General features: G+C 71.0%; 50 protein-coding genes and 3 pseudogenes (2 of these 53 only partly in view). 32 read left to right on the top strand and 21 right to left on the bottom strand.

The window, feature by feature from the left end:
- A protein-coding gene (locus tag ACFYZL_RS05565; RefSeq protein ID WP_388676303.1) for an APC family permease crosses the window boundary here: on the bottom strand, window positions 1-1,186 show its 5' portion. Its footprint begins 425 nt before the window's first position; 1,186 of the gene's 1,611 nt are visible here — the first part of the coding sequence; its start codon is at window positions 1,184-1,186; the stop codon falls past the left edge of the window.
- A gap of 154 nt (window positions 1,187-1,340) precedes the next feature.
- Window positions 1,341-2,051, bottom strand: coding sequence for a TetR/AcrR family transcriptional regulator (locus ACFYZL_RS05560; protein WP_388676300.1), 711 nt, complete (start codon window positions 2,049-2,051; stop codon window positions 1,341-1,343).
- A gap of 113 nt (window positions 2,052-2,164) precedes the next feature.
- Between ACFYZL_RS05560 and ACFYZL_RS05555 the strand changes: the two genes are divergently transcribed.
- On the top strand, window positions 2,165-3,391 hold the full coding sequence (locus ACFYZL_RS05555) for a saccharopine dehydrogenase family protein (RefSeq protein ID WP_384742539.1): 1,227 nt from the start codon (window positions 2,165-2,167) through the stop codon (window positions 3,389-3,391).
- 149 nt (window positions 3,392-3,540) lie between these two features.
- On the opposite strand, the gene ACFYZL_RS05550 is transcribed toward ACFYZL_RS05555, so the two are convergent.
- Window positions 3,541-4,731, bottom strand: coding sequence for a metallophosphoesterase (locus ACFYZL_RS05550; RefSeq protein ID WP_388676297.1), 1,191 nt, complete (start codon window positions 4,729-4,731; stop codon window positions 3,541-3,543).
- A gap of 191 nt (window positions 4,732-4,922) precedes the next feature.
- On the opposite strand from ACFYZL_RS05550, the pseudogene ACFYZL_RS05545 reads away from it, so the two are divergent.
- Window positions 4,923-5,165 (top strand): annotated as a pseudogene (locus ACFYZL_RS05545) (alkaline phosphatase); the annotation flags it as partial.
- A gap of 64 nt (window positions 5,166-5,229) precedes the next feature.
- Here ACFYZL_RS05545 and ACFYZL_RS05540 read toward each other — a convergent pair.
- Entirely contained in the window at window positions 5,230-5,886 is a 657-nt protein-coding gene (locus ACFYZL_RS05540; protein ID WP_388676294.1) for a hypothetical protein, read from the bottom strand.
- 378 nt (window positions 5,887-6,264) lie between these two features.
- Here ACFYZL_RS05540 and ACFYZL_RS05535 point away from each other — a divergent pair, with 378 nt between their 5' ends.
- Window positions 6,265-6,699 (top strand): SMI1/KNR4 family protein, encoded by a 435-nt coding sequence (locus ACFYZL_RS05535; protein ID WP_384742546.1) that lies wholly within the window; start codon window positions 6,265-6,267, stop codon window positions 6,697-6,699.
- Between the two features lie 139 nt (window positions 6,700-6,838).
- On the top strand, window positions 6,839-7,507 hold the full coding sequence (locus ACFYZL_RS05530; protein WP_388676291.1) for a lysophospholipid acyltransferase family protein: 669 nt from the start codon (window positions 6,839-6,841) through the stop codon (window positions 7,505-7,507).
- 311 nt (window positions 7,508-7,818) lie between these two features.
- Here ACFYZL_RS05530 and ACFYZL_RS05525 read toward each other — a convergent pair whose 3' ends face one another.
- From ACFYZL_RS05525 to ACFYZL_RS05515, 3 genes are all read right to left on the bottom strand, one after another.
- A complete protein-coding gene (locus ACFYZL_RS05525; RefSeq protein WP_388676288.1) occupies window positions 7,819-9,021 on the bottom strand; it encodes an MFS transporter in 1,203 nt (400 codons plus the stop codon).
- 115 nt (window positions 9,022-9,136) lie between these two features.
- Window positions 9,137-11,137, bottom strand: coding sequence for a PEP/pyruvate-binding domain-containing protein (locus ACFYZL_RS05520; RefSeq protein WP_388676286.1), 2,001 nt, complete (start codon window positions 11,135-11,137; stop codon window positions 9,137-9,139).
- Window positions 11,134-12,573 (bottom strand): acetyl-CoA carboxylase biotin carboxylase subunit family protein, encoded by a 1,440-nt coding sequence (locus ACFYZL_RS05515; protein ID WP_388676284.1) that lies wholly within the window; start codon window positions 12,571-12,573, stop codon window positions 11,134-11,136. The genes ACFYZL_RS05520 and ACFYZL_RS05515 overlap by 4 nt, the downstream gene beginning before the upstream one ends.
- A gap of 343 nt (window positions 12,574-12,916) precedes the next feature.
- On the opposite strand from ACFYZL_RS05515, the gene ACFYZL_RS05510 reads away from it, so the two are divergent.
- Window positions 12,917-13,744, top strand: a complete 828-nt coding sequence (locus ACFYZL_RS05510) for a S1 RNA-binding domain-containing protein (RefSeq protein ID WP_388676282.1) — start codon at window positions 12,917-12,919, stop codon at window positions 13,742-13,744.
- A 579-nt stretch (window positions 13,745-14,323) separates the two neighbouring features.
- Here ACFYZL_RS05510 and ACFYZL_RS05505 read toward each other — a convergent pair.
- Both ACFYZL_RS05505 and ACFYZL_RS05500 read right to left on the bottom strand, forming a co-directional pair.
- A pseudogene (locus ACFYZL_RS05505) lies at window positions 14,324-14,875 on the bottom strand (alpha/beta hydrolase); the annotation flags it as partial.
- Window positions 14,876-14,898: 23 nt separating this feature from the next.
- Window positions 14,899-15,447, bottom strand: a complete 549-nt coding sequence (locus ACFYZL_RS05500) for a GNAT family N-acetyltransferase (RefSeq protein ID WP_384742563.1) — start codon at window positions 15,445-15,447, stop codon at window positions 14,899-14,901.
- 438 nt (window positions 15,448-15,885) lie between these two features.
- Here ACFYZL_RS05500 and bla point away from each other — a divergent pair, with 438 nt between their 5' ends.
- The gene (gene bla / locus ACFYZL_RS05495) at window positions 15,886-16,800 is read left to right on the top strand and encodes a class A beta-lactamase (RefSeq protein ID WP_384742566.1); all 915 of its coding nucleotides are present in this window, start codon (window positions 15,886-15,888) and stop codon (window positions 16,798-16,800) included.
- Window positions 16,801-17,271: 471 nt separating this feature from the next.
- Window positions 17,272-17,619 (top strand): hypothetical protein, encoded by a 348-nt coding sequence (locus ACFYZL_RS05490; protein WP_384742569.1) that lies wholly within the window; start codon window positions 17,272-17,274, stop codon window positions 17,617-17,619.
- A gap of 514 nt (window positions 17,620-18,133) precedes the next feature.
- On the opposite strand, the gene ACFYZL_RS05485 is transcribed toward ACFYZL_RS05490, so the two are convergent.
- Window positions 18,134-20,461, bottom strand: coding sequence for an MMPL family transporter (locus tag ACFYZL_RS05485; protein ID WP_388676277.1), 2,328 nt, complete (start codon window positions 20,459-20,461; stop codon window positions 18,134-18,136).
- A 175-nt stretch (window positions 20,462-20,636) separates the two neighbouring features.
- On the opposite strand from ACFYZL_RS05485, the gene ACFYZL_RS05480 reads away from it, so the two are divergent.
- From ACFYZL_RS05480 to ACFYZL_RS05465, 4 genes are all read left to right on the top strand, one after another.
- On the top strand, window positions 20,637-21,809 hold the full coding sequence (locus ACFYZL_RS05480; RefSeq protein ID WP_388676274.1) for a sensor histidine kinase: 1,173 nt from the start codon (window positions 20,637-20,639) through the stop codon (window positions 21,807-21,809).
- Window positions 21,784-22,446 carry a response regulator gene (locus tag ACFYZL_RS05475; RefSeq protein ID WP_384742576.1) on the top strand — a complete coding sequence of 221 codons (663 nt, stop codon included), beginning with the start codon at window positions 21,784-21,786 and terminating at the stop codon, window positions 22,444-22,446. Before ACFYZL_RS05480 ends, ACFYZL_RS05475 begins: the two co-directional genes overlap by 26 nt.
- Window positions 22,447-22,803: 357 nt before the next feature.
- The gene (locus ACFYZL_RS05470) at window positions 22,804-23,136 is read left to right on the top strand and encodes a metalloregulator ArsR/SmtB family transcription factor (protein WP_384742578.1); all 333 of its coding nucleotides are present in this window, start codon (window positions 22,804-22,806) and stop codon (window positions 23,134-23,136) included.
- Window positions 23,133-23,879, top strand: coding sequence for a DUF2071 domain-containing protein (locus ACFYZL_RS05465; protein ID WP_388676270.1), 747 nt, complete (start codon window positions 23,133-23,135; stop codon window positions 23,877-23,879). Before ACFYZL_RS05470 ends, ACFYZL_RS05465 begins: the two co-directional genes overlap by 4 nt.
- A 201-nt stretch (window positions 23,880-24,080) precedes the next feature.
- Here ACFYZL_RS05465 and ACFYZL_RS05460 read toward each other — a convergent pair whose 3' ends face one another.
- The gene (locus ACFYZL_RS05460) at window positions 24,081-24,512 is read right to left on the bottom strand and encodes a VOC family protein (RefSeq protein WP_388676267.1); all 432 of its coding nucleotides are present in this window, start codon (window positions 24,510-24,512) and stop codon (window positions 24,081-24,083) included.
- 93 nt (window positions 24,513-24,605) lie between these two features.
- Here ACFYZL_RS05460 and ACFYZL_RS05455 point away from each other — a divergent pair, with 93 nt between their 5' ends.
- Window positions 24,606-25,634, top strand: a complete 1,029-nt coding sequence (locus ACFYZL_RS05455) for a helix-turn-helix transcriptional regulator (RefSeq protein WP_388676264.1) — start codon at window positions 24,606-24,608, stop codon at window positions 25,632-25,634.
- A gap of 687 nt (window positions 25,635-26,321) precedes the next feature.
- Here ACFYZL_RS05455 and ACFYZL_RS05450 read toward each other — a convergent pair.
- Entirely contained in the window at window positions 26,322-26,921 is a 600-nt protein-coding gene (locus tag ACFYZL_RS05450) for a TetR/AcrR family transcriptional regulator (RefSeq protein ID WP_388676261.1), read from the bottom strand.
- Between ACFYZL_RS05450 and ACFYZL_RS05445 the strand changes: the two genes are divergently transcribed.
- Window positions 26,920-27,483: a zinc-binding dehydrogenase gene (locus tag ACFYZL_RS05445; RefSeq protein ID WP_388676258.1), complete on the top strand. Its 564-nt coding sequence runs from the start codon at window positions 26,920-26,922 to the stop codon at window positions 27,481-27,483. The genes ACFYZL_RS05450 and ACFYZL_RS05445 overlap by 2 nt on opposite strands.
- 139 nt (window positions 27,484-27,622) lie before the next feature.
- Here the strand turns inward: ACFYZL_RS05445 and ACFYZL_RS05440 are convergent, their stop codons facing one another.
- Window positions 27,623-28,018 carry a winged helix-turn-helix transcriptional regulator gene (locus ACFYZL_RS05440; RefSeq protein WP_384742594.1) on the bottom strand — a complete coding sequence of 132 codons (396 nt, stop codon included), beginning with the start codon at window positions 28,016-28,018 and terminating at the stop codon, window positions 27,623-27,625.
- Between the two features lie 97 nt (window positions 28,019-28,115).
- Here ACFYZL_RS05440 and ACFYZL_RS05435 point away from each other — a divergent pair, with 97 nt between their 5' ends.
- On the top strand, window positions 28,116-28,973 hold the full coding sequence (locus tag ACFYZL_RS05435; protein WP_388676255.1) for an SDR family oxidoreductase: 858 nt from the start codon (window positions 28,116-28,118) through the stop codon (window positions 28,971-28,973).
- 160 nt (window positions 28,974-29,133) lie between these two features.
- On the opposite strand, the gene ACFYZL_RS05430 is transcribed toward ACFYZL_RS05435, so the two are convergent.
- Complete coding sequence (locus tag ACFYZL_RS05430) at window positions 29,134-29,346, bottom strand: hypothetical protein (protein ID WP_384742752.1); 213 nt, start codon at window positions 29,344-29,346, stop codon at window positions 29,134-29,136.
- 198 nt (window positions 29,347-29,544) lie between these two features.
- Window positions 29,545-29,988 (bottom strand): annotated as a pseudogene (locus ACFYZL_RS05425) (hypothetical protein); the annotation flags it as partial.
- 685 nt (window positions 29,989-30,673) lie between these two features.
- On the opposite strand from ACFYZL_RS05425, the gene ACFYZL_RS05420 reads away from it, so the two are divergent.
- From ACFYZL_RS05420 to ACFYZL_RS05385, 8 genes are all read left to right on the top strand, one after another.
- Window positions 30,674-30,844: a hypothetical protein gene (locus ACFYZL_RS05420; protein WP_388676252.1), complete on the top strand. Its 171-nt coding sequence runs from the start codon at window positions 30,674-30,676 to the stop codon at window positions 30,842-30,844.
- Window positions 30,845-30,982: 138 nt separating this feature from the next.
- Window positions 30,983-32,182 carry a hypothetical protein gene (locus tag ACFYZL_RS05415; protein WP_388676250.1) on the top strand — a complete coding sequence of 400 codons (1,200 nt, stop codon included), beginning with the start codon at window positions 30,983-30,985 and terminating at the stop codon, window positions 32,180-32,182.
- Window positions 32,183-32,738: 556 nt separating this feature from the next.
- The gene (locus ACFYZL_RS05410; protein ID WP_388676248.1) at window positions 32,739-33,332 is read left to right on the top strand and encodes a hypothetical protein; all 594 of its coding nucleotides are present in this window, start codon (window positions 32,739-32,741) and stop codon (window positions 33,330-33,332) included.
- A gap of 342 nt (window positions 33,333-33,674) precedes the next feature.
- Window positions 33,675-34,538 carry a DUF3592 domain-containing protein gene (locus ACFYZL_RS05405; protein ID WP_388676245.1) on the top strand — a complete coding sequence of 288 codons (864 nt, stop codon included), beginning with the start codon at window positions 33,675-33,677 and terminating at the stop codon, window positions 34,536-34,538.
- A gap of 283 nt (window positions 34,539-34,821) precedes the next feature.
- Window positions 34,822-35,406 carry a PEP-utilizing enzyme gene (locus tag ACFYZL_RS05400; RefSeq protein WP_388676242.1) on the top strand — a complete coding sequence of 195 codons (585 nt, stop codon included), beginning with the start codon at window positions 34,822-34,824 and terminating at the stop codon, window positions 35,404-35,406.
- Between the two features lie 188 nt (window positions 35,407-35,594).
- Window positions 35,595-36,092 (top strand): flavodoxin domain-containing protein, encoded by a 498-nt coding sequence (locus tag ACFYZL_RS05395; protein WP_384742608.1) that lies wholly within the window; start codon window positions 35,595-35,597, stop codon window positions 36,090-36,092.
- 34 nt (window positions 36,093-36,126) lie between these two features.
- On the top strand, window positions 36,127-36,723 hold the full coding sequence (locus ACFYZL_RS05390) for a hypothetical protein (RefSeq protein WP_384742611.1): 597 nt from the start codon (window positions 36,127-36,129) through the stop codon (window positions 36,721-36,723).
- On the top strand, window positions 36,716-39,382 hold the full coding sequence (locus tag ACFYZL_RS05385; protein WP_388676239.1) for a cation-translocating P-type ATPase: 2,667 nt from the start codon (window positions 36,716-36,718) through the stop codon (window positions 39,380-39,382). Before ACFYZL_RS05390 ends, ACFYZL_RS05385 begins: the two co-directional genes overlap by 8 nt.
- Before the next feature lie 328 nt (window positions 39,383-39,710).
- Here ACFYZL_RS05385 and ACFYZL_RS05380 read toward each other — a convergent pair whose 3' ends face one another.
- From ACFYZL_RS05380 to ACFYZL_RS05370, 3 genes are all read right to left on the bottom strand, one after another.
- Window positions 39,711-40,280 carry a CBS domain-containing protein gene (locus ACFYZL_RS05380; protein WP_384742756.1) on the bottom strand — a complete coding sequence of 190 codons (570 nt, stop codon included), beginning with the start codon at window positions 40,278-40,280 and terminating at the stop codon, window positions 39,711-39,713.
- 83 nt (window positions 40,281-40,363) lie between these two features.
- Window positions 40,364-40,465 carry a universal stress protein gene (locus tag ACFYZL_RS05375; protein ID WP_384742616.1) on the bottom strand — a complete coding sequence of 34 codons (102 nt, stop codon included), beginning with the start codon at window positions 40,463-40,465 and terminating at the stop codon, window positions 40,364-40,366.
- Window positions 40,466-40,497: 32 nt separating this feature from the next.
- A complete protein-coding gene (locus ACFYZL_RS05370) occupies window positions 40,498-41,166 on the bottom strand; it encodes a CBS domain-containing protein (protein ID WP_388676235.1) in 669 nt (222 codons plus the stop codon).
- 259 nt (window positions 41,167-41,425) lie between these two features.
- On the opposite strand from ACFYZL_RS05370, the gene ACFYZL_RS05365 reads away from it, so the two are divergent.
- From ACFYZL_RS05365 to ACFYZL_RS05350, 4 genes are read left to right on the top strand one after another with little or no spacing between them, the layout of a single operon-like run.
- The gene (locus ACFYZL_RS05365) at window positions 41,426-42,334 is read left to right on the top strand and encodes a universal stress protein (RefSeq protein WP_384742622.1); all 909 of its coding nucleotides are present in this window, start codon (window positions 41,426-41,428) and stop codon (window positions 42,332-42,334) included.
- On the top strand, window positions 42,331-43,188 hold the full coding sequence (locus ACFYZL_RS05360; RefSeq protein WP_388676231.1) for a universal stress protein: 858 nt from the start codon (window positions 42,331-42,333) through the stop codon (window positions 43,186-43,188). The genes ACFYZL_RS05365 and ACFYZL_RS05360 overlap by 4 nt, the downstream gene beginning before the upstream one ends.
- Window positions 43,189-43,195: 7 nt before the next feature.
- Entirely contained in the window at window positions 43,196-45,772 is a 2,577-nt protein-coding gene (locus ACFYZL_RS05355) for a cation-translocating P-type ATPase (protein WP_388676228.1), read from the top strand.
- A gap of 2 nt (window positions 45,773-45,774) precedes the next feature.
- On the top strand, window positions 45,775-46,023 hold the full coding sequence (locus ACFYZL_RS05350; RefSeq protein WP_388676225.1) for a DUF1918 domain-containing protein: 249 nt from the start codon (window positions 45,775-45,777) through the stop codon (window positions 46,021-46,023).
- Window positions 46,024-46,138: 115 nt separating this feature from the next.
- Here ACFYZL_RS05350 and ACFYZL_RS05345 read toward each other — a convergent pair whose 3' ends face one another.
- Window positions 46,139-46,603: a cyclic nucleotide-binding domain-containing protein gene (locus ACFYZL_RS05345; protein WP_384742634.1), complete on the bottom strand. Its 465-nt coding sequence runs from the start codon at window positions 46,601-46,603 to the stop codon at window positions 46,139-46,141.
- A 223-nt stretch (window positions 46,604-46,826) separates the two neighbouring features.
- Between ACFYZL_RS05345 and ACFYZL_RS05340 the strand changes: the two genes are divergently transcribed.
- Window positions 46,827-47,063 carry an SHOCT domain-containing protein gene (locus ACFYZL_RS05340; protein WP_384742637.1) on the top strand — a complete coding sequence of 79 codons (237 nt, stop codon included), beginning with the start codon at window positions 46,827-46,829 and terminating at the stop codon, window positions 47,061-47,063.
- Between the two features lie 55 nt (window positions 47,064-47,118).
- Here the strand turns inward: ACFYZL_RS05340 and ACFYZL_RS05335 are convergent, their stop codons facing one another.
- Window positions 47,119-47,574: a CBS domain-containing protein gene (locus tag ACFYZL_RS05335; RefSeq protein ID WP_388676220.1), complete on the bottom strand. Its 456-nt coding sequence runs from the start codon at window positions 47,572-47,574 to the stop codon at window positions 47,119-47,121.
- Between the two features lie 174 nt (window positions 47,575-47,748).
- Here ACFYZL_RS05335 and ACFYZL_RS05330 point away from each other — a divergent pair, with 174 nt between their 5' ends.
- From ACFYZL_RS05330 to ACFYZL_RS05320, 3 genes are all read left to right on the top strand, one after another.
- A complete protein-coding gene (locus tag ACFYZL_RS05330; RefSeq protein ID WP_384742643.1) occupies window positions 47,749-48,081 on the top strand; it encodes a hypothetical protein in 333 nt (110 codons plus the stop codon).
- 94 nt (window positions 48,082-48,175) lie between these two features.
- Window positions 48,176-50,866 carry a GNAT family N-acetyltransferase gene (locus ACFYZL_RS05325; RefSeq protein ID WP_388676216.1) on the top strand — a complete coding sequence of 897 codons (2,691 nt, stop codon included), beginning with the start codon at window positions 48,176-48,178 and terminating at the stop codon, window positions 50,864-50,866.
- A gap of 257 nt (window positions 50,867-51,123) precedes the next feature.
- The gene (locus tag ACFYZL_RS05320; protein ID WP_388676923.1) at window positions 51,124-52,344 is read left to right on the top strand and encodes an MFS transporter; all 1,221 of its coding nucleotides are present in this window, start codon (window positions 51,124-51,126) and stop codon (window positions 52,342-52,344) included.
- 197 nt (window positions 52,345-52,541) lie between these two features.
- Here ACFYZL_RS05320 and ACFYZL_RS05315 read toward each other — a convergent pair whose 3' ends face one another.
- The gene (locus tag ACFYZL_RS05315) at window positions 52,542-53,795 is read right to left on the bottom strand and encodes an NAD(P)/FAD-dependent oxidoreductase (protein ID WP_388676213.1); all 1,254 of its coding nucleotides are present in this window, start codon (window positions 53,793-53,795) and stop codon (window positions 52,542-52,544) included.
- 136 nt (window positions 53,796-53,931) lie between these two features.
- On the opposite strand from ACFYZL_RS05315, the gene ACFYZL_RS05310 reads away from it, so the two are divergent.
- A complete protein-coding gene (locus tag ACFYZL_RS05310; RefSeq protein ID WP_388676210.1) occupies window positions 53,932-54,474 on the top strand; it encodes a hypothetical protein in 543 nt (180 codons plus the stop codon).
- A gap of 462 nt (window positions 54,475-54,936) precedes the next feature.
- Window positions 54,937-55,313: the 5' portion of an SRPBCC family protein gene (locus ACFYZL_RS05305; protein ID WP_384742655.1), read on the top strand. The gene runs 67 nt beyond the window's last position; only the first 377 of its 444 coding nucleotides appear in the window; its start codon is at window positions 54,937-54,939; its stop codon lies off the right edge, out of view.

The raw sequence follows: 55,313 nt of genomic DNA, 5'->3' as shown, positions 1-55,313 counted from the left end.
TGGTGCTCGGCGTGCCCCGGCGGGCGTCTATGTGACCGAATCCGGCGGGCAGTGCCTTGCGGCGGGCCATCGAGAGCGCGGTGCGGGAGGCCGGGATGATGGTCGTCTGCGTCGAGGCGAGGGCGGAGGTGGCGACGGCGAGGAGCAGGATCCAGTCCCAGCCGCCGAGCACCTCACGGGCGAGCGCGGCGAAGACGTCCTCCTCCGCGTCCGCCTGGCCGGCGAGGTACGCGGTGCCGGCGTAGGCGACGACCGCGAAGGCCACGGCCAGGTAGGTCGCCAGCAGGACCACCGTCGACCAGATGCCGGCCCGGCCGGGGGCGTTGGCGGGGTCCTTGGTCTCCTCGGTCAGGTTGACGGCGGATTCCCAGCCCCAGTACGCGAAGACGCCGAGCAGCAGGCCGCCGGTGAGCGCGGAGCCGCCGGCACCGAAGGGGTTGAGCCAGCCGGCGGCGGGGCGGATGGCGTCCAGGGAGCCCGTCCCGGCGTACACGCGGTACACGGCGACGCCCGCGAACACGACGAGGCACAGGACCTGGAGCAGCACGAGCACGTTCTGGAAGCGGGCCGACACCTCGGTGCCGCGTACGCACAGCCAGGACATCAGGAGGATCAGCAGGACGGTGAGGGCCTCGCGGACCAGGCTGTTGTCGGCCAGTCCGTCGGCCCCGAGGGCGAGCAGGCCGAAGCCGACGGCGACGTCGGCGAGCGAGCCGACGACGAGCACTCCGGTCATCGCTATGGCCCAGCCGCCCATCCATCCGGTGGTGGGGCCCAGAGCGCGGGTGACCCAGGAGAAGGTCGTGCCGCAGTCGGGATCGGCCCGGTTGAGGAAGTGGAAGGCGGAGGCGATCAGCAGCATGGGGACGAAGGACGCGAGCATCACTCCGGGGGCGTGTACGCCGACCAGGGCGACGAGGGGGCCGATGACGGCGGCCAGCGAGTAGGCGGGCGACGTGGCGTTGAGGCCGATGGCGAGGGCGTCGAGGAAGCCGATCGCGTCCGGTGTGAGGGCGCCGGTCGGGGTGTGTGCCGTCGGCGTGCCGTTCCCGCTCGGGGCCGCGGTGCCCGCAGTGCCGACCGCGACGCCCGGGCCGACGGTGAGGGTCGAGCCGCCCGCGGCGGCGGGCGTGGCGGTGGCCGTGGCGGCCCGGGGGGTGGTTTCCGGCGGGGTGTCTGCGGCCATCGTCCCTCGCTGTACTGAGTGCGGTGTGCGGGCCACGCCGTTGCGGGCGCGGTGTGAACGGGGTGTGAACTGCGAAGAGGAAACCCGTGCGGGCGGGGAAGGGTCAATGGTGTTGGCGTAAGGGATCCGCGCAGGTCCTGGGGGAGTGGCCGGGTCAGCCGTCCCGCAGGGCCCGGAGGCGTGTCTCCGCGCTCGCGAGCAGCATGTCCAGGGCGACCGGGTAGGCGCTGTGGTTCATCCGGGCGGCGAGCAGTCGCCTGGTGGCGTTGATGTGCGGGTACTCGTCGACCGGCAGCCGGGCGTAGGTGGACTCCCACTGTCCCTCGTCGGAGGTCCGGGAAGACTCGGACAGGGCGAGGGCGCCGGCGTCGAGGGCCGCGAAGGCCAGGCTCTGGTCGATGAAGGCGTGGTAGATCAGGACCGCCTCCGGGTCGGGGAAGCCCGCGGTGCGCAGGATGCCGAGGACGGCCTCGTCGGCGGCGATCTCGCGGGGCCGGCCGGTCACCCGGCCGGCGGTCAGTACGGCGGCCTGTGGGTGCGAGAGGTAGGCGCCGTGAATGCGCAGCCCCAGTTCGCGCAGGTCGTGACGCCACTGGCCGGTGACCGCCCAGCCGTCGAGGGCCCGGCCGATGAGCTCCTCACCGATGGCCAGGGTGAGGCCGTCCATGCCGTCGAAGTACCGGTACAGGGTGCTGGCATCAGCGCCGAGGGCGGCGCCGAGCCGGCGGGCGGTCAGGCCGGCGCTGCCGTGTTCGCGCAGCATGCGCAGGGCGGTTTCGACGATCAGCCGCTCGGACAGGACGACGCCCTGCCGGGTGGGGCGCCGGCGCCTACGGGCTTCCTCGGGGACCACGGGCTTCGCCATCAGGCACCTCCCTCTCCTTATGCCAACGCCATTGACCTTATCTTGCGACCCCGGCTTTCATCCCTCCCATGAGGCGCGGAACTCCGCGAACCTCACCGAGAGAGGGTTTCGTCATGCGTGTTCTGCTTGTGGGCGCCGGTGGCGTCGGTACCGCGATCACCCGGATCGCGGCCCGCCGGGACTTCTTCGACCGCTTCGTGGTCGCCGACTACGACCTGGCCCGCGCCGAGGCGGCCGTCGCCGCGCTCGGCGAGGCCGGCGGCCGGTTCCACGCGCGCCGCATCGATGCCTCGGACCAGGCGGCGGTGGCGGCGCTCCTGACCGAGGAGCAGTGCGACGTACTGCTGAACGCCACGGACCCGCGGTTCGTCATGCCGCTGTTCGAGGCGGCCCTCGCGGCGGACAGCCACTACGTGGACATGGCCATGTCCCTGTCCCGGCCGCACCCCGGCAAGCCCTACGAGGAGTGCGGGGTCAAGCTCGGCGACGAGCAGTTCGAGCGGGCCGAGGCCTGGGAGAAGTCGGGGCGGCTGGCTCTCGTCGGCATGGGCGTGGAGCCCGGCCTGTCGGACGTCTTCGCCCGGTACGCGGCCGACGAGCTCTTCGACGAGATCGAGGAGATCGGCATCCGCGACGGGGCGAACCTGACGGTCGAGGGCCACGAGTTCGCCCCGTCCTTCAACATCTGGACGACGATCGAGGAGTGCCTGAACCCGCCGGTGGTCTACGAGCGGGACCGCGGATGGTTCACCACCGAGCCTTTCAGCGAGCCGGAGGTGTTCGACTTCCCGGAGGGCATCGGCCCGGTCGAGTGCGTCAACGTCGAGCACGAGGAAGTGCTGCTGGTCCCGCGCTGGGTGGACGCCCGACGGGTCACCTTCAAGTACGGCCTGGGCGAGGACTTCATCGGCAAGCTGAAGACCCTGCACGCGCTCGGCCTGGACTCGACCGAACCGGTCACGGTGCGCGGCGCGGACGGCACCCCGGTACGGGTTTCGCCGCGCGACGTGGTGGCGGCGTGTCTGCCCGACCCGGCCACGCTGGGCGAACGGATGTCGGGCAAGACCTGCGCGGGGACCTGGGTGAAGGGGCGCAAGGACGGCCTGCCGCGCGAGGTGTACCTGTACCACGTGGTGGACAACCAGTGGTCGATGCGCGAGTACGGTTCACAGGCCGTGGTCTGGCAGACCGCGGTCAACCCGGTCGTGGCGCTCGAACTCATGGCCGGCGGGGTCTGGGCGGAGTCGGGCGTACTCGGCCCGGAGGCCCTTCCGCCGCGCCCGTTCCTGGACCTGCTGACCGCGTACGGCTCCCCGTGGGGCATCCGCGAACAGGGCTGATCGGAGCGCCCACGCCGACCAGAGCGGGGGCGTTGACGGGACTTCCCGTCAACGCCCCCGCTCGCCGTTCCACGCTTCAGCGGAACGCGGCCGGCTCCGGGGCCTTGGCGTAGCGCGGCGACGCGACGGGAGGGAAGACGAACCCGGGTTCAGGCGGCCGGAACCCGCAGGGGCTGGACGGACGAGGTGTGGGCCAAGGTGGCCTGCGCGGTGTCGACGTCGACGGTGTAGGCGTTCAGGGTCAGGCGGTCCTCGGCAATCTTGGCGATCACGAAGCCGTGTTGGGAGAAGTCCTGCCAGCGAGCCCGGGTCGACCCGTGTGCCCGACCGTCGCCCGTCTTGCCGGCGGCTCCGCAGACGATCTGCCGGGTGCCCCGGCCGGCCGCCGTGGGCTCCAGCACCTGGAGGGTGTGGTCGTGTCCGGACAGGATCAGGTCGGCTCGTCCGCAGACGACTTCCTCGTACAGCTCTTTGAGGTGGATGCCGCGTGTGTAGTGGCCGACGAGGAATCCGTCATAGCGCCCGGCGTTGCCGTGCTTGCCGTTGTTCAGATAGGGGTGGTGGCCGAGCACGACCTTCCACCTGGCCCGTGAGCGGGACAGCGCCTCGTCGAGCCAGCGGCGTTGCTCGCGCATGTACGGGCCGTCCCATTGGTAGTACGGGTCGGTCTGCGTGACGGTGGAGGCCACGGGGTTCGTGTCGAGGGCGAAGAACTCCACGAGCGGCGTGGTGCCCTCGGGGGCGGCGGGAACGGTCACCGAGTAGTACCGGGACGGCATGTACCACCGGGGGGAGACCGCCGCGTAGGCCACCTCTCGGTCGCCCCGGGACGGGTCGCCGCCGCTGCCGGGGATGATGCCGGAGCAGTCGTGGTTGCCGAGGACCATGAGCCAGGGGACGTCGATGCCGGTGTTGGGCTTCTCGAACTTCGAGGCGAATTCCGAGTCGTGGTCGGAATCGGGTCCGTTCTCGTAGATGTTGTCGCCGAGCCCCACGGCCAGCAGCACGCCCTCGGCCGCGCAGATCTGGCGGGCGGCCGCGGCCACCGCGTACTGAGCGGTTCCCCCGGTTCCCGCGTCGCCGGTGATCAGCACGGACAGGGTGCCGTCGCGGCCCACTCCGGTGGGCAGCGGGAACTTTCCCGGGCCGTCCGCGTGCGCCGGCTCGGCCGCGGCCCGCCCCGGCAGGGCGGCGAGCGTGGCGCCCACCACCATCGAGGCCAGCAAGGTCCGTCGGCGCAGCGTGGGTTCGCCGGCACCTCGGCCGGCCAGTCCCAGGCTCTCGGCCCACTGGCTCTCCGTCAGGTCCGCTCTCTCGGGTATCGCGTCGTCTCCGCACATGCAGCCTGTTCTCCCATACGGGCACGGCACGGTGGTGGCCAAAAGCTGAATGTTGTTCAGCTGTGACCGGGCGGCTCGTGAGAACGCCGGACCCTTTGCCGCAGGCCCCGCGACCCTCGCTCGCGCCGGCGGCGCCGAGTGCCTGCCGGCACGGCCACGCTCCGACCGGGTTCGACCACGTGACCGACCCCGGGGGGCCGGGACAGATCGTCCCGCCGGAAGCCACCCCGCCCGGCTTGTCCTCCACCCTGGTGACCGACGAGGGCCGGCAGCTGAAGGTCAACTACTCCACCAACACCCCGGGCCAGTCCCAGGAACACACGGGCACCCAAATCCGCATCGCGACCCAGGGCCCCCAGGCGTACCGCGTCCTGGGCATCACCAACCGGACAGACCTGTTCACCACCATCAGCGAGGCGCTCCGCCTGCGCTGACACGCGGCTGGAGCAGGGGATCGGCCGCAGCGGGCTCCGGAGTCGCGGGGACTCCGGCGTTGGCCTATTGGATCAGGTCGGTGTGCGTAAAGCACGTCGGGCAGAAGTAGAGCTGTAGATGGTTCGCGTCGGAGACCTGGATCCCGGGCGGGTTCGACACGTTGTCGGCGTCGAGTACTCCGATGGCCTGGTCCTCGTACGGGACCCAACCCCTCCTGTAGTCGCGGCATTCGTCCGAGGCTATGGTCAGCAGCGGGCTCATCGCGACGCCGCAGTTGATGCAGAACCGGGCGACGGGGTCGGTCAGGCCCCAGGGTGCCCATCCACCCACCTTCCAGCCCGGGGCCTCGGACAGCTCGTTCATGTAGAACTCCTGCGGGGCGATCGCGTAGGAATCATCGATCGCGACGCCGGCCTCCTGCCACACGCTCCAGTCGCACAGCTGCTGCTGCAGTTCCTCGTCCAACTCCAGAAAGTTCGGGTACTCGGTGACCTGCTCCGGTGCCAGCACGCACGGCTCTGGCGTGTAGCCGTACTGCGTCTCGGACGGCTTGGGCGGCGAGGCGAGGACGTGGGTGACGTCCGCGGCGGTTCTCCAGAACAGTTCGGTCGGAGGCTTGTGCTCCGGCGGGTGCTCCGTGGGACACCACAGCACCTGGAGCAGGTCCGTCCGTCCGGGCGGCCGAAGCTGGGGTACGTCGCGCACGTACAGCTGGGCCACTGGCAGGAGGGGGGAGAACGGGCCCTCGTGCCACTTGTGGCAGGACGGCCACGGCTGATCGGCAGGCCACAGCAGAGGACCACCGATCGAACTCTGGTACGGCGACGGAGAACCGGGGCGGGGGTGCAGCCGGGTCGCATTGCGCGCCAGCGGCGCCAGTCGGGGGAAGACCGCAGACACGTCGCACGGCCGAGGTGGGGTGGTACGGATGGTGCTCACAGCGGCGATCTTGCCGGCAGCCCCTGACAATCGGCGTACGACGAGATGACCACAGTCCGTGCCTTTCCGCGGCAGCCGCCACCCACATCCAGGCTGACGCATACGCGACACCTCAACATGCGCGCCCACCGGTTCCGAGGCCGCGTTACGCTGCGGATCATGTGGAGAGAAGCGGCTCTTGAGGCCTTTCCCGAGGCAGAGTTCCGGAGCCCCGCGCAGGTGGCAGCCCTCGCCGACGCCGAGCGCCGTCTCGGACGCGGGCTGCCCGCCGAGCTGGTACAACTGCTCCTTGAGAGCAACGGCATCGTCGGACACTCCGCCGTGGACACCGTGTGGCCCGTGGAGCAGATCGTCGAACAGAACCTGCTCTTCCGCTCCGATGCCGCCTTCGCCGAGCTGTACATGCCCTTCGACGCTCTCCTCTTCTTCGGGGACAACGGGGGCGGGGACCAGTTCGCCTTCGTGCAGACACCCCGGCGCCCGGACATCTTCGTCTGGGAACACGAGACCGACAGCCGCCGATGGGTGGCACGGGACCTGGTGGACTACCTGGGTCGTTCGCTCGCAGAAGGCGGCGACGACTGGTACCAGTAGGCAGTCCCTGGGTGATTTCGCCCCCAGTGCGGCGCCCGGGATTGAGTACGAGTACCGAGTACGACGACTCACGCGGTCCGGGGCGGCCGGCTCAGACGATGGAAGCGTTCACCGTCGGACCGGGGGAGGGACCCGTTTCATGCTCAGCACCATCGCCGACACTCTGATGCCCGCCTTCGGGCGGCTGTCGGTGACCGGCGACACCGATGCCGGGACCGCGTTCCGCCCCGGCAGCATCGTCGCCGCGAACCACACCTCGCTCGCCGATCCCGCCGTCGTCCTGGCCGCCCTGCGGAGGCTGGGCGTCGAGCCGGTCGTGATGGCGGCCGCCGGCCTGTGGCGGGTGCCCGTACTCGGCAGGGCTCTGGCGCGCGGCGGGCACATCCCCGTCTACCGTGGGGACCGGCGAGCCTCGGCGGCACTCGACACGGCCGCCGAGGCCCTCGAACGGGGCCGGCTGGTGCTCATCTACGCGGAGGGCGGACTGCCGCGGCGCGCCGACGCGGCCGAGGCCGCCCCCGAGGCCTTCCGCAGCGGACTCGCCCGCCTCTCCGAGCGGACCGGTGCGCCGGTCGTCCCGGTGGGCCAGGCCGGTGCGCGTCGCATCACGTCCGGGAACGTGGCCAAGCAACTCGCGGGAGTGGCCACCGCACCGCTGCGTCGCCCCGGCCTGCACGTGCACGTGGGCGCACCCGTCCACCTGACCGGTGACCACCAGGAGCGTACGACCCGGGCCCGGACCGCGGTGACCCGCGCGTGGCGGACGGCGGCCGCGCACCTGAACGAGCCCGCCGCACTCACCGGTTGACGCGGACGTCCCCAACCGGCTCGCCGGTCCCACCGGTGCGGGCAGCGCCCCCGACCTTCGGGAGACCGCGTTCTGCCTGGCGGTCCGGACGCACGCCGGGCACATCGCCCAACCGGCCGGCGCGATCACGCGACCTGGACAGCTGCCGCAGCGCTGCGCACGAACCCCGACGCGTCCCGCCGACTGTTCGGTGCTGCGGTGCTGCGGTGCTGCGGTGCTCCGGCGCACCCATCTGTTCGACGACAGCGACGACAGCGACGACAGCGACGACAGCGACGACAGCGACGAGCACGCGTGGCTGTCCCGTCCGATCAGGGCTGACGCGCGGCCGGACCTACCCCGTCCCGGCGCAGCCGCCCCAGGACAACGCCCACGACGAGGAGCAGAAGGCAGGTGCCCGCCGCAGCGTGCACGAGGAGCGCGTCGAGGCGGTCCGCCTCCAAATAGGCGCCGACGGCCAACGCCACCAGCGCGCACACGCCGCGGTCGACGATGGACTCCACCGACAGCAGGGTCGCCCGGTAGGGGGTCGGCGGGATGGCCGCGTTGATCAGGTTGCGTTGCACCGGGTAGGCAAGGCCCGCCGCGGCGGCGAACACGCACAGCCACAGGATCGTGCCAGGACCCCCCGACAGCGTGGTGGCCGCGAGCGTGAGCGCCATGACCACGCTGAGGACGCTCACCACGGTGATGTCGGCCAGTCGGCTGCGCAACCAGCCGGTTCGGGCCGAACCAATGGCCTCGGCGACCGTCATGGCCGACAGCACCGCACCGTGGTCGGCGACGGGGAGGTCCTTTTCGAGGAGCAGCGGTTGGAAGAGGTTGACCTGGCAGATGCGGGCGAGCGTGAACACGGCTACGCCCTGCACCATCAGTGGCCCGAGGGACCGTGACGTTCCGAGCACTTTCGCGGCATGGCGGGCCGATTCGAGCAGCCCGACGCGGTCCGCGGGCGGGTGTGCGCCCCCGCGGTGTGCCTCGATCGCAGGGAGGGCCGCGGCGCACGCCAGCGAACCGAGCGCGGAGAGCGCGGTCAGCACATAAGGGGCCTCGTGCCGGACGTGCATCAGGACGCCGACCAGCGGCCAGCAGGCGATCTTCGCCCAGAGGCCGAGCGCTCGGGCGGTGCCCTCGGCCTGTACGTAGTGCGCGTCCGCACCGTGCTCGTGCAGGTACTCGTACAGGTAGGCGCTGGAGGCACCCGACACCAGCGAGCGGGCGGCGGCGATGGCCAGGAAGTGCGCCATGAAGCCCGCGAAGGACGGCGAGGCGACCGGGAGGAGGTTCGCCGCGACCATCGCGGCCGCCCCGAGCTGCATGCAGCGGCGCTGTCCGATCCGGTCGGCGAGGAAGCCGGTGGGGATCTCCAGCAGGCAGAACGCCACGTAGTAGACGCTTTGGATGCCGAAGATCTGGCTGTCCGTCAGGCCCGCCTGCTTCTGGTACTGGTAGAAGACCGGCATCCACCACAGCAGGTTGAACAACAACTGGAACCCGTTGTTCAGTCGGATCACGCGGAGCACGGCGGCGGGTGGACGGACGCGGCGTTTCACGCGCGCACGCAGGGACACGGGCATGGGCATAGGCGTGGCCCTTCGGGTGGACGGGACGCGGGGAAGTACGGGCGGATCAGGCGCTGTACGGGCGCAGCTGGAGGATGTGGGGCACGCCTCCCGGCCCGAGCAGCCACTCGATGTCGAGCGGCCCCGCGAAGGTGTAGTCCGTGGCGAAATGGGACTGGAGCAGGCGGCCCGCCAAGGCCAGCCTGCCCAGGTGGGCCCTCGTCTCCTGGGGCAGGTCCTCGGTGGCCGCGCCCAGCGAGATCGTGCGGCCGCCGCCCTCGACCGTGTTGTACAGGTACTGCAGGGGCATCGTCCGGCCGTCGACGACGTCGGCCGCGGATCCGTGTGCGCAATTGAGGTACACGTTGCGGAAGTCGGCCCGGTTGGTCGGATTGCAGGTGACCATGACGCCTCCGAGCGGGGACGGCTCGTAGCGTTGGACGATCACCCCCATGTAGGTGTCGTCCAGGGAGATGCCGGCCTGATGGCGCAGCCGCACGCTGCGCGGGGAGAGCAACGAGGCCCACACCTGGCGGATGGCGTCCAGCAGTCCCGGCAGGTCGGTGACCTTGGTGTGGGACTCGTAGATCCCGGCCGCGGAGAAGCCCGGCAGGTCCTCGGCGTTCGAGGAGGACCGCACGGCGAAGCGGTCCGTGCCCGCCAAGTGCTCGACCAGCTGCGTGTCCAGGGCACGCACCAGGTCCTCGGGCACCGGAAGGGTGCGCACCAAGTGCTGTAGTTGGACGCACACCGTGTCCACGGCGTCCAGGGCGTTCAGCTCCAGGGCCATCTTCAGCTTGCCGATGCTCTGTTGCACGGCCGGCGAGGAGTCCAGGAACCGCTGCTGGACGGAGAAGGGGACGGCGATGCCCGCCGGCGCCTGGACGTGCCGGGTCAGGAACTCGCCCGCGTACTGGGCGTGATCGCCGTCCTCGGGCATCCCCAGCCGGGCGGCCAGGTGGCCGAGCAGGTCGGCCCGGGGCGGGCGCGGCACGGAGTAGTAGCCGGTCAATCGGCCCGAGCCGTGGCGCAGAACGTGGTGCAGTTCCCCGAGGTTGGCCGCCTTGGTGCCGTACCGGTTGCGGTCGCGGGCGCGTAACGCGGACAGCGGCACGAGCGGAACGTCCGTCACGTGCGGTGCGTCGAGGCGGACCCGCTGCGTGTGCCACGTCGGTTCGGCGAGGTCCGACGGTTCCTCGGCGCGCCGGATGACGAACGCGTCGGCGGTGACCTCGTAATGGACCCACGCACCGTCCAGCTTCTCGTCGGCGATCGTGTCGAGGACTCCGCGGACGATGGCGTTGGGGATGCCCCAACCGGCGGCCAGCATGTTGGTGTGCGACAGCGGGGTGGTGGGCCGGGCGTTGATCAGACCGGCGAGCCGCGGGATGTCGTCGGGGACCACCGGCATGGCGACGATGTCGTACCAGGTCAGGTCCCCGCGGGCAGCCAGGTACTCCTCGTCCGAGGCGAAGGCGCGGAGCCGGCCGGTGGCCGAGGCGAGCGTCAACGGCACGAAGGGCGCGGTCGCCAGGAGCGCGTGACCCCGTGCACGGGGCACCACGGTCTCCGGCACCGCCGCGAGGGCGTTCTCCTGCCCGTGGTTGGCCGGCTTCACCAGTAGCTCCAGCCCGGGATCGAGGTGGGCCCGTACGAAGGTGTGGAACTCGATCAACAGATCCGCGCCCATGGTGTCGGCCTCGGTGGTCTCCAGGACCATGAACGGCTCGTCCCGCTCCGGTCCGCCCTGGGAATGCAGCGACAGGACGCCGAGGAGGAAGCGCCGCGCGGGGTTCTGGTAGACGTCGTGGTTGAAGCGGTCGAGTTCGGCGTCGAGCTGGTCGAGGGTCAGCCCCTCGATCTCGGTGGCTATGTAGTTGACGTGGAAGGAGTGCACGGCGCTGTCGAGGACGTGCCAGAGGTTCTGGTCGCGGTCCACGACGACCTTCACGTACGGATGCCCGCCCAGCACTCCGGCGAGCTGCTCGAACAGGGGGAGCGTGAGCAGGGTGTCCACGGCGGCGCCCCGGGGGGACGGGGCGGCGGCGATGGTTCCGGCGTTCGTCATGCGGTGCTCCCGGGTGTCGAGCGGTCGGCGGACAGGGTGGAGGGCGGGGTGGGGGCGGCGGGGGTGCCGGCAGCCTGGGGAGCGGCGGGCGGCGCGGGCAGGGCGTACGGGAGCGCCGCGAGGATGCGGCCGCAGTCGGCCAGCAGCGCCGGCGCGGACTCGGCGGTGAGGAAACACAGCGCGGCCATGGAATTGGCCCCTCCCGCCTCCTCGTACGGCGGGACCGGGCTGCCCGGCGCGAGACTGTGCTCGCGCACCAGCTCCACACGGGTTTCCGGCGCGACCAGGGCGGGCCAGTCGACCGCGTCGAAGTCCCAGGCCGGGTGCTCGGTCCAGGGCCGCCCCTCGGAATCGACGGCGAGGATGACGAGGGATCCGGCGGCGCCCTTGCCCTCGGTCAGCATCCGCTCCGGGTAGGCGACCTCCCGGCCGAGCAACTGGCGCACCAGCATGCCGATCATGTCGAGCCCGAAGACGGTCTCCACCTGCCGAGTGGTCATCACCCCACCGAAACGGGCCGCGGCCTCGATCAGCCACATGGCCCCGTCGGCGCCGAGTTTGATCTCGGTGTGGGTGGCGCAGGTGTCGAGGCCGAGCGCGTCGACGGCGGCCCGCGACACCTCCTCGATCCGGTGCTGCAACGCGTTCGGGAGGGCGGCCGGAGCCAGGCTCGCCCGCTCGGTGAAGGGCGCGATGGTGGGCATCCGCCCGGTGATGCACAGGGGGTGGTAATGGCCGTCGGCGACGATCCCCTCCACGCTGACGTAGTCGCCCCACCCGTCCCCGTCGAACCAGCAGGACGCCTCACCGGTCACGATCTCCTCCAGCAGGAAATCGCTGACGCCCTGGTCCGCGGCGTGCAGTTCCGCGTAACCCTGCGCGGAGGAAGCCTCCATGACGGAACGTCCGGTCTTCCAGGCCGCCTCGGCCTGCTGCTCGTTCCACACGCTGAGGTGGGCCGTGGAGCCCGCGCTCCAGGCGGCCTTCAGGAGGAGCGGCGGCCTGAGGGTTTGGAAGGCGTCCGCGATGTCCTCCGGATCGTGGATCTCCGCGAACCCCGGCACGGGCACTCCGGCGGCACGCCAGATCCGACGCATCAGACGCTTGTCCCGCGCCCCCGCGACCCGCTCGCCGGCACCGCGCAGACCCAGCCGCAGGCTCGCGTGGGCGACGGCCACCACCGCGTACTCGGACAGGGTCAGCACCGCCTCGGCGCCGACGCGGCGAGCGTGGGAACAGATGAGATCGACCAGTTCCGCCCCCTCGCCCGGCGGGGCCGTGGTGACCGACGCGCACCCGGGCAACCACGCCGACTCGGTGGTTCGGGGCAACGGCGCGAGCGCCAGGACGTGCACCTCGGCATGGGCGACGATGCGCGGGACCGCGTACTCCAGAGGAGGGCCGCCCTTGGCGTAGACGAACAGGATCGGGGTCATGGTGCTCCTCGGGTCGGGGGAACGCCGTGCGGTGCGACGGTGTCGTCGACGGACGATCCGTGCGGGGTGTGACCGCGAACGGACCAGGGGTGACCGGACCGCGACGAAAACGGCGAACGCACGGATGTACGCCTACTCGGTTGCGTGTTCGCTAAACAATCACGCTCACCAAGCGGGGCCGGGGCGAGGGTGTTTCAGCCATTCGCGCGGAGCCCGCGGGGATGACGCGTCGGCGGGGCCCTTGGAGTCGGGGCCGAGGGCCTGAACCGTCCGGATCGCTCCACCGCCGAGGACGAGTTCGCCCGTGGGATGACACACGGCCGGCCATGAGAGGCTGGCCGGCATGAGCGGAGCGTCGGACGATGAGTCTTCCCGGAGGTTCTTGGCCGCACTTCAGGTCGGTGACCTCTGCAGCGGAACCGTGGCCGAGGTGTCGCGAGGAGTGTCGGTGACCTTGGACGGCTTCGCGGCCCGTCCGCTGGGGTTCGTGGCACCGCTGGACCGGTCCTGGGGTCCGGGTCCGGCTGCGGCGGTGGCGGTGGGCCGACGAATCACCGCCGAGGTGACCTCCATTGACCTGGATCAGGGGCGGGCTTGGCTTTCCAGAGCCGCGGTGGAGAACCCCGAGCTATGGGCGTTCCTGAAATCCCTCCGCCTCGGCGAGATTCTGTCGGGCAGGATCGCATCAATTGAACGGTTCGGCGTGTTCGTGGCGTTGGATGACGGCCCTGAGCACCCGGTCTTCCCCGGGGTCGGGTTCATCACGTTCCCCGAGCTGTCCTGGCGACACTTCCAGGCAGCGTCGGACATCGTTCAGGTAGGACAACGCGTTTCGTGCGAGTTCCTCCAGTTCGACACGTGGAACGGAGAAGCCAGGCTCTCTTTGCGGGCCATGCAGCCTGACCCCTTTCAGGTGTTCGCCGACGGCACGACGGTGGGGCAGACCCTGCGGGGGCGGGTCACCAAGCTGGTCCCGTTCGGCGTCTTCGTCCAGGTCACCCCTGACATCGAGGGACTGGTCCATCTGCAGGAGCTCACCTGGAGGCCTGTCGAGTCTCCGGAGTTGGTCGTCCAAGTCGGTGACGAGATCACGGTCGTGGTCACAGAGATCGATCAAGAGCGACGCAGGCTGGTCCTCTCCCGGCGACAGGCTTCTACGGCTCTCGAGTGACCTTTTCGCTCCGCAGGTGATGGAGCCGAGCGTAGGACGCCGTCGCGGCGCCAGGGAGGGGAGGTCGTTTCCTTCCGCTCCGATGACCAGAATGAAGCGGCCCACTCCTCGCACGGGCGGAAGCGGTTCGTGATGCGGCATGATGACGACTGTGAACGGACACACCTCTGACTGGGTGACCCTCTTCCATTTCGAGAACGTCGCCGGGAGCCCACGGCCCGGCCGCCTCATGTCGGTTTGACTGCGTGACCGGGGAATCGACTGGTACCCCTTCGCCGACCACGACGTCCGGATCGACCATATGTGTGGCGTGCATTCCGACGGGCACTGGCACGGCACGATCGTCGTCCGGGTTCGCGCGGAGGCCCTGCGACGACACGGACTCCATCCCGATCAGCCGACTTCGAGTCCAGCCGACCCACCACCACCGAAGTGGTGGGGTCCGTGGGCGCGCTGAGGATTCTCCGTGTTCCTCCCAGGTCGGCCTGGGAGCGTGGTCGCCGAGGACGCCACCCCCGTATCGCCACTGCCTTCCTGCGGGTCCGGTCGCTCGCCCGTGAGTCTTCGGCTCCGCTCCGGTCACTTGGGCAGATCGGCGTCGAGGAAGGGAGCAAGGAGCGCGAACAGCGCGTCGGGGCGGTCCAGGGGGATGATGTGGCCGCAGTCCTGGAGATGGTGTCCGACCAGGTCGTCGGCGATGGGACGGAGTTGGCGTTCGAGCCCGCGGCCGACGGGGTGAGAGCCGACGGCCATGGTGGGCATGGTCAGCCGAGCCGTCGCGACCGCGTCTTGGATCTGCTGCGCGCTGGTGGGCAGGGCCCGGTAAGAGGAGAACGCGCAGCGCAGGGCCTCACCCCCGGTGTACGCGTAGACGAACGCCGCACGGATGTCGTCGGGCACTCCTCGCCCGAGCGTTCCGGAGTGGAGGAACCAGTCGACGTGCGGGGCCTCGTTGCCGGCCAGGACGGTCTCGGCGAGACCAGGGACGGCGTGGAAGCCGAACCACCACGGGGCACCGCCCGCGACAACGTCCTCCGCTCCGGGCAGGCGGCCGAGCAGCGCCTCCATCACGACCAGGCGCCGGACGAGGCCCGGCCGGCGCAGCGCGAGCAGGGCGGCGGGAGCGGCGCCCGGGCGGGGGGACCTGCACCGACTCAACCGGACAGCGTGACCGGAGACCACACGCCGAACCACTGCTCGGCACCGTGCTCCTCGAACCGCTCCACCTCGGTGAACCCCAGCTTCGCCGCGACGCGCATCGAGCGGTCGTTGGCGGTCTGGGTGGAGAGCACCACCGGCTCGCCGGGGAATGCGCCGGCGAACCAGTCGAGTGCCGCCGCGCACGCCTCGGCGGCGTATCCGCGTCCCCACGCCTCCGGTAGGAACATGTAGCCGAGCCCGGCTTCCCCTGCTTCCGGACGGACGTGACCCAGACGCTCCGCGCCGCGCGGATCGAGCGTGACCATACCGATCATCGCCCCGTCGAGATCGACCACGAAAAAGCCGGGACGCCGGCCAGGCACCTCGGGTACCGCACGCTCCAGCTCCTCACGCGGTCGAGAGCCGCCGACGTAGGTGCCCACTTCTGGCGAGGCGAACAGCTCGATGACCGCCGCGCGGTCCCGGGCCTCGGACTCACGGAGCACGAGCCGCTCCGTCTTTATCGGGGCAGGTGGCCAGGCGACGGGGCCGAGTTCAGTCATGCCGGCAACCTAAACAGCAGTCCCCGTAGCGATCAAGCCCGGCGGACCGGTCAGCCCGCCGTCCAGGGCCCGGCCCCACCCTCACTGGCGGGGCCGGGCCCTGCCGGCCACGCCTGTCAAGGACGCGGCCCGAAGGACCCACTGGACCATCAGGCTCCCCCGGATCGGGCCCGGCCCGACAGGGACGAAGAGCTGCTGAAGCCGGGGCGGGGAGTCGGATCCCACACAGCCGCGCCAGGTGGCGTCCCTCGCGCCCCTCACCGTCTGCGCCTGGTCGGCAACGAGCGACCGCCGCCGTGCGTAACGCCGAACCGGCCCTTCGCGTAAGCCTCGGGGTCGGTCCCGTCTCGAGGTTGTGGGTGGGTGCAACCGTCCTGGGGCGGTTCGCGTGTTTCCTCCCGTAGCGATGATCAACTGTGAGGAGACGATGTGAAGCGCATGGCGAGTCGTCCGTCCCGGCGTAGGGTCCTGGCTCTCGGTGCCGGGGGCCTCGCCGCCCTCGGTATCGGCGCCGCCGGCCGGGCGTCGGCGGACAGCCGGCCGGGTGTCGGCCCGGACACTCTGCGTCGGCTGCGGGACATGGAACGGGAGCACGGCGCACGTATCGGCGTCTACGCCCGCAATCTGTTAACCGGCCGCACGGTGGTCAACCGGGCGCAGGAGCTCTTCCCGGTCTGCTCGGTGTTCAAGCCGCTGGCCGCGGCGGCGGTCTTGCGGGACCTCGACCGCGACGGGGAGTTCCTGGCCCGCCGGATCCACTACACCGCGGCCGAGGTCGAGGCGGCCGAGTGGGCCCCGGTCACCAAGGACCACGTGGCCGACGGGATGACGGTCGAGGCCCTGTGCGCGGCCGCCGTGAGCCAGAGCGACAACCTCGCGGGCAACCTGCTCCTGCGCGAGCTGGGCGGGCCGACCGCGATCACCCACTTCGCCCGGTCCCTCGGCGACCGCGTCACCCGGCTCGACCGCTGGGAACCGGCCCTGAACTCCGCCGAACCCTGGCGCACCGAGGACACCACGAGCCCGCGCGCCATCGGTGAGACCTACACCCGGCTGCTGCTCGGCGACGCACTGCCCCGCGCGGACAGGGACCGGCTCACCGACTGGCTTCTCGCCAACACCACCAACACCCAGCGGTTCAAGGAGGGCCTGCCGGGCTGGAGGCTGGCCGACAAGACCGGCGGCGGCAACGCCTACGGCGTCGCCAACGACGTGGGCGTGGTCTGGAGCCCGGCCGGTGTGCCGGTGGTGATGGCGGTCCTCACGACGCGGCCAGAGGCACCGCAGGGGCCGAACGACAGCAAGCTCGTCGCCGATACGGCTCGCCTGCTGGGCGAGGCAGTCCTGAGCTGAGCCGCTCCGGCTACGGGACGGGGCCGACCGGGCGCGGGCCCCGTGGTCTCCCCCGGCCGGGGAGACCACCGGTCCGAACCGGCCGCCCCGCGCCCCCGGCTCCTGCCTTCGGGACTGAAGGCCCGGGTGGTGTCGGTGCTGAGGGCTGGTGATCGCCGGCTGTCCGGCGGGCCGTCCGGGGAGGCCGGCGGGGCAAGCCGGCGGGTGCACCACATCTAGGGGCGCCGTCGCCGTGTCGGGAAGAACGGAGGCGAAGAGCGGAGGCGAAGAGCGTTCCGGTCGGGCTTCGGACTCCTCACCGACAGCGCGGGTCTCGGCCCGCGCCGGCCGTCCAGCGCGCGTGAATCCACCCGCCCCGCTGTTCGGGTGAGGGGGAATCGTTTTGGCGTCGGTCGGGGAGTGACCCCGGGTGGTGACTGTCGGGAAGGTGGCACCGCACGTGTTGTCCTTTCCGAGGAGATCTGATCACCTATGCGTTTTCGCCGTGCTTCCGTCGCCGCCCTTGGCGCCTTCACGCTCCTGCTCGCCGTCCCGCAGTCGGCTTCGGCCACGCTCGGCGAGTTCCAGTACTCCTATGTCGGCGTGGACGGAAAGTCGCACATCCGGGTCCTGCTCGATCCCGAGAGCCGTGAGTGCATCACCTTGGACGAGGTGGCTGACCCCGCTGCGAGCGAGCCCGCGCACTCGCCGCGCAACCGGACCACCTCGACCGCGACGGTGTTCACGGAGCCGAACTGCGAGGGCGACTTCTTCTCGCTGCGTCCGCTCGTGGGCCGCGGCACCGAGGCGTTGAAGCTGCGGTCGGTCGTCTTCAGCTGATCAGGATGGTCAGCGCCTACGGGGCCGGCGTCCGGATGGCCCGAAGGAAGCCACTCGACGTACCAACGACAACGCCCCGTCACAGGTCGAAGCACCAGCTCGGCCGTATCGGACCGGCGCTGCAACACGCCCGCGCGTTGCAGTCCTGAGCTGCATAGACGCGACCCACCGGCCGTCAACGGACCTGTGGTGCACCACCAATCGGCGCTGGAAGGCATGAGGTAGGCCCCGGGGCGCACGACGTCCCGGGGCCTCCACTTCGCTGACCTCTCGGCTCAACGACGGGCGAGGTGGCGTGTCACGCCCGGTCCACGCCCAGCTTCGCGAGAGCTGCGAGCTGGTCGGCGCTGAGCTTGTCCCGCCTGTGGACGGGCGGGCCGGTGGCACTGAAACGTGCGTCAGCCGAGGCTGACAGGCTGTCCCTGCATGCGCCGTGCCGTAGTGGTGATCACGACTCGACGCGCCCCTGGGTGACGCGCAGAGGTGCCGGACGCCAAGGGCGGCAGGAGTCGAGTCAATGGTCAACCGGCCATGGACGAGGGGTCTCACCCGTGGATTCCGCGTCCGTGTCCGTGTCCGTGTCCGTGTTTGCGTCCGTGTCCGTGTCCGCGTCGGCGCCGTCGGTGCCGACCGGGCCGCGAGGAAGCATCCGGTCCAGCCACCTCGGCAGCCACCAGTTGGTCCGGCCGAGGAGTGTCATGGTCGCCGGTACCAGCACCATGCGTACGACCGTGGCGTCGATGAAGATCGCGGTGGCCAGGCCCAGCCCGAACATCTTGGTGGAGGGGTCGTCGGCGACGGCGAAGGACAGGAAGACCGCCACCATGATGAGGGCGGCCGAGGTGATGATCCGGGCGGTGCCCGAGACGCCCTCGACGATCGCCTTGCCGTTGTCGCCGGTCCGCAGGTACTCCTCGCGTACGCGGGAGAGGAGGAACACCTCGTAGTCCATCGACAGGCCGAACAGGATGGCGAAGAGGAACATCGGGATGAACGACACGATCGGAACCGTCGCTTCCAGCCCGATGAGTGAGCCGCCCCAGCCCCACTGGAAGACCGCGACCATGATGCCGTAGGCCGCGCCGATGCTCAGCAGGTTCAGCAGTACCGCCTTGAGCGGTACGAGTATCGAGCGAAAGACCAGCATCAGCAGCAGGAACGACATCGCCAGTACGGTGGCGACGAGCACCGGCAGGCGTTGGCTGGTGCGTTGGCCCACATCGGACAGGCTCGCGGTGGCCCCGCCGACGTGGGCCCTGGCCGGGCCGTGCCCGATCGCCGTGGGCAGCACGCCGGTGCGCAGCCGGGCGATGGTGTCGGCCGTGGCCTTGTCCTGAGGGCTGGTGGTCGGGAACACCACGAGGGTCGCGATGCCGGTGGCTTGATCGATGTGCGTCGGTGCGACGGATGCGATGCCCGGATCCGCTGCGACCGCCCCGACGAGTCGGTCCAGCACTCCCGGATCACCGGCGGGGTCCGCTGCGATGACGAGGGGACCGTTGGTGCCGGGGCCGAACCCCTCGGCGACGAGGTCGTAGGCGCGGCGCTGGGTACGGTCGTGGGGCTGTGAGCCGTCGTCGGGCAGGCCGACGCGCAGGCCGAGCACGGGCAGCGTCGCGGTCAGCAGCAGCCCCGCCGCGCCGACCGCGTACGGCACCGGGTGCCGGCTGACGTGCCCGATCCAGCGCCGCCAACCGGCGGCGGGAGCGGCACCCGCCACCGTGTCCCGCCGCCCTGCGAGTCGGCCCGGCTTCCCGGCGTGCAGAGCCCGGCCGATCCGGCCGATCCGGCCGGTCCGGGCCAAACGTGCGCCGGCGGCGCCGAGGAAGGCCGGCAGCAGCGTCACCGACGCGACCACCATGGTCAGAACGACGATCGAGACGGCGAGCCCGCCCACCGTCATGAACGGCACGTTCGCGACCGCCAAGCCGAGGATCGACACGACGACGGTGCCGCCGGCGAAGACCACGGGCCTCCCCGCCGTGGCCACCGCTCGCCCCGCCGCCTCGTGGGGATCGAGCCCGAGCGCCAGGTACTCCCGATGCCTGGCGAGCACGAACAGCGCGTAGTCGATGCCCACTCCGAGCCCGACCATGCTGCCCAGGACCGGGGCGAAGGTGGGGACGTCCGTCACCCCCGCCAGTACCGTCATCGTGGCGACCCCGACGGTCAGTCCGAAGACCGCCATGCCGATCGGCAGCGCGGCGGCGACGAGCGAACCGAACGCCAGGAACAGGATCGCGGCCGCGGCGACGAGGCCGATCAACTCGCTCACGCCGCCGTCGGGGTCGGAGAAGGCGTAGAAGAGGTTCCCGCCCATCTCGATGCGCAGGGGCAGCTCGGCGCGCAGCCGGTCGCCGAGTTCCACGAGGGCGTCGAGGTCTTCGGCCGACAGCCGGCTCTGGTCGGGATACTGCACCCTGACGACCGCGATCCGCCCGTCGGCCGAAACGAGGCCACCGCGCACGGCGCTGTCCCCGGGTGCGTCGAGCGCGCCCGCCGGGTCGCTCGTGCCGAGCACGTGCGGCAGCCGCTTCACCTCGGTCTCCAGCCGCGTGAGAGCGGTGCGCGCGCTGCCCTGGTCGAAGAACGTCGCACCGCCGTCGAGGGGGGTGACGACCACTTGGGCGGTCATCCCCTCCTGGCCGGTGCCGGCCCGCTCGATCAGTTCCGCGGCCCGTTGGGAGTCCAGCCCCGGAGCGGTCATCGAGTCCGCGGTCCGCCCGCCGAAGGCGATCGCGGCGAGGACGGCGAGCGTGGCGGCGATCAGCCATGCCGCGATCACCCGCCAGGGATGGCGGGCAGCGCCCCCGCCCAGGCGCAACAGGGCTTTCGAGAGCATCGGGTCCTCCAACCACCTCGTCGGCCGTCCTTGTACGGCCTCCGACGCCAAGGCTCGTGGCCACGGCGCCCTGCGGCATCGGCCCTGGGGCCGCGGATCCGCCGGCCCCAGGGCGGAGTGACGCCCCGTCCTTTCGGCCGATGCGCGGCGCGGCGCGGTGCCTAGGCTGAGAACCGTGCTACGAGACGACCTGCGAACCCTGTGGACCGAACCCCGGCCGCCCGACGCGCCCGCCCGGGTGTGGCGGGATTGGGCGCTGCTCGCCGCGGGCCTGGGGGGTGTGGCGCTGGAGGCCACCCTGCGCGAGAACGTCGTGTGGCGGCCGGTGGCGGTGGTGTTCGCCGTATGGCTGTGTCTGCTGCCCCTGTGGCGCCGGACCCGCCCACTGGCGATGGTCACGCTGGGGTTCGGCTCGGTGATCCTGCTCCAGTTGGCCTCGCTGGTCGCCGTGGCGGGCGAGCCCGTCGGCCTGGACACCGGCATGGTCGTGCTCGTGCTGGTGTACGCGCTGCCCCGGTGGGGATCGGGACGGGAGGTCGTGCTGGGCAGCACGGTGATCCTCACGGCCTTCGCGCTGGGGGTCACCGCGGACGAAATCCCGGCCGCCGAACAGGTAGGGGGCTTCGTCTTCCTGTCGCTGCCCGGCTTGATCGGGGCCGCCGTGCGGTTCTGGGGGACCGCTCGCGAGCGGCAGTTGGAGCAGCTGCGTTCCCGCGAGCGCGAGCAGCTCGCCCGGGAACTGCACGACACGGTGGCCCACCACGTGTCGGCGATGGTGATCATCGCCCAGGCGGGCCGGGTGCTCGCGGGCACCGACCCGTCCGCCGCCGTCGAGGCGCTGGAGGGGGTCGAGGAGGAAGGGGCGCGCACGCTGGAGGAGATGCGCGCCATGGTCGCCGCGCTGCGCGACCGCGGCGTCGGCGTCGAGCTGGCGCCGCCTGCCGGCGTCGCGGATCTGGAGCGCCTGGTGCGCACCCCGGGTGGCCGCCTCAGGGTCGACCTGGGACTCGACGGCGAACTGGACGCGCTGCCCCCGGCCGTGGACGCGGCCGTCTACCGCATCGTGCAGGAGTCGGTGACCAACGCGATGCGCCATGCGGTCGACGCGACCGAGGTCGTGGTCCGGGTCACCGCGGAGCGGCACACTGTACGGGTGAGCGTGCGCGACAACGGCCAACGCACCGGCCGAGGCCGTGCCGGATTCGGACTTGCCGGATTGCGCGAGCGCGCGGCCCTGCTCGGCGGCAAACTGCAAGCCGGCCCCGGCGTCGACCAGGGCTGGCACGTCGAAGCCGAGCTGCCGAGAGGGAGGACCGAGAGCGGTGCCCATCCGCGTCCTCGTCGCTGACGACCAGACCATCATCCGCACCGGGCTGCGGATCATATTGAACGCCCAGCCGGGCATCGAGGTGATCGGCGAGGCCGCAGACGGACGGGAATCGGTACGTCTGGCCCGCGAACTGCGGCCCGACGTCTGCCTGTTCGACATCCGCATGCCCGTGATCGACGGGCTCGAGGCCACTCGGTTGGTCGCCGGCCCGGGCGTCGCCGACCCGCTGGCCGTGGTCGTCATCACCACGTTCGACCTCGACGAGTACGTCTACGGCGCGCTGCGTGCGGGCGCCCGCGGATTCCTCCTGAAGGACACGGGACCGGACCTTCTGGCCCAGGCCGTACGGTCGGCGTCCGACGGTGAGGCGCTCATTGCCCCCAGCGTCACCGTCCGTCTGCTGCAGGCATTCGCGGACCTGCCCGCCGGCCGGCCCGTGGCCCAGCCGGTTTCTCCCGTCACCGCCCGCGAGGAGCAGGTGCTCCTCGCCGTCGCTCGCGGGCTGACCAACACCGAGATCGCCGATGCGCTGCACATCAGCCTGAGCACGGTGAAGACGCATCTGGCGAGCCTGATGGCCAAACTCGGCGCCCGCAACCGGGTCGAGATCGCGATGTGGGCCTACGAAACGCGCCGCATCCTCCCCGGAACCTGAGCCGGGCGCCGGGCCATGTCCCATGAGGGAGCGTTCCATCCCGTGGATGGTGTTCGGTAAGGCGGCTGCTCGGGTTCGTGGCGTGGTTCGGATCGGCGGACGGGTTCAACGCGGTGATGAAGAACGCCTTGTGGGACAGACTCTCGGTCGACGTCCGGGTGGAGGTGGACCGCCTCATTGCCGCCGAGCGGGACCCGCAGGCGGATCGGCCCGGCAGGCCGGCAGAACCGGTCCCAGCAGTTCCCACCGGGCATCGAACACGTCACTTGGACACGACCGTTGTCGTTGGCGCATGTTCTCGTTGAACCTCAACCGCACACCTTGTTAGCTGTTTAGCTAATGAGCTAAATTGCGGGCATGACGGAAGCTCAGGACGAGGCGGGGGCCTTTCGCGCCCTGGCCGATCCGACGAGGCGACAGATCCTCGAAGACCTCAGGAGCGGCGAGCTCGCGGCCGGGGAGATCGCTGCTCGGTTCTCGATCAGCGCGCCCTCCATCTCACGCCATCTCGGCGTGCTCAAGGGTGCCGGACTGGTCACCGAGCGACGGGAGGGGAACCGGATCCTCTACACACTCGCCGAGGACCGGCTGGCCACCGCCATCGGCCGGTTCCTCAGCGCCGTATGTCCTGAACAGATCGTGCTCCGCCACACCAAATGGCGCCCCGGGGCGCAGAGCGAGGGATCATGAAGCAGCCGGCCATGTCCAGCGTCATCGAACGGCGCCTCCTGGTGAACTACCGGGTCGCACCGCAAGCAGCGGCACGTCTGCTGCCCGATCCCCTCCGCCCGCAGCTGGTGAACGGTTACGCCGTCGCCGGCATCTGCCTGCTGCGCCTGGGCAGCGTCCGGCCCACCTGGGCACCCGCAGCGCTCGGAGCGCGCAGCGAGAACGTGGCCCATCGCATCGCCGTCGAGTGGGACGGCCCGCACGGCGTGGAGTCCGGCGTCTACATCCCCCGCCGCGACACCGCCTCCCGGCTCAACGCCTGGGCCGGAGGCCGCTTGTTCCCCGGTGAACACGGCCGTGCCGACTTCGAGGTGGACGAGACGCCCGATCGGATGCGCGTCGCACTGGCGACACGGGACGGCGACACCCGGGTCGACGTGACCGTCGAAGCGTCCGACGAGCTCCGTGGCAGCGAGCTCTTCGCCGATCTCGCCGAGGCCTCCCTCTTCTTCCGGCACGGGTCCAAGGGCCTCTCGCCCACCAGCACCGGCCGCCACCTGGAGGGCATGCAACTGCGCTCCGACGCCTGGCACATGGAAGCCGGCCGGGTCGGCTCCGCCGCCTCGTCGTTCTTCGACGACCCGACCCGCTTCCCGCCGGGCAGCGCGACCCTGGACTGCGCCCTGGTCATGCGCGATGTCCCCGCCACCTGGCAACCCCTCGCGACCTTTCCTTTCGAACAGGCCGCTCGACTCGCCGGATGACCTCCCGGTCAGCTCCGCGCACCGCCACCGCCCGGACGTCGACGACGTCGTCCGGACCGAGCTCGCCGCCGAGGCCGCGGCCGCGGCCGCCCTTGCGGCCGAGCTGCGCGAAGCCGCCCGGATCACGGCGTGCGACGACGAGCTCCCAGGCGGGTAGCGCTCCTGGACTCGGCGGCCGCGGTCACCGGGAGTCTTGGGGTCTCAGGACTCCCGCGTGAGCGGCTGTGCGTGGCCTCGGCGTGCGAACTTTTCGACGGCCGTCGGGGTGACGGGGGTGAAGAAGTTGACGAGGTTGCCGTCGGGGTCGCGGAACAGCAGCGACCGGTTGCCCCAGGGCATCGTGGTGGGCTCGGTGACGAAGTCGGTGACGAAGCCGGCCAGGTTCTGGTGAACGCGGTCCACGTCGTCGACGAGGAACTCGGTGATCACGCTGTGATTGTCCGCCGGGCGGGCAGAGCCCGGGGCGAACAGCGGGACGGTGCGGGTGCCGGCGATCGCGAGGGTGGCGCCCGCGGTCCGGAGTTCGGCGAAGTCCTCGGTGGCCCACATCGCCCGCGCCCCCGTGGCTCGCTCGTAGAAGTCGACGAGGCGTGCGACGTCGCTGGTGATGATGCGGATCGAGACGAAGTCCATGGGAATCTCCTTGGCAGTTCCGGTGGCGTGCTCGTCGCAGGCTAGGAGAAATAGGGGACAGAATCGGTCCTGTATTCGCGCTAGGCTGCCAACATGTCTCGACCGACCGGCCGTGTGCTGACACTCCTGGAGCTGCTGCAGTCGGGCGGCACCCGGACGGTGGCCGAACTCGCCGACCGGCTCGGCGTCGAAGGACGCACCGTGCGCCGGTACGTGGACCAACTGATCGACCTCGACGTGCCCGTGGAATCGGTGCGCGGCCGCTACGGCGGATACCGGCTGGCTCCCGGGTACCGCCTGCCTCCGCTCATGCTCAGCGACGACGAGGCGCTGGCCGTGGTGCTCGGCCTGGTCGCGGGCCGCCGAGCAGGCCTGACGACGGCGGAGCGCACGGCGAGCGAGACGGCGGCGGCGAAGATCCGGCGGGTGCTGCCCAAGCACATCGCCCGTCGGCTCGACACGCTCCTGGAAGCCCTCGCCTTCACGGAGCAGCCCGGCGACTTCGACACCCCGGACGCTGGGGTCCTGCTCACGATCGCCGATGCGGTGCGCCACCACCGCCCGGTCTCGATCCGCTATGCCGACCGGGATGGACGGCGCAGCGAGCGCACGCTGCACGCGTACGGGATCGTCGCCCATGCGGGCCGGTGGTACGTCACGGGCAAGGACGCCCGGATCGGCGAGGACCGAACCTTCCGGCTCGATCGCGTCGCGGACGCGCGGACCCTGCCCGGCTCCTTCGAAGCGCCGGTGGGTCCCGGTCCGGAGCAGCGCGTGTTGTCGGGGTTCGCCACGGCCGAGTACCGGCACGAGGTGACCTTGCGGATCCACGGAACGGTCGAGCAGATCCGCGCCCGCCTTCCGGCCGGCGTCGCGAGCCTGGAGGAGCACGAGTCCGGGGCCGGCGAGGACCGGGCGACCGAGCGCTGGCGGCGCGTCGAGCTGCGGGCGGAGCGGCTCGACTGGTTGCCCCCGGTACTCGCCTCACTCGACCGGCCGTTCGTCATCGAGCGCCCCGATGAACTCCGCGACCTCGTCACCGCGCTCGCCGATCGCCTCACGTCGTACGCCGCCGAGCCGGGCAGCGTCGGCCCGGGGTTCGATGTCCTGCGCGGGGCGTGAGACTGTCTGGCCGTGTCGGAGATGAAGAGTGGGTCGGAGGCGGCCTTGGGGCTGAGGCGTCGTCTCCTTCGTGGTCGCAACGTGTTCGTGCCGGGCGCGACCTTGCTTCCTTCGCTGATGTTCCTGAGGCTGCGGAAGCTTTGGTGGGGCTGCTGCTGGACGTCGAGGACACGGCGGTGACCCGGCAGACGGCAGAGGCGCCGGCCCGGGTGGGGACGGTGGCCGCCGTAAGGCCCATGGCTCTCGCGGTTGCCGAGGCTGACGACCGCCACGCTGACTGGCTGCAGCCCGGGGTGCATGACGCCCTCGTGGGGCCGGACGGTATGCCGGGCGTTGCAGCGGTCTGCGGGCAGCTCGCCCACGACCCGGAAGAAGCCGTCCGTCGGGGTGCCGCGGAGGTCTCGGCGTGGGCGGACGGCACGAGATGCCGGTGGTGTTGAGCGGGGCGAGTTCGCCGGGGGCGATCCGGCCCGTGCGGGCGGCGAATGTGGCCGCGTTGGATCCGGAGCGTTTCTCACGGCCAGGCGCAAAGGGCCGGGCGCCACAGGGCAAGGCCCGAGTCCGCCCGCCCGCCCGCCGGCTTCGTCCGTGCCGGCCCACTGAACCGTGGCCCGGCACGCACGGCGGCTCGCCCGAGCCTTACGGGGAGATACACCAAGCCGTCGCCTGCCCGCGCGGTGTGGCCGCCTATTGCATCGCGGGTGGTGCGGTGAACAGTACGCGCACGGCTGCACCGATCTGCCTGGCGACCACGTCGGGGGCGGAGGCGTCGAGCTTGCCGTCCAGGTAGAGGAAGGCGAGGCCGTGGACGAGTGCCCAGACGGTGATCGACAAGGCTGCCGCGTCCCTTCCGGGGAAGGCGGAGCGAACGATTCCCTGGACGTACGTGTTGATGGCGGCGGTCGCGGCGACCCGTTCCTCGCTGGTCGGGTCGCAGGGCTCGGCGAACATCGCCCGGAACAGCGCCGGATGGTCGAGTGCGAATCGTACGTACGCGACGGCGACCGCGGTCAGTTCGTCGGGCGTCGAGGGTGAGGGATGAGCCGCGGTCAGGTGCTCGGTGAGCTCGCGGTACCCCTCTGCGGCGACCGCGGAGACGAGCGCGTCACGGTCCGCGAAGTGGCGATAGGGCGCCGTGGCCGACACTCCGGCGCTGCGGGCCACGGCGCGCAGGGAAAGCCCCGCGCTGCCGTCCTCCTCGAGAAGCTCCCTGGCGGCGCGTATCAGCCTGGTCGAGTCGGCCGCCCTTCCCGAAACCAGCGCCACCGTGTGGTCCAACCTCGTCATGACCGCGGGGCTGAAGGAGGGCGAGACCCTCCTCGTCCACGGCGAGACCGGAGGGGTGGGCACGATGGCGATCCAGGTCGCCAAAGCACTCGGAGCCCGTGTCGTCACCACGGTCGGCGGCCCCGAAAAGGCCGCCCTCGCCCGACGGCTGGGTGCCGATGTGGCGATCGACCACCGCACCGAGGACTTCACCGAACACGGCCCCTTCGACGTGATTCTCGACGTCGTCGGCGGCGACTACCTCGAACGAAACGTCCGTTCCCTGGCCGCCGACGGCCGCCTGGTCGTCATCGGCCTGCCGAAGGGACTCGAAGGCAAACTCAACCTCGCCGAGGTCGTCTTCAAGCGGATCTCCGTGCACGGCACCACCCTGCGCACACGATCCAAGGAGCAGAAGGCCGCCATCATCGCCGAAGTCCAGCGCAGGGTGTGGCCGATGATCGAGAGCGGTGCAGTGCAGCTGGTCATCGACCGGACCCTGCCCATGGCCGAAGCCGCCGAGGCCCACCGGCTCATGGAAGCGGGCGGTCACATCGGCAAGATCCTGCTGGTGAACGACTGAGGCGCGCCTCTTCGACCCGTCGGCCGTCGGCCGTTGGCCGGTTGACCGGTTGACCGGACGTGTTCGCCCGATCGGTGAAGCTCGATCCGCTGAGAACGGCGCGACCCTGCCCTCGCGGGTGGCGCCGCGGCGCATCCGATCACGCCTTGGCCGCGTCGTACCTCTCGCGTGCCTGCTCCACCGCCGGCATGCGTCGGGCAGTCCACAGCGCGAGGCCATGGACCTGTTCGGCGGCTTCCCGGCCGAGATCCGTGAGGGAGTAGTCCACGCGGGGCGGGATGACCGGCTTGGCGTCGCGATGGACCAAGCCGTCGCGCTCCAGGGTCTGCAAGGTCTGGGCGAGCATCTTCTCGGTGACCCTGCCGATCTCCCGGCGCAATTCGCCGAACCGGTACGAGCGGTCCAGCAGTGCGATCAGGACCAGGACTCCCCAGCGGCTCGTCATGTGCTCCATGACCAGACGCTCGGGGCACGACGCGTCACCGTCGGCGTTCTTCCGCACGTCGCCTTCCGGTGTCACCGCACTTACTTCCATGCCAGTACCTTACTTCAAAGTGGGTACTTCCTATGAGTTAGCGCCCTTCTTATGGTTAGCGTAAGTCGTCGCCAAAACACGCAGGAGATGTCCCACCATGAGCATCGTCGTCACGGGCGCCACCGGAAGTCTCGGCCGTCTCGTCATCGAAGGTCTGCTGGAGAAGGTTCCGGCGGAAGGGATCACCGCCGTCGTCCGCAGCGAGGAGAAGGCGGCAGGTTTCGCAGCCCGCGGCGTAAAGATCGCGGTGGCCGACTACAACAGCCCAGAGACCTTCGGCAGCCTCTTCTCCGCCGGGGACAAGGTGCTCCTGATCTCCGGCAACGAGTTCGACAAGGGCCGCGTCAGCCAGCACAAGGTGGTCCTCGACGCCGCCAAGGCCGCCGGCGTGGGACTCTTCGCGTACACGAGCGCCCCGGGCGGCCTGAGCGCCGCCCTCGCGGACGACCACAGGGACACGGAGGCGGCGATCATCGGCTCCGGGGTGCCTTACGTGCTGCTGCGCAACGGCTGGTACAACGAGAACTACACCGAGCGCCTGACGCCCGTGCTGCAGGCCGGCTCCGTCACGCAGGCCGCGGGTGAGGGCCGCGTCGCCTCAGCCGCGCGTGCCGACTACGCCGCCGCGGCGGTCGCGGTGCTCACCGGTGAGGGTCACCGCAATGCGACGTACGAGCTGAGCGGCGACACCGCGTGGAGCTTCGCCGAGTACGCGGCCGAGCTCGGGAGGCAGACCGGCGCGGAGATCGGCTACAACGCCGTCCCCGTCGAAACCTACACCGACATCCTGACCAGCCACGCCGGACTTCCGGCGCCGTTGGCGGCGATCCTGGCCGGCGTGGAGACGTCCATCGAGAAGGGCGAGCTGGCTGTCACCGGCGGTGACCTGACCCGCCTGATCGGACGGCCCACCACACCGATTGCCGACTCGATCTCCGCAGCGCTGAAGGGCTGAGGCGCACGGCCCTTCGGCGGAGGTCCTCGAAGAGCACTTGGGATCACCGGGTGCCGGTAACCGTCCAGGCGCTGTACCGGTCTGCGGCACTGGCGTTACGGGTTGGTCGAGGACGTAGGGGCGTGGAACGGGGCCGCGGCTCCTGCCGTGTGAGTCTGTGTCAGGGTTCCCGGTCCATGACGCGACGGGCCGCTTCCGCCTCGGCGGCGGGCGGAGAGAGCTCATCGAGCGTATCCAGCTCGTCGTCCGACGCCAACTCCCGCTCCCAAGCGGCCACGAGTCGCTCCTGATCCTTGACGGGTCTGCTCGTGAAGGCCTCCCGACGGTGCGGGTCCAAGGCCGCGAGGAAACGTTCGACCGCGTCCGTCGGCATGCGGTACTCCTTCTCGCCGTGGGGGAGGAACGACACCAACGGTGATGTCGAACTCGGCCCCAGGATGTCCAACCCGGCCGGTACGGGCTGTCCGACACGGCGCACTGCCACCCGAATGCCTGCGCAACGGGTTGCGGCACTTACCTGCCCGCGAACTGCTCCGGCGCAGTCGGGTGTGCGAGTTCTTCCGGGATCGGTTCACGGGGCCCAACGGGTAAAGCCCGCGCACGGTTTTCCGCTGGTGTGGCAGACCACGGAACTCCGAATGAGAAATGGATCCCGCACCGCGACGGCAACCACTCTCTGCGGAAGTTGGGACGGACACTGCTCCCGGGGCAGTATTCCCTTCCCGCGGAATACGGGTGCGGGAGGTGACCTGGGGCGGTGTCGAGGCCGGGCAGCGGCCTGCGCTTCCCGGCCTCGTTCTCTATCCGGGGATTCGAATTCAGCGACATCGTCAACGGAGACCGGCTGCCCCTGCGCGTTCAACAGCCCTACCCGGATCATGGAGGGGATCAGCCGCTCGGGCTCCCTCCCGGTGGGGTTCGGGTCGGTCAATGGATCGTAGGTACAGATCGTTTCGCCATCGACGGCGAAGGTGAAGTGGGTATCGAAGTTCGTCGTTTGCGACAGCTCCACGGCCTCGGTGCCCTGGAAATCTCGTGGACTCGCGAATCGATTTCAGCGCCAAACTCCACGACTGCTCCGTATCCGGCGAGGAAGAACGACCAGCCCCCGGCCTGGCCGGCCCTGAGGATGGTCACATCGGATTCCAATTCGATCACTTCGGCTTCAGACCGGCCGCAGATGGGTGCCCGCCCTCCCAGCAGGGCATCGGGCGGGTACTCCTGTCCTCCGACGACCGCACGACGAGGAAGCCGGCCATGGCATCCGTCCGCACGGCTCGGGACCGCCGTCCGCACTCTCACCCAGCAGGTGGGCCATCCCGCGATCATGTACCCGAACAGGCTGTACACGGTGGTGTCGAACTGCCCGCAGGGCACGAAGCCCACCGGGGGAGGCGCGACGGTGGAGGACAACCCCGTGAGCGCGGTCTTCATCAAGGATTCGTACCCCGACGTGGCCGGCAATTGGTGGGTGGTGCGGGCCTTCAACGACTCCGGCGAGGTGCAGACCCTGCACCCGCCGGCGGTGTGGTCGACGGATCCCTCCATAGCTACGAGGTCGGGGCCGACAAGCCCCTCCTGCCGGGGGAGGCGGCCAACCCCAGCCGGGCGACGTGCGGCCCTGGACGCACCCGGTTCGTGGTGGGCGGCGGCATTGAGGCCGGGGACCGCACGTACGCCAGTGAGACGAGCATCGGGACATGGAGTGCCCCGCCGGACTGGTGCCGATCGGCGGTGGTGGGGACGGGAGCCCCGACGTCCTGCTCAACGCCTCGGCCCCGAAGCCCACGGGCTGGAGGGTCAGGGCCACGAACAAGGGCTTCAGCGACCGCGACGGGGTCTTCGCCTTGGCGGTCTGCGCGGCCCCCTGACGCAGCGCGGCTCCAACAGGCCGCCTCCAGGCGCGCCAGTCCGACCCGCGAGGCATGCCTGCCGCCGCCCGATTTCCGCCTGGTCCGCGGAGACGGAAGAATCTGCCGAGCACATGGCGCACGCTGGAAGGACGTCAATTGACATCGGACATAAGCACGTTTGCCGCTCCGGCCACCGGGCGCCCGCTCTCCTCCGTACCCATCGACTGGGAGGCCGTCGAGCAGTGGCTCGGTCTGCGGCTGCCGGCTGACTACAAGCGGCTTGCCGATCGGTACGGGCCGCTGGACTTCGGTGAGTATGTGTGGATCCACGTGCCATGCCTCCAGCGGAACCGCTTCGACTACGGCGAGTGGCTGCGCGCGACGCACCGGCAGGCGCGGATGGAGGCGCGGGGGCTGCCCGAGGCCGAGCGGCCGGTGTTCCACCCCGAGCCCGGCGGTCTGTTGGCCTGGGGTTGCACGCGGGGCAGCGACGTATTGTTCTGGGACACCTCGGCCTCAGTCGACCCCGACAAGTGGACCGTGGTGGTGCAGCACTCGGGGGCGGTGCCGGGCAGTGGCCTGCTCCGGTGGCACCGGTACGACCTGACGCTCACCGCATATCTGCGACACACCGTCCGTGACACCTGGGAGCTCCCTTCTCCTCCCGGTCCGCTGCTGGGCCCGCTCCCGGGCACCGTCGCGCGGACCGCCTTCCTCCCCGACGCCGAGGCGTGGATCCCGCCCGCGCCGGTCCCGCCTCGGCTCACCGAGGCCGAGCGCCGAATCGCGCTGGAGACCGGCACCGGGCTGGACGGGCTGCGGCTGCTGTCGCCGCCACCCGAGCGGCCGTACCTCGGCGACGGCTCCTGGGAGGGGCTGTTCGCCGAGCTGGGCACCCGGCTGCCCGGGGAGTACATGCGGCTGATGGACGGGTACGGCGCCGGAATCTGGAGCGGGTGGCTGCGTTTCCACACCCCGCTCCGGACCGGTGAGCGGCGTTTCCTCACGCACGTCGAGGACACGGCGGACGCCTACCGGGAGCTCGGGGACGGCAACGCGGACTGGTACCCGCTGGCCATGTGGCCCGAGCCCGGTGGCTTCCTCCCCTTCGCCAACTCCATCGACGGCGACTACCTCGGCTGGCTCACCCAGGGCGGGGACCCCGACACCTGGCCGCTGATCGTCTGGCCCCGCCACGCGGACCAGGGACCGCCGCTCGAAGGCGGCCTGATCGACACCCTCCTCGACTGGCAACGCGGCACGCTGGTCACGCATGGGTTCGCCGTCCTGGACGAGGACGACGACCCCGTCGAGTTTGCGGGCTTCCAGCCCTGGGACGACCAGGCTTATTGGTGAGCCCTCACCGCAACCGGCGGCGGCCATCCAGGGCAGGACTGCCATGGCGTGGGGGCGTTCTTCGGCGCCCAGGGCGGGCGTCCACGTTGGTCTGATGGGAGGTTGTCAGTGCCCGGTGGCAGGATGCTGTGCCATGACAGCACCGATCAGTGACTCGTGGATGCGAATCGAGAACTGGCTGGCCGAGCACGCCCCGGCGACCTACGCACTGCCGGCGCCGCCTGGGCGATCACCCTGGCCAAGACCGGCCTGGACAACGTGCTGCGCGTCTCCTTCCGGCAGCAGGCCATCCCACCGGAGCTCCTCGGCAGAATGAACCACTTTCCGATTTCTGCTCACCGGCGCCCCGGCCGTAGGCGCGACCCTCGCCGGCCTGATCGCGCAGGTGGCCGGCCCACACGTCGCCCACTGGACGGCCTCGGGAATCCTCTCGATCCGCTGGCTCCTCACGCTGCCCCTCGCACGGTCCGAGAACCCGTGACCCTTCTCGAGCGCCCGGCTGCCGATAGAGCTCTGGCAAGTACGCGACCAGGCGGGGAAACTCGTCCCCGCTCCCATGGAGCTCATCATCCGGTGCGAGGGATTCGAGCAGAAGTTCGGTGGTCTGCGCTACGAGGTACGTCGTAGCTGGGTTGTGAACGGGGAGCGGTACGAGACCGCCCGCGGTTGGGACTACGACCACCTCGGTCTGCAGACGGCAGCGTGGCAGGCCCCGGGAAGAGGAGGCTGGTACTTCGAATGGACCGGCGAGCGTGTGTCGAAGCCGTGCCGGGACTTGATCCACAGCGACGGCAGCGTGGGCACCGACATCGACGGTGGCAGTCCCTACCTCCGTATCGCCCCGTCGCTCCCGCATCTGATCGAATCACATGCCCTCACCGACACCGTCGCGACGTGGAAGCCATGGCCCATGGACAGCCTTGCCTCCCCGGCCATCGAACTCCTCGACGGCCTGGTGGAGGTGCCTGAAGCCTCATGGGGTTCCTCACGGTGGCGGCTGTCGGACACCGTTGCCGTCATGGACTACGACAGCCGGCACCACAAGAACCCGCGCCGTCGGGTGCTCGTCTGGTCTCGCGAAGAAGCAGGTCACCGTCGAGTACAGGAAGTCCTTGACGGACGGCACCAAGGCTCTTTGAGGAGCATCTGAGTAGCGCTCGCGACGGCGGGGCGGCCGGCCGCCTTTGGCCTTGGTCGCGCTTGTCGCGTGTCGAGGGCGAGGCCCAGGCGAACCTGGCCGAGGTCTGGGGTGCCGGGTCTCCCGTCAGGCGATCTCCACGATCACCGAGAAGGTGCTCGACGGGTGGTATCCGCCCGGATGAAGGGGGTCACGGCTACGCTCGGCATCCACTCGCCGCGGACGGAGAGGGGCCGGGTGCCGGCGCGTGTCCCCGCCGGGCCGAGGTGACGTGGGATCGCGTTCTCCCGGACGGCAACGGTGTGTTCGCGGTGTGCTCGGTGGGCTGCCCCGAAGGTGACAGGAGGACGACGCATGGGCTGGTACGGATATCTGGCGCTGTGGTGCGGGCTGTTCGGCGTGGCCGCGCTGATCGGGTACGGGCGGTCGCTGGCCGGGATGACCCGGGCCCAGCGGATGGTGCGGGTGGTCGGGCGGATCGAGCGGGTGGGGGAGCCCCGGCACGGAAGCTCCCCGAGCCTGGGGATACCGGTGGTCGTCTCCTTCCGCGACCCGTCCACCGGGGAAGAATTCACCGTGACCAACGACGGCGAGCGGGGCGACAGGATCACCGCGGCCTGGACGGGCCGCGAGATCGGCGTCCGCTACCCGCCCGGGAGCCCGCAGGCCTTCCGATTCTCCGGCAGCCTCGGGGAAGGCGGGCGCGGGCTCGGATGGCCGAACTTCGCGGTCTTCCTCGTCTACGCCGGTGTGGTGGTCGTCGTCGCGTTCGACCGGGGCTGGCCGTGGGCGCTGCTCGGCTTCTGCGGGCTGTGGGCCCTCTCCGGCCTCTACCACCTGCCCGGGAACATACGCGACGTCAACAGCCGTCTCGACACCGTGGACTCCATGGCCGCCGTCCCCGGCAGGGTCGTCGCCGTGATCAAGAGCGTCAGCGTCGCCGACGACGACGGCCACGTCACCACCCGCCTGGTGCCGGTCGTGACCTTCAGCACCCGCGACGGCACGGCCGTCACCGCCTGCTGCGACTCTGGGCTGCCGGACCCCGCAGGCTCGCGCGGCCGGGACGTCACCATCCACTACGCGCCCGACGACCCTGCCGTCTTCACCCCGGACCCTGCGGCAGAACGCCGTTCCTGCAAGCAGGACATCGTCTACAACATCCTGGGCCTTCTCGCCGTGGTGGCGGCAGCCGTCGTCGGGGCGGCCGCACTGTGAAACAGGTGGAGCTCACTGACCTCTGGTCCGTCTTCCCCCCCCTGGGCCCTATGGCTTGGGTCAAGGGAAACGGGCTGCCTTGACCCCGCAGGCCGGGCAGCCTGGCGGTGTGGCTCATCTCCTGTGGAATGACGTGAAGTGCTTCTTCGACCCCGCCTGATGGGTTCGTTGCCGGACGCGCGGGGTCCCGGACACCTCAGCGGGGGACCGGCGGACAGGTCTCGATCTCGTTGCGGAGAAGGGCTGTAGGCGCCAGTGCTCCGAAGGCGAGACGGTGCTTCCGATGCTGCGGGCGGAGGTCGTGCTGTCCCGCCTCCTCCCGGTTGAGCCGTTTGGTCATGTGACCGCGGCCTGCCGGCTCCTGACCGGCATCCCTGCCGGGCGTCACCCGGCGAGGAATCACGGTCCGCCTGCAGGAGAGCCGGGAGCTCCGCGAAGCGCGGTCCGACCGACACCGACGACACCGCGCCCGAGGAGGGTCTCGCGGTGGGTGGCCATCGGCTCGGGTGCCGTGTGCCGGCGGATGGACAGACCGGTGGACCGGGAACGCTTCCCGGCCGGAGCCGTGCCCGTCACCTCGATCACCGACCTGGACTGGGAGCCGCTCATGAAGCGCGCCGCGGCCATCGTCACCGACCACGACGGCCACACCTCGCACGCCGCCATCGTCAGCCGGAAACTCGGTGTGTCGGCGGTCGTCGGTCGGCGGTACCGGGAACGCCACCGAACTGCCGGCCGGCGAGGTCATCATCGCGCACCAGGTCAAGGTCCACCCCATGGGCCTGCTGCAGGCCTGCTGCACCCCGAGCGCCTGGACGCGTCCGACCGCTGCGCCGCCCCTTCGAACCGGTGGAGGCCAGCCCGATGATCGGCGACCTCGATCCGGATCCTGTTCCTGCGGGTCCAGGCGCTGGGCCGTCCCTTCGGCCCGTTCGGGCAGCCTCCTCCCCAGGACCGAATGGTCCCCGCAGGGATCCGTCCGGCCCAAGCGGACCGGCCGTCGGCAGCGTCACAGTGGCATCAGCCCCCCCACCACGGGATCAAGGAGCATCCGCCATGAGCACCAAGCGAGTCCTGATCGCCTACGGCACCAGGCACGGCGCCACCGCAGGCATCGCCGAACAGATCGGCAGGACCCTCCGCGAGGACGGTCTCGACGCCGTCGTGCTGCCCGCCGACGACGTCCGAGACGTCCGCGCCTACGACGCCGTCGTCCTCGGCGGTTCCCTCTACGCCGGCCACTGGAGCAGCAAGGCCAAGCACTGCGCGGAGCGGAACGCCGAATCCCTCCGGCACCGCCCGGTGTGGATGTTCAGCAGCGGCCCGCTCGACCGCTCCGCCGAGGAACACGACGTCCCCCCGGTCTCCGCCGTCGCCCGGCAGATGCAGCTGATCGGGGCGCGCGAGCACATGACCTTCGGCGGCAGCGTCACGGCCCGCACCCCGGGCTTCCTCGCCAAGGCCCTGACCCGCCAGGGCAAGGGCGGCGACTTCCGCAACCCCGATCGGATCAAGAAGTGGGCCCACCACATCAGCGCAGAGCTCGCCGCCTGAGCGGGCGGGCAGCACCTACGTCTCGGAGGCGGCCATGCACCACCGCTCGCCGGCAGCAGGAGGGAACCCGCTCCGTCGTGACGCCGACCGCATCCGCACCCGTCTCCGCGCCGCCTTCGTACTGGCCTGCATGGTGGCCGTGTTCTGCGGCGTCGCGGTCGGCCGAACCGCTTGGACGGACGCCGGTCGCGACGCGGCGGAGGCCGCACGTCACCGTCACTCCGTCACGGCCGTGACGGTCGGTGAGACCACGTACCGGGCCGGGGCAGGGCCGAGCACCCACCCCGTCACCGTGGCTCGTGCCACCTGGCGGGATCCCGCACGCCGCGTCCACACGGAAACCGTGCCCGTCCCAGCGGCGACCCGGAGAGGAGACGCCGTCAGCCTCTGGACCGACGACCACGGCAACGCGGCCGCCGCCCCGCCCGGCACGATCGACATCGCCCTGAACGCCATCGGTCTCGGCGCCGGAGCCTCCGTCGGGATCGCACTCGCGGCGGGCGGTGTGCTCTATGCACGTCTGCGCCTCGTCAACGCACGCAGCGCACAGGAGTGGGAGCGCGAGTGGGAGACCGTCGAGCCCGCGTGGTCGGGCCGCCTGCGCCCGGGGCAGGGGGCGGGCGATGACTGAGACGGCTGCCGATCGGGACCTGACACCGGATGCCGTGCCCGACCCACTGGAGCCCCTTCCCCTGCTCCGCCGCGAACTGCACACCGGCCCACTGGGCCTGTCGAGCCGAGAGGCCGAACGCAGGCTGGCCGTATACGGACCGAACGAGGTCCGCCGTACCGCCCGCACGAGCATGCCCCGGGAGCTCCTGAGGCAGCTGGTGCACCCTCTGGCCCTGTTGCTCTGGGCTGCGGCCGCCCTGGCCTTCTTCGCCGACATCGCCGTGCTCGGATGGGCCATCGTCGCCGTCGTCCTCGTCAACGCCGCATTCGCCCTCGTCCAGGAACAGCAGGCGGAGAAGGCCGTCGAGACCCTGGCCCGCTACCTCCCCGCGCAGGCCCACGTGATCCGCGACGGACAGCCCCAACAGGTCCCCGCACGCGATCTCGTACCCGGCGATCTCCTGGTACTCGACGAGGGCGACCGGATACCGGCCGACGCCCGCCTGACCGAGGGCGGCATCGAAGCGGACCTGTCGATGCTGACGGGGGAGTCCACTCCCGTCGAACGTCTCGCCGGACCCGGCCTCAGGGACGTCACGCTCCTGCAGGAACCCAACCTCGTCTTCAGCGGCACCACCGCCACCGAAGGCCAGGCCCGGGCGATCGTCTTCGCCACCGGCGACCACACCGAGCTGGGCCGGATCGCCGCCCTCAGCCAGCGCACGCGCCGCGAGCCCAGCCCGCTGGAAAGGCAGGTCAAGGAGGTCGCCTGGCTGATCGCCGCGGTCGCCGTAGCCCTGGGGGCCGTGTTCCTGGTGGCGGGCGTCGCCGTGGGGCTGCCGCTCACCGACTCCCTGATGTTCGCCATCGGCCTGCTCGTGGCCAACGTGCCCGAAGGGCTGTTGCCCACCATCACCCTCGCCCTCGCGGTCGGCGTACGCGTCCTCGCCCGGCAAGGAGCGGTGATCAAGCGGCTGAGCGCCGTGGAGACACTCGGCTGCACCAACGTCATCTGCACCGACAAGACCGGTACCCTCACCCGCAACCGGATGCACCTCCATTCCGTGTGGACGCCGCAGGACGGCACGGCGACCGGACCAGCAGCGGCACCTCTTGTCCGCGACGCCGCCCTGTGCACCACCGTCGCCCGAGAGAACGACGGCACGCTGCTCGGCGATCCGACCGAGATCGCCCTGGTGGAGGGGGCCGCGGAACACGCCGTGCCGATCGACCTGACCGACCGGGACACCGACCGCAGTGCCTGCTTCCGCTTCGACCCGCGCCTGCGCCGCATGTCGGTGATCCAGACCACGGCGGACGGCCGATCCTCCGTCATCGTCAAGGGCGCCCCGGAAGCCGTTCTGCCGCTACTCGCTGCCGGAGAGCCGGCCCGGGAAGCCCAGGGCGCCGCCGCCGACCTGGCGAAGGACGGGATACGCGTGCTGGCCGTCGCGGTCCGCGCATGGCCACTCGGCGTCGAACCGCCCGCACAGCGCGGGCCGGCCGAGCAGGAGCTCCACCTCCTGGGCCTGGTGGGCCTGTACGACCCGCCGCGCCCTGAAGTCGCGGCTGCGGTGCGGCGGTGCCATGAGGCAGGCCTGACCGTCCACGTCGTGACCGGCGACAACGGAGCCACGGCTGCCGCCGTGGCCCGTTCCGTCGGCATCGGAGTTCCGAACCTGCGGGTGGTCGCGCAGTCCGAGGCGATCGACGACCACGAGCTGGACCACATCCTCCGGCAGGAGGATACGGAGATCGTCTTCGCCCGCTCCTCGCCCGAGACGAAGCTGAAGGTGGCCGACGCCCTGCGCGCGCACGGGCAGATCGTGGCCATGACCGGCGACGGAGTGAACGACGCGCCCGCCCTGCACCGTGCGCACATCGGAGTGGCCATGGGGCGCTCGGGCACCGACGTGGCCCGTGAGGCGTCGACCCTGGTCCTGACCGACGACAACTTCGCCACCATCGTCACGGCCATCGAGTCCGGGCGCCGTGTCTACGACAACGTCCGCAAGTTCATCGTCTACATCTTCGCCCACCTCACCCCCGAGGTCGTGCCCTTCGTCGTCTTCGCCCTCTCCGCCGGGACCGTCCCCCTCCCGCTGACCGTCCTGCAGATCCTCGCCATCGACCTCGGAACAGAGACCCTTCCCGCACTCGCCCTGGGCCGTGAGCGCGCCGAACCGGGCATCATGTCCAGGCCGCCCCGGCCCAGTTCCCAAGGCGTGATCAACAAGGACATGCTCGTCCGCAGCTGGGGCCGGCTCGGCTCCGTCTCCGCCGTCCTGGTCATGACCGGCTTCTTCTACGTCCTGTGGCGGGCCGGTTGGCAGCCCGGCGACCCCACCGGCCCGGGAACCCCGCTGCACCACGCCTACCTGACCGCGACCACCGCGACCTTCGCGGGCATCGTCACCTGCCAGGTCGGCACGGCCGTCGCCGCTCGGACCGACCACGCGGCCCTGCGTGACATCGGCTTCTTCAGCAACCCGCTGCTGCTCGCGGGCATCGGCTTCGAACTCGCCTTCACGGCGGCGCTCGTTTATGCCCCGCCGCTCCAGAACCTCTTCGGCACCGCGGCCCTGCCGCTGGACGTCGTCCTGCTCATCGCCGCATTTCCGCCGGTGGTGTGGGGAACGGACGAGGTCCGCCGCTGGGCCCGGCGCCGCCGCCTCTGAATCCAGGGAGGAACACCACGTCGCACGCGACCGAATGGAAGACCCACGTCTACCTCTTCGAAGAGGACCACACCACCAAGGTCCGCGTCGAACTCGACACCGGCTTCACAGGAGGGTTCCACGGGGCACGCCCAGAGTGGACGTACGAGTGGCCCGCCCTGCGACCGAGCCGACCGACCCGACCAAGCGGTACGGGCCGGTGATCGGTCGACCCGCTGCTCCAGGAGACGTTCTTCGCCCTGTCGAGGGAAGCCGCGACAGCAGGACGGATCCGTCCGCGGCCGACATGAGCGCGGCAGCGGCAGGACGGAACGGCCCGCTCGGGCAGTCAGGCCTCCGCTGCCCCGCCGTCGGTCAGCCGGTTGTCCACGGCGACGACCCCGTCGACGCTCTGACAGAGCCGGATGACGACCGGCAGCAACTCGCGCCGTGGCTGTACGCCGCTGAGGGTCACCAGACCGTCCTCGACCGCGACGGTGATCGTCGACGGGGCGATGCGGAGCGTTTGGGTGAGGACGTCCTCGACGATCTCTTCCTGGATCGCGTGGTCACTACGGAGGAACAGCCGGATGAGGTCGCTGCGGCTGAGCACCCCGATCACGCCGCCCTCCGCGTCGACCACGGGCAGTCGCTTGACGCCGTGCCGCCGCATGATGCGGGCGGCGCGGACCACGCTCCACTCGGGGCGTGCCGTGATCGCCGGACTCGTCATGAGTTCCCCGGCGGTTGCCGCACCGCCGACGGGCCGCCGGTTGAGCAGGTCGGCCTCCGAGACGACGCCGAGCGGATGCCGCGATGCGTCGACGACGGGTACGGCGGTGATGTCGAACTCCTTCAGGACCCGGGCGATCTCCTTGAAGGAGGTGGTGCGGCGCACTGTGACGGCGTTCGGTGTCATCAGCTCGCCGACGCTGCGGTGTCGTGTGGATCGTGCCCCGAACCCGGAAGCGCCGACGTCCGTCCGTACGCTCACGACGCTGGTCACCCGCCCGTCATCGGGTCGCCGGCCGCCTGTGCGGCCCAGCGCGCCGCTGCCCGGCTCTCGGGAGAGCCGTCGACACCGACAATGATGTGACCGTTCATGGCTGGTGCTTCTTCCGTGCGGGACGGTCCCGTCACCACTGCGCGGCCTCGCGGCGCCGGCCGGCCTGGGTCGTCGGTGCGTCGTCGGCCCGCGCCGTGACGCGCGATGCCACGGCGACGACCCCGTCGAGCTGTTCGACGAGGCTGACGAGTGCCGGCAGCCGGCTCTGCAGGTCGACCTGGCCGTCCAGGGTGACGATGCCGTCCACCACGTGGACCTCGATCTCACCGGCGGGCACACCGAGCACACCCCTGAGGACCTCCTCGTCGACCCGTCTGCGTATTTCGGCGTCGGGGCGGACGAACAGGCGCAGGAGGTCCCTGCGGGTGATGATGCCCACGAGCCTGTCCTCCTCGTCCACGACGGGGAGCCGCTCGATACCACGGCGGGTCATCAGCCGGGCGGCATCGGCGGCCGTCTCCTCGGCGCGAACGGTGACCGCGGGTGCGGACATGACGCCGTCCGCCGTGGGCGGGCCGGTCGGCGTTCCGACCTCCCTCGCTGGATGGGGGGCGGGGACCGTGCGGGCCAAGAGGTCGGTCTGGGAGACGACACCCACGACGCGGTCCTCTTCGTCCAGCACGGGGAGTCCGGAGATGTCGTACCGCGCAAGGAGCTTCGCGACGTCCTTGAAGGCCGTGTCCGGAGTGACGGAGACGACGTCGCCGGTCATCAGGTCGCCCACCTTGATGTGTTTCATGAGGCCCTCCTGCTCCGCCTCGCCACGCGGGCCTGTGTACGGGTCGGATCCCACCCTTTCGCCGATGCCCGTCGGCGAGCGAGGGCCGAACGGGCCCCCTCCCGGGGCCGGGCGGGGCATGGCCCCCGGGCCGAGCGGCGGCGCGCGGAACGATGGGGACCTTTGGTCCCGAACGCGGCCCCGGGAGGCCCTCTCCGGGGCGCGTCGCGGGTGTCAGCGTAAGTGGTGCCACTCATCGGCTTCTCGGTTGGGAGGAACCGTGGAAAGCACCTTCCGGACCCCGGATACCAGCTCAGTGGTCGTTGGCGTCGACGGTTCGAAGCCGGCACGCACCGCCGCCATGTGGGCGGCGGCAGAGGCCGTACGCCGCGACCGTCCCCTGTACATCGTCCACGGGGCGGACACCGACGGCCGGGCCCTGTACGTGTCGGCGGAAACCATCGAACGGGTCCGCGCCAATGGCCGAGAACTCCTGGACGAAACGGCGAAGGCCGTGACCGACGAGTACCCCGGTCTGCGCGTCAGCACGGAGTTCAGCCGGGCCGACGCCGTCAGCAGCCTGCACCGCGCCGGTGCCCTGCACGGCACCATAGTGGTGGGCAACCGCGGCCTCGGCGGATTCGACTCGCTCATGCTCGGCTCGGTCGGCCTGGACGTCGCGGCCGCCGCGATGACCCCCGTCATCGTCGTACGCGGCATCCACGGCGGCGAGGAGACCGGAACGGTCCTGGCCGCCATCCGTGACGAGCACGACCTCCTGTACGCCCGGTATGCCGCGTCCGAGGCCGAACTGCGCAAGGGCTCCCTCCGGCTCCTGCACGTGTGGAACATCATGCAGTCCGTCGGCCTGGTGGCGAGCATGCTCGACAGCGTCGACGAGATCGCGGGCGCACACGTGGAGGCCCTGCGTGCCGTCACCGACGCGGTCCGCGACGAGTTCCCCGACCTCGAGGTGCGGGCCGACGCGGAGAAGAGCATCTCCGTGGCCGGCGTGCTCGTCGAGGCGTCCCACCACGCCGACCTGCTCGTCATGGGCGGGCGGCGGGCCCCCGGAGCCCTCGGGATCGGCCGTAACCTGGGCCGGGCCACGCACAGCGTCCTGCACCACGCGCACTGCCCCGTCCTCCTCATCCCCCGGACGGGCAGCGACTTCGGGAGCCGGTCATGAACGGCCATCGAGGCCTCGACATCGTCGTCGGGATCGACCCGGCCAGGGACTGGCACCTGCCCCTCGCCTGGGCCGCCGACGAGGCGTACCGCCGACGGCTCCCTTTGCGCCTGGTGCTCGCGGTGCCGCCCCGGCACGACGCCCACCACGTCGACGACGCCCCCGGCCACATGGCCCTGCGACAGACGGGAGCCGAGAGACTCGATCAGGCCCGGAACTGGGTGCACGACCGGCAACCGGAGGTGGGTGCCACATGCGACCTCCTCCACGGGTTCCCCGCCCCTGCCCTGGGCAGGGTGGCCGAGGAGGCCCGCCTGGTCGTGCTGGGCTCCCGACACCTCAGCCGCACCGCGGAGTTCTTCAGCGCGGGCTCCATCGTGGTCCCCGTCAGCGCCCAGGCCCGCTGCCCGGTCGTCGTCGTGGGCGACGCGGAGCACATCAGCCTGCAGCCGCCGTACGTCGTGGTGGGCCTCGACGGCAGCGCAACCGCCACGGCCGCCTTGGCGTTCGCCTTCGACGAGGCCGACCTGCGCGGAGCGGCACTACGGGTCGTCTGCGTGTGGCAGCCGCCGGTCTTCGTGCCGAACGACGAGGAAGTCGCCCTGCGGGCCCAGCGCGCACTGCTTTCCGAGGCCACCGCCGGCCTGTCGGAGAAGTACCCCGACGTGCACGTCACCCACGAGGTCATGACGGGCCACCCGGTCGAGGAACTGGCGCGGGCGGCCGAGCACGCCCTGGCCGTGGTGGTGGGTCGTTGGGGTCGCGGCGGATACACCGGTATGCGCATCGGGTCCGTCGTCCACGGCCTCCTGCACCGCGCGCACTGCCCGGTGATCACCGTACCTGCCGAATGACGCTGTCATGACCGTCCGTACGGCCGCCGCACGGCCCGTCGGCTCCCCGGCGGGACCCGGGCTCACCCAGGCCGAAGCCGAGCGCCGACTGGCCCGGTACGGCAGCAACGAGGTGGCGCCACCGAGCCCCACACCGCTGCACCGACGGGTCCTGGCCCAGCTGCGCGACCCGCTGATCACGGTGCTCCTCGGGGCCATGCTGCTGACCCTGGCGATCGGGGACCATCCGGACGCCGTCGTCATCGGCCTGGTGGTCGTCTTCAACACGACCGTGGGAGTGGCACAGGAGGTCCGGGCGGACCACGCCGTCGCCGCCCTGTCCGCCCTCTCCGCCCCCCATGCGAGGGTGCTGCGCGACGGCACCCCGCAGGAGGTGCCGGCACGCCTCGTGGTGCCGGGCGACACCCTGCTGCTGGGGGAGGGGGACATCGTCGCCGCGGACGCCGACCTGACCGAGGCGTCCGCGCTCCTGGTGGACGAATCCATGCTCACGGGCGAATCCGTGCCCGTGGACAAGACGTCGGACGAGACGGTCGGCGCGGGCACCGTCGTCGTGCGTGGCCGAGGTACGGCAACAGCCACGGCCACCGGCTCGGCGAGCGCCCTCGGGCGCATCGCGGCACTCCTCGACACGGGCCGTGACCTCACCCCCCTCCAGCGCCGCCTCGCCTCGCTGGGCCGGGTCCTCGCGGCCGTGACCATCGCCCTGTGCTTGCTGTTCTTCGCCCTGGGCCTGGCACGGGGCCTTCCGTTGAGCACGATGGCCGTGACCGCGATCAGCCTGGCCGTGGCCGCCGTGCCGGAGTCCCTCCCCGCCGTGGTCACCCTCGCTCTCGCGCTCGGAGCGCGCCGGATGGCGGCCCGCAACGCGCTGGTCCGTCGCCTGCCGGCCGTGGAAACCCTCGGCTCCGTCAGCGTGCTGGCCACGGACAAGACGGGCACCCTGACCGAGGGGCGCATGGCCGTCCAGCACGTGTGGACGCCCTCGGGCACCGCAGACGTGACCGGCAGTGGTTACGAGCCGTGGGGAACCGTGACCCGAGAAGGGAAGCCCCTGGCGGCGGAGCGGTTGCGGCCAGTGCAGGAGCTGCTCACGACGGCGGCCCTGTGCAACGACGCGGGCCTGCGGCCACCCGGAAAGGGCTCGGACACCTGGACGGCCGTCGGCGATCCGATGGAGGCCGCGCTTCTGGCGGCAGCCGCCAGAGCAGGCTGCCCGGACCAGGCCGCCCTGCACCGAGCGTGTCCCCGGTTCGCGGAGGCCCCCTTCGACAGCCTCCGCAAGCGTATGACCACACTGCACCACCTCCCCGACGGCAACGTCCTGGTATGCCTCAAGGGCGCGCCGGAGGCGGTGCTGACGGCCGAGGTGCTCGCCGCACCGCAGGAGCTCCTGGACGAAGCCCACCGTCAGGCCGCCCTCCTGGCCGCGCAAGGCTTCCGGGTCCTGGCCGTGGCAGGCACCGAGCGGCTCGTATGGGACCGGCCGGCTCCCGAGGCCGAGCACGGCCTGGGCCTCCTGGGCCTCGTCGCCATCAGCGACCCTCCCAAGACATCGGCCGTCACGACCCTGGAGGCGTGCCGTACGGCGGGCATCACCCCCGTTCTGATCACCGGTGACCATCCGGCCACGGCCCACGCCATCGCCGTGCGTACCGGCCTCGTCCAAGACGGTCCCGCCGGTGAGGTCCGCACCGGGCCCGAGTTGGCCGCGGCCCCGGACACCGACCTGACCGCGGTCCGCGTCTTCGCGCGGACCGATCCGCAGCAGAAGCTGGACATCGTCCGCGCGTGGCGCGCCCGGGGGGCCGTGACGGCCATGACCGGGGACGGGGTCAACGACGGCCCCGCACTCCACCAGGCGGACATCGGTGTGGCCATGGGCGCCCGCGGAACCGAGGTGGCCCGGCAGGCGGCGGACCTGGTGCTCACCGATGACGAGCTGTCCACCGTGGTCAAGGCCGTCGAGGAAGGGCGCCGCGTCTACGACAACATCCGGCGCTTCCTCGTCTACGCCATGGCGGGCGGAGCCGCCGAGATCCTGGTGATGCTGGCAGGCCCGATGCTCGGCCTGGCCCTGCCCCTGCGGGCGGGACAGATCCTGTGGATCAATCTCCTCACGCACGGGCTGACGGGCGTGGCCATGGGCGCCGAACCGGTCACCCCGCAGGCCATGCGACGTCCACCGCGCCCGCCCGGACAGCACATCCTGGCCGCGGGCGTGTGGCAACGGCTCCTGGCGCTCGCCGCAGTCGTGACGGCGTTGAGTCTGGCCGCCGGCATCGCCGCGCGTGCCATGGACCTGCCCTGGCAGAGCGTGCTCTTCCTGGCCTTGCTCGCGGCCCAGCTCGGCGTGGCCCTCGGCCTGCGAGCCCGGCTGATCACCGGGCAGAACCTCTTCCTCCCCGCCTCCGTGGCGGTATCCGCGCTGCTGGCCACGGCCGCCCTGCACGTGCCCGTGCTCCGGTCCGTGCTGGAAACCGAGCCCGTGGGCGGGTCCGGCACGGGTCTCGCCGCCGCGGCCGGCCTCGGGGCGTTCATCGCCGCTCGGATCCTCCGGGGAGCGTTCCACAGAAAGGCATGATCATGAAGACGAACGTACCGGGAACCGGTGTGCACGCCGAGGTGGGCGACCAGATCGTCGTGGGCGGTCCCACCGTCGGAACACCGGGACGCGACGGCGAGGTCATCGCCCTCCACCACGAGGACGGCACTCCGCCCTACGACGTGCGCTGGTCCGACACCGGTCGCACCACCGTGTTCTTCCCCGGTCCGGACGCCCATGTCCGGCACCTGCATGCGGAGTCGGGCAGGCCCCGCCGTACGGAGCGATAGCGCCCCGGCGGAAGGGAAATCCGCGCTCCCGGGATGGGTGTGGAGGCGCTCCCCGGGATGGGTGTGGAGGTGGCAGCCCCCACCTCCTTCCGTCGACCGGAGGTGGGCTGAGGGGTCAGAGGAAACTGCCGCTGCCGTGGGGCGCATACAGGTCGAGCAGGCGGATCCGGGCCGCTTGCAGCCGATGGGCGAGGACCTGCCCCACCCAGTGGCCGAGCGCCGAGGCGAACGCGGTATCGGCGTCCATCAGGGCTCGGACCCCCACCGCGTCGAACTCGTAGGCACGGACCGGTGTCATCGCCTCTGCGCCCAGGCGCCACGTGTACGGCTTGAACAGCCACGAACAGCCGACGAGCTCACCGGCCCCGAGGGTCTCGATGACAGCGGCGCGGCGACCGGGGACGTGGACGTCCAACGTCACGCTGCCCGACCGGACGATCCAGAACCGGTCCGCACGACCCCCCTCGTGGAAGAGGCGTGTCCCCTCGTCGAAGTTGACCTCGCGGGCGAGCTCCATCAAGCGAAGACGGCAGTCGACCGGCAGCGCGGCATTGATGCGGATCGGAGAAGGAGTGCTCATGAACGGCCTCCTGATTCGGGTCGGTCTCCAGTCTCGATGAGCGGGACTGCCCGGGGCATGGGTCCTGTGGGCCCCGGCAGGGACCGACCGGCCCATGCTCCGATCGCCGGGAACGGGGACGCTGGAGGCAGACGGCCTGATCGCGGCCGCCGCTCCCGCTGGACCTGGCAGGTGTGAGATGTACTGGAACGGCCACGGCATGGGTGCGTGGGGGTGGTTCGCCATGTCCTTTACCCAGCTGATCGTCTGGATCCTGATCCTGACCGCAGTCGTCCTGATGGTCCGGACCTTCAGGCAGGACACAGCCGGCCGATCGGCTTCCGAGCCGGGGGCCGTCTCGTCCGCGACGGCCGAGCACCTCCTGGCAGAACGATTCGCCAGAGGTGAGATAGACGACGAGGAGTTCAAGCGCCGACTCGCGACTCTGCGCAGCAACGCCCCTGGCCCGAAGGGGTGGTGACCAAAGAGGTGGTGAGACGTCCGCGATGAACCCGATCTGCTCGATGGCGGTGACATCACCGTGCGCGCGGGCCGATCTCGTCCCGGGGGCCGGGGGGCTCGTCGAGGACGCTCCAGGCGACCGGACCGAGCAGGTCCCCCACCCTGCGGAAGACGTCCATCAGCAGGTCGTCCACGGACAGCATGCCCACCACTCGCCGCCCGTCCAGAACGGGAAGGCGCCGGACGCCGCTGTTGCGGAACGTCCGGTACGCCGCGTGGATGTCCTGGGAGGCGTCGATGGTGACGGCCGGAGTGGTCATGACCGCTCCCACGGGATCATCGCGGTCGAACCCTCCGGCCACGGCGCGCACGGCGATGTCACGGTCGGTGACGAGGCCGCGTAGAACTTCTCCCTCCGTCACGACCACGCAGCCGACACCGTGCAGGTCCATGGAGCGGGCCGCCTCCCCGATCGTCGTGCTCGCGTTGACGGACACGGCGGGGGCCGACATGTATGCGGACACGTCCATCGACCGGCTCCTTCCCACTGGGTCCATGGGGTCGACCGTAGGCCGGGGCGTCGGAGCCTGCGAGGGCCGAGCGGACCCCCGTCAGGGGCCGCATGGCCCTGTGCGGAGCTGTCCCCGCGGCGGACCATGACATGCAGACAACCCACATCCCTTTCCGTGCCGAGGTGATCTGACATGCCATCCACAACATGGACCACTCCAGGTGTGTTCGCCGGCCCCGACGGGGTGCTCACCGCCGAAGCGGGGTCTCTCACCGGGGAACTGACGGTCCGCACCACCTGGGACGCGGAGCAGGCGCACGTTGCCGTCCAGTACGTGGGCGCGTCCGAGTGGTGCACGCTGGTCGGCAGTCCCGTGACCTGTCCGTCGGTCGAATCGGCCCGCTCGGTGCACCAGTGCGCCGTGGAGACCGTGCGAACCGGGGGATCCGTCCCCTTCGTGCCCTGGCCTCTCGATCCCGCGATCACCCGTGGAACGGACGAGGCGCCGGCTCGCGCAGCCGGATGAATGCTCGTCGACGGCCGGCCGGATTTCGCTCGTTCAGGACGGCCTGGCGGATCTCCTCCTCCAGCCCGCCGTACGCTCCGAGAGGAGGTCGGTCATGGCTCAGGCGGTGACGGCACCGCGGGAGGTCCACGTGCTTCTCGCCGACGGGGCGACCGTGTCCGTCCGGCCGGTCCGAGCGGATGATCTGGCAGAGGTGGCCGCGTTTTACGGTGGGATGTCGCCGGAGAACCTGCGCTTGCGGTTCTTCACGGCGAACCGGCACTCGGCGGAGCAGTACGCCCAGAGGGTCTGCCGTCCCGCCTCCCCGGGGCGCAGGGCCCTGCTCGCCGAGGCGGGAGGGGAGGCTGTCGGGCTCGTCGAGTACGAGCGACTGCCGGGCACCGATCACGCGGATCTGGCGCTGGCGGTCGCGGACCGGTGGCACCACAAGGGGATGGGTACGGTGCTCCTCGAACATGCCGCGTCGCTGGCGAGGAGTGACGGTATCGCGGCGTTCGCGGCCGACGCGTTGTCGGAGAACCGTGACGTGCTCAAGGTCTTCGCCGACCTGGGGTTGAGCGTCTCGAAGCGCTTCGAAGGCCCGGAAGTGCACTGCACGGTGCGGCTGGAGGCGGACGAGAGGTATCTGTCAGCGGTCGAGGCGCGCGGCCGCACCGCCGATGTGGCGAGTCTCCAGCCGCTGTTCAGGCCACGGTCGGTCATGGTGGTGGGCCCCGGAAGGAAGCCGGGATCCGTGGGACGGGCAATCCTGCGCAACCTACTACGAGGCGGATTCGAAGGCAGGCTGTACGCGGTGCACCCGGTGGCACCCGCCGTTCTGGACGTCACCACCTACCGCTCCGTGGCCGACGTGCCGCGGGCGCCCGATCTCGCTGTGCTGGCCGTACCGGCCCCAGCCGTGCCGTCCGTGGCGGAGGAGTGCGGCGAGCGCGGCGTGCGGGCCCTTGTGGTGGTGTCAGCCGGCCTGGACGGCGAGCACGGGCAAGCCTTGGTGACGGCATGCCGCCGGTACGGGATGCGACTTGTCGGACCCAACTGCCTCGGCCTGGCCAATACCGAGGACGGCGTGCGGCTGGACGCGACCTTCGCGACCGACGTCCCCAGCCCGGGTACCGCAGGCGTGGCCGTCCAATCCGGGGGAGTGGGCATCGCCCTGCTGACCGGGCTGTCCCGACTGGGCGTGGGCGTCTCGACCTTCGTATCGCTCGGCGACAAGTACGACGTCAGCGGCAACGACATGCTCCAGTGGTGGGAGAGTGACGGCCGGAGCGATCTGGCGTTGCTGCATCTGGAGTCGTTCGGCAACGCCCGGGCCTTCTCCCGCACGGCCCGCAGGGTGACCCGCCGCATCCCCGTACTGACCGTCGACGCCGGGCGTACGGCAGTCGGCCGGCGAGCCGCCGCCTCGCACACGGCCGCCGCGGCGACTCCGACCATGACCCGCCAGGCACTCTTCAGGCAGGCCGGCATCACCTCCACCCGGAGCATCGCCGAGCTCCTCGAAACAGCGGCGTTCCTGCACGCCCAGCCGCTCCCGGCCGGACGCCGGGTCGCCGTGGTGTCCAACGCCGGTGGAACCGGGGTCCTCGCGGCGGACGCTGCGATCGAGGCCGGACTGGGCGTACCGGCGCTGTCCTCGGCACTGACCGTGCGGCTGCTGGCAGGTCTGCCGGACGGCGCTGCCGCCACCAACCCCGTCGACACCACCGCGGCCGTATCCGAGGACAGGCTGCGCGACTGCCTCGCAGAGCTGATCGGCAGTGGCGAGGTGGACGCGCTGATCGTGTCCCTCGTCCCGACCGCCGTCGCCACGGCGACCGGCGACGACCTCGTGCGCTCCGTCGTCCGCACGGCGGAACGGCACGGGTGCCCGGTCGCCGTCGTGCTGCCCGGCCAAACCGAGTCCGTCCGATACCTGGCAGGACAGGGCGTCGCCATCCCCTCCTACGCCGACCCGCGGTCGGCCGTACAGGCGTTGGCTCACGCCGCCGACCGCACGGACTGGCTCGCCCGACCGGAAGGTACCGCAGCCGATCTGGAGGGCCTCGATGCCGAAAGCGCCTCGGAAACCGTCGCGCACTACCTCGCCGACCATCCCGACGGTGGCTGGGCGGACCCGGCCACGTGCGCCCACCTCCTGACCTGCTACGGCATACCGCAGGTCGCATGGGCATGGTCGACGAGCGAGCCCCAGGCCGTACGCGCCGCAAACCGGCTCCGGAGGAGGGGCGGAGGGGCAGTGCTGAAGGCCTACTGGCCCGGCCTGGTGCACAAGAGCGAGGAGCACGCCGTTCGGCTCGACCTGACGGACGACGCCCAGGTAGCGGCCGCCTACCAAGATCTGGCTGAGCGCTTCCGCGGGAAACTGACCGGCGTCCTGGTGCAACCCATGGCGCGAGGCGGAGTGGAGCTCTTCGCCGGCGTGGTGCAGGACGCGGTCTTCGGGCCGCTCGTGATGTTCGGTCTCGGCGGCACTGCGACCGAACTGTTCGCCGACCACGCCGCTCGGCTCGCGCCGCTGACCGACCAGGACGTGCACGACCTCCTCCGTGCTCCCCACAGCGCCCCGCTGCTCTTCGGCCATAGAGGCTCCGAGCCGGTCGACACGGACGCCCTGAGCCGGCTGCTGGCCCGGCTGTCTCGATTGGCCTGCGATCTGCCGCAGCTCGTCGAGGCGGACCTCAACCCGGTGATCGCCCGACCCGACGGCATCGACATCGTCGACGTCCGAATGCGCCTCGCCCCCAGTCGGCTGTACGACCCGTATCTGCGCCGCCTTCGTTGAACGGCCTGCCGGCGCGACCACACGGTCCGTTCCCCTTCGCCTTGCTCGTGGCGAGGGCACCGCCCTCCGAAGGTGCGCTCCGTACAGTACGGGTCGGCCGCACGGTGAGTCGCGTGATCACGGGGCGCGCCCGGCGGGTCATGCTGGGTGCATGAGCCCAGTGCCCGATTCGGATCGGCCCCAGGATCGGTCCGCTGAAGCTGCCAGGATCAGGAGGCGGGCCACGGCGAGCAGAGCCGAGAGGAAGAGCGACGGTGATGATGCGCGACGCCGACGGGCGCAGGACCCGCGTGTGGGCTTCGCGGCAGCCGGGACGCATGCTGACCCTGGCGACGATCGGGTTCGCACTCTGCTTCTGGGCGTGGGCTCTCCTGGCGCCTCTGGGACCGGCGCTCCGCGATGAGCTGGATCTCAGCTCGTTCCAGCAGTCCCTGGTCGTGGCCGTGCCGGTCATCGTGGGCTCGCTCGGCCGGATCCCCGTCGGTGCGCTCACCGACCGCTGGGGCGGGCGCCGGATGTTCCCGATCGTCTCGGCCCTGACGATCTTGCCCGTGCTCTACGTGGGACACGTGGCCGACTCGCTCGGGGAAGTGCTCGCCGGAGGCTTCTTCCTGGGGCTCGGCGGCACCACCTTCGCGATCGGTGTGCCGTTCGTGAACGCCTGGTACCCGCCGGAGCGGCGCGGTCTGGCCCTGGGAATCTTCGGCATCGGCACCGTCGGCACCGCACTGTCGTCGTTCACCACGGTCCAGCTGGCCGACGCGGTCGGGCGGAGCTTCCCCTTCGACGTGGTCGCCGCCGCTCTGGCCGCCTACGCGCTGGCGGCCCACATGCTCCTGCGGGACAAACCCGGACGGGAGGTCACTGCCGGCTCGGTGCTCGCACGGACCACGGCCACGCTGAGGCTGCCCACCACCTGGCTCCTGGCCTTCCTCTACGCCATGTCCTTCGGCGGCTTCGTCGCCTTCAGCGTCTACCTGCCGACCTACCTCACCACCGCCTACGACCTCGGGCGCTCCGATGCCGCATTGCGCACCGCGGGATTCGTCGTGATCGCGGTCGCCACGCGCCCGGTCGGCGGGTGGCTCTCCGACCGGACGCACCCGGTCTCCGTGCTCGTCGCCGCGTACGCGGTGGTGTGCGCGGGCGCGGTCGTCGCGTCGTTCGGGGCCGCCCTCGTCCCGGTCGGCACGGTCGCCTTCCTCGGGATGGCCGCCGGCCTGGGGGCGGGATCGGGCGCCGTCTTCGCGCTCGTCGCCCGCTTGGTCGCGCCGGAGCAGGTGGGGGCGGTCACCGGGGTGGTCGGCGCAGCCGGTGGACTCGGTGGCTTCTTCCCACCCCTGGTGATGGGATTGGTCAAGAGCATCACGGACGACTACACGTGGGGCTTCGCGCTGCTCGCCGCCACGGCCGCCGGCGCTGGGGTGCTGTCGGCGACCGTCATGCGCCGACGCGCCGAGGACCAAGAGGGGGAGTGAGTCGCCGCAGGAATCGCTCTTCGCGGCCGGGTGAAGACGGAGAGCGGCTTGACGTACGAGGAGCGGATCACGCTCTGGCAGGCCGCATCGACTGACGAGGCGATGGCCCTGGCCGAGGCGGAGGCCGAGACGTACGCGGCCGACAACGGCTTCGGCGACCTGGGGTTCGCCCGGTCCTACCGCCTGGGTGGCTACGTTCACGCCACGCCATGGCGGCGAAGGTCGTGCAGCACCTCGCGGGCGGCCCGCGCACCGGAGGCGAGCGCACCCTGGGTGGAGCCGGTGGCCCGGTGGTCACCGCACACGTAACGGCCCGGCGCCACCCGCGTGGTACGGGTCAGCGGCTGCGGCGGAGCCATCGAGGGCAGCGCGTCCTCGATGGTGCGGACGGTGAGGAGGTCCCAGCCGTCCGTGCCCGTGCCGTATGCCTCCGCGAGCGCCGTTCGCAGCTCGTGTTCACGGCCTTGCAGGTCCCGGCCGGTGACCGACGTGGCGATGAGGGCGTGGCCGGGTGGGGCGTAGCCGGGTACGACGTCGCTCAGGACACAGGTATTGAGGAAGCGGCGGCGGGTGTCCACGAGCAGTGTCGGCTCGCCAAAAGGGGACCGCGGAGCGACGTGGTAGTACGTCGTCACCGTTCGGTAGGCGGGCAGGATCACCTCTGGGAGCAGCTCTGCGACGGCCCCGGGGCCGGTGGCGACCACGACGGCGAGCGCCGGGATCTCCCGTCCCTCCGTGGTGAGCACACCGTCCGCCGTAAGCCCGGCCACTGGGGTCTCCGGTCGTACGGCACCCTCTGGCAGGCCGGCAGCGAGAGCTCGCGGGACGGCCCCGATGCCCTCGGCAGGCAGGCAAATGGTTCCGCGCAGCATGCTCCGCCACACCATGTGGAACACCCGGGCGGAAGTCTCCAGTTCGTCCTCCAGGAAGACCCCCGCCACGAAGGGGCGGAAGAACCGCTCGACGAAGGCTTCGGAGATCCCGGCGTCGGCGAACGCGGTGCGGGCGGTGGTGTCCGGCCGTCGCTTGAGCCGCGCCGGGGCTAGCAGCACGTCACGAGTGGACAGCAGGGCGAGGGCGGCCAGGTCGCGACGGCCCACGAGGCGACCTGAGAGCAACTCGGGCAGCGCGCGCGGACGGCGGACGGGATCGACGAAGCTGAGCCTGCCTGCGGGGGTGTGCACGTCGAACCCCGGCGTGAAGGGCCGAAGCCGGAGCTCCTTCAGGTCGAACCTGCGCCGGACCTGGGGGTAGGCGGAGTTGAACACCTGGAACCCGCGGTCCACGACGAAGCCCGCGACCGTGTCCGAACGCATCCGTCCGCCGACTGCGTCGCCGGCCTCCAGCACCCGTACGCGCACGCCGGCCGCCAGCAGGTCCCGGGCGCACGCCAACCCGGAGACTCCGGCACCGACGACCAGCACGTCCGCCGCGTCGAGGCCAGAGGACATACGACCACCTCTCTCACATCTCGCTGCGATGCGGCACGCGCCGCTCGTTCACTCTGTGCCGCGCATGCCCCCGACACGTACGCGACACCGCCCGCGGCCTCGACGGCCGCCCATCCGGGTGTGTCCCGGTGCGCGTGTGGCTTCGTCGGTGTTGCTGCCGACGACATTGCGCGAGGCATATCTGCTGTTCGGTCGCAGTAAGGACCTGACCAGCAGATACGACGTGCTCATCAGCCCAGCCGAGCTCTGCGTGGATGCGGCCGGGAAGGCCCTGATCTTCCGGCATGAGAATCAAGGCGCGGCATCGTGGGGCATCCTGCTCGACAGCCTTCAGGATGACGACCCTGCGGTGTTCAGCCGGACTGATCTGGTGGACAAGAGCGCAGAGCGATGGGAAGGCCGGCTGGAGCGCCTTTCCCTGTGCTTCGTTGAGATCGTTCTGTCCGAATCACTGCATGCCGATGAAGAGCTCTGCGACTTCCTGGACGCCGATGGGTCCGACGTCGAGTGGCTGGAGGAGAACTTCGTCCGGCTGCCGTTCCCGGTGTATCCCATCGGCGATGAGCAGAACGGAAGCCGGTGGTTCCTGGGGCAGCGCTGCCCGAGAAGCACCTCAAGCCCCCGTACGCTCTGGCCGCCCCGGGGCTCGAGGGTGTCCCGGGTGGCCGGGCGGCCCTGAGCGCCGCCCGGCCCCGCGGGCCGCGGCGAGTCCACCTTGCTCCGCTCGGTCCGCGTGCCTCTGAATCCGGTCGGCGGCGTGGTGACCGTGGTAGCGGCGGGACCGAACCTGGCGGCCTTCGACGGCGCCCCGATCACCCGGCCGGCCCTGTTCACGGGCGGCGGCCTCGACGTCCTCGCGTGGCCGACCGGGGCGATCAAGGAGTTCTGCAGCACCCTGGCGGGTCTGGTCACCTCACACCTACTCGACGCCCGGGGCGTCGGATCCAGTAGGAACGCCCCGCCGAGGCCAACCGGATTCCGGCCGCCCGGACGGCTTCCCCACCCTCCGGACCCTCGTCCGCCGGCCCGACACCGATCCTGACTCGTGAAAGCGTGCCGCGCCGCGGCCAGGAGGCAGCCGCCGGGACTCTCTGGGATCCTGGCCGTGGAGCGTAGGCCGGGCACACAGCGAGGAGCCCCCATGTCCGGAGAGTTCGAGGCGAGTGTCCAGGTCGACCGCCCGGTGGAGGAGGTCTTCGCCTATCTCGCCGACGGCCACAACGACCCCGAGTTCAGCCCCCGGGTCCTGGAGATCACGAAGACCCCCGACGGCCCGACCACCGTCGGGACGGTCTTCCGCAGCACCGTGAAGGACGCCGGGGTGAAGACCTCCCGCGAGTTCCGCATCACCGGCCTGGAAGCGCCTCACACGATCCGGTGGAGTGAGCAGAGCAAGAACCTCATCACGGCCGAGGGCGGCTACGACCTCGAACCGCTGCCGGACGGCCGAACCAGGGTCCGGATCTTCAACGTGCTCCAAGGCCACGGACTCGGCCGGATCCTGCTCGGCCCGGCGCT

This window comes from Streptomyces sp. NPDC001717 (assembly GCF_042892775.1).
Lineage (GTDB): Bacteria > Actinomycetota > Actinomycetes > Streptomycetales > Streptomycetaceae > Streptomyces.
The sequence above is the reverse complement of the archived record's forward strand: the minus strand, read 5'-3'. Positions and strand labels throughout refer to the sequence as shown.

What these genes read in the sequence shown, in the direction of transcription:
- ACFYZL_RS05560 (WP_388676300.1), bottom strand. Translation starts at nt 2,051, where the DNA reads ATGGCGAAGCCCGTGGTCCCCGAGGAAGCCCGTAGGCGCCGGCGCCCC.
- ACFYZL_RS05555 (WP_384742539.1), top strand. Translation starts at nt 2,165, where the DNA reads ATGCGTGTTCTGCTTGTGGGCGCCGGTGGCGTCGGTACCGCGATCACC.
- ACFYZL_RS05550 (WP_388676297.1), bottom strand. Translation starts at nt 4,731, where the DNA reads ATGTGCGGAGACGACGCGATACCCGAGAGAGCGGACCTGACGGAGAGC.
- ACFYZL_RS05535 (WP_384742546.1), top strand. Translation starts at nt 6,265, where the DNA reads ATGTGGAGAGAAGCGGCTCTTGAGGCCTTTCCCGAGGCAGAGTTCCGG.
- ACFYZL_RS05530 (WP_388676291.1), top strand. Translation starts at nt 6,839, where the DNA reads ATGCTCAGCACCATCGCCGACACTCTGATGCCCGCCTTCGGGCGGCTG.
- ACFYZL_RS05520 (WP_388676286.1), bottom strand. Translation starts at nt 11,137, where the DNA reads ATGACGAACGCCGGAACCATCGCCGCCGCCCCGTCCCCCCGGGGCGCC.
- ACFYZL_RS05515 (WP_388676284.1), bottom strand. Translation starts at nt 12,573, where the DNA reads ATGACCCCGATCCTGTTCGTCTACGCCAAGGGCGGCCCTCCTCTGGAG.
- ACFYZL_RS05510 (WP_388676282.1), top strand. Translation starts at nt 12,917, where the DNA reads ATGAGCGGAGCGTCGGACGATGAGTCTTCCCGGAGGTTCTTGGCCGCA.
- ACFYZL_RS05500 (WP_384742563.1), bottom strand. Translation starts at nt 15,447, where the DNA reads ATGACTGAACTCGGCCCCGTCGCCTGGCCACCTGCCCCGATAAAGACG.
- bla (WP_384742566.1), top strand. Translation starts at nt 15,886, where the DNA reads ATGGCGAGTCGTCCGTCCCGGCGTAGGGTCCTGGCTCTCGGTGCCGGG.
- ACFYZL_RS05490 (WP_384742569.1), top strand. Translation starts at nt 17,272, where the DNA reads ATGCGTTTTCGCCGTGCTTCCGTCGCCGCCCTTGGCGCCTTCACGCTC.
- ACFYZL_RS05485 (WP_388676277.1), bottom strand. Translation starts at nt 20,461, where the DNA reads ATGCTCTCGAAAGCCCTGTTGCGCCTGGGCGGGGGCGCTGCCCGCCAT.
- ACFYZL_RS05470 (WP_384742578.1), top strand. Translation starts at nt 22,804, where the DNA reads ATGACGGAAGCTCAGGACGAGGCGGGGGCCTTTCGCGCCCTGGCCGAT.
- ACFYZL_RS05465 (WP_388676270.1), top strand. Translation starts at nt 23,133, where the DNA reads ATGAAGCAGCCGGCCATGTCCAGCGTCATCGAACGGCGCCTCCTGGTG.
- ACFYZL_RS05460 (WP_388676267.1), bottom strand. Translation starts at nt 24,512, where the DNA reads ATGGACTTCGTCTCGATCCGCATCATCACCAGCGACGTCGCACGCCTC.
- ACFYZL_RS05455 (WP_388676264.1), top strand. Translation starts at nt 24,606, where the DNA reads ATGTCTCGACCGACCGGCCGTGTGCTGACACTCCTGGAGCTGCTGCAG.
- ACFYZL_RS05445 (WP_388676258.1), top strand. Translation starts at nt 26,920, where the DNA reads ATGACCGCGGGGCTGAAGGAGGGCGAGACCCTCCTCGTCCACGGCGAG.
- ACFYZL_RS05450 (WP_388676261.1), bottom strand. Translation starts at nt 26,921, where the DNA reads ATGACGAGGTTGGACCACACGGTGGCGCTGGTTTCGGGAAGGGCGGCC.
- ACFYZL_RS05440 (WP_384742594.1), bottom strand. Translation starts at nt 28,018, where the DNA reads ATGGAAGTAAGTGCGGTGACACCGGAAGGCGACGTGCGGAAGAACGCC.
- ACFYZL_RS05435 (WP_388676255.1), top strand. Translation starts at nt 28,116, where the DNA reads ATGAGCATCGTCGTCACGGGCGCCACCGGAAGTCTCGGCCGTCTCGTC.
- ACFYZL_RS05430 (WP_384742752.1), bottom strand. Translation starts at nt 29,346, where the DNA reads ATGCCGACGGACGCGGTCGAACGTTTCCTCGCGGCCTTGGACCCGCAC.
- ACFYZL_RS05420 (WP_388676252.1), top strand. Translation starts at nt 30,674, where the DNA reads ATGGAGTGCCCCGCCGGACTGGTGCCGATCGGCGGTGGTGGGGACGGG.
- ACFYZL_RS05410 (WP_388676248.1), top strand. Translation starts at nt 32,739, where the DNA reads ATGGAGCTCATCATCCGGTGCGAGGGATTCGAGCAGAAGTTCGGTGGT.
- ACFYZL_RS05405 (WP_388676245.1), top strand. Translation starts at nt 33,675, where the DNA reads ATGGGCTGGTACGGATATCTGGCGCTGTGGTGCGGGCTGTTCGGCGTG.
- ACFYZL_RS05400 (WP_388676242.1), top strand. Translation starts at nt 34,822, where the DNA reads ATGCTGCGGGCGGAGGTCGTGCTGTCCCGCCTCCTCCCGGTTGAGCCG.
- ACFYZL_RS05395 (WP_384742608.1), top strand. Translation starts at nt 35,595, where the DNA reads ATGAGCACCAAGCGAGTCCTGATCGCCTACGGCACCAGGCACGGCGCC.
- ACFYZL_RS05390 (WP_384742611.1), top strand. Translation starts at nt 36,127, where the DNA reads ATGCACCACCGCTCGCCGGCAGCAGGAGGGAACCCGCTCCGTCGTGAC.
- ACFYZL_RS05385 (WP_388676239.1), top strand. Translation starts at nt 36,716, where the DNA reads ATGACTGAGACGGCTGCCGATCGGGACCTGACACCGGATGCCGTGCCC.
- ACFYZL_RS05380 (WP_384742756.1), bottom strand. Translation starts at nt 40,280, where the DNA reads ATGACACCGAACGCCGTCACAGTGCGCCGCACCACCTCCTTCAAGGAG.
- ACFYZL_RS05375 (WP_384742616.1), bottom strand. Translation starts at nt 40,465, where the DNA reads ATGAACGGTCACATCATTGTCGGTGTCGACGGCTCTCCCGAGAGCCGG.
- ACFYZL_RS05370 (WP_388676235.1), bottom strand. Translation starts at nt 41,166, where the DNA reads ATGAAACACATCAAGGTGGGCGACCTGATGACCGGCGACGTCGTCTCC.
- ACFYZL_RS05360 (WP_388676231.1), top strand. Translation starts at nt 42,331, where the DNA reads ATGAACGGCCATCGAGGCCTCGACATCGTCGTCGGGATCGACCCGGCC.
- ACFYZL_RS05355 (WP_388676228.1), top strand. Translation starts at nt 43,196, where the DNA reads ATGACCGTCCGTACGGCCGCCGCACGGCCCGTCGGCTCCCCGGCGGGA.
- ACFYZL_RS05350 (WP_388676225.1), top strand. Translation starts at nt 45,775, where the DNA reads ATGAAGACGAACGTACCGGGAACCGGTGTGCACGCCGAGGTGGGCGAC.
- ACFYZL_RS05345 (WP_384742634.1), bottom strand. Translation starts at nt 46,603, where the DNA reads ATGAGCACTCCTTCTCCGATCCGCATCAATGCCGCGCTGCCGGTCGAC.
- ACFYZL_RS05340 (WP_384742637.1), top strand. Translation starts at nt 46,827, where the DNA reads ATGTCCTTTACCCAGCTGATCGTCTGGATCCTGATCCTGACCGCAGTC.
- ACFYZL_RS05335 (WP_388676220.1), bottom strand. Translation starts at nt 47,574, where the DNA reads ATGGACGTGTCCGCATACATGTCGGCCCCCGCCGTGTCCGTCAACGCG.
- ACFYZL_RS05330 (WP_384742643.1), top strand. Translation starts at nt 47,749, where the DNA reads ATGCCATCCACAACATGGACCACTCCAGGTGTGTTCGCCGGCCCCGAC.
- ACFYZL_RS05325 (WP_388676216.1), top strand. Translation starts at nt 48,176, where the DNA reads ATGGCTCAGGCGGTGACGGCACCGCGGGAGGTCCACGTGCTTCTCGCC.
- ACFYZL_RS05320 (WP_388676923.1), top strand. Translation starts at nt 51,124, where the DNA reads ATGATGCGCGACGCCGACGGGCGCAGGACCCGCGTGTGGGCTTCGCGG.
- ACFYZL_RS05315 (WP_388676213.1), bottom strand. Translation starts at nt 53,795, where the DNA reads ATGTCCTCTGGCCTCGACGCGGCGGACGTGCTGGTCGTCGGTGCCGGA.